The 57,671-nt window shown below is 45.7% G+C and carries 57 protein-coding genes and 2 riboswitches (1 of these 59 running past the window's edge); of the genes, 17 read left to right on the top strand and 40 right to left on the bottom strand.

Features of this window, described 5'->3' with window-relative positions; genetic code table 11:
• From EJ063_RS16855 to EJ063_RS16770, 18 genes are all read right to left on the bottom strand, one after another.
• On the bottom strand, positions 1–47 hold the start of the coding sequence (locus EJ063_RS16855) for a DUF6701 domain-containing protein (protein ID WP_126575501.1). 4,081 nt of this gene lie to the left of the window's left edge; 47 of the gene's 4,128 nt are visible here — the first part of the coding sequence; the start codon lies at positions 45–47; its stop codon lies beyond the left edge, outside the window.
• Positions 48–52: 5 nt separating this feature from the next.
• The gene (locus tag EJ063_RS16850) at positions 53–484 is read right to left on the bottom strand and encodes an MSHA biogenesis protein MshP (protein ID WP_126575500.1); all 432 of its coding nucleotides are present in this window, start codon (positions 482–484) and stop codon (positions 53–55) included.
• The gene (locus tag EJ063_RS16845) at positions 474–1,178 is read right to left on the bottom strand and encodes a PilW family protein (RefSeq protein WP_126575499.1); all 705 of its coding nucleotides are present in this window, start codon (positions 1,176–1,178) and stop codon (positions 474–476) included. Before EJ063_RS16845 ends, EJ063_RS16850 begins: the two co-directional genes overlap by 11 nt.
• The gene (locus tag EJ063_RS16840; protein ID WP_126575498.1) at positions 1,178–1,717 is read right to left on the bottom strand and encodes a type IV pilus modification PilV family protein; all 540 of its coding nucleotides are present in this window, start codon (positions 1,715–1,717) and stop codon (positions 1,178–1,180) included. The genes EJ063_RS16845 and EJ063_RS16840 overlap by 1 nt, the downstream gene beginning before the upstream one ends.
• Positions 1,714–2,187, bottom strand: coding sequence for a prepilin-type N-terminal cleavage/methylation domain-containing protein (locus EJ063_RS16835; protein ID WP_126575497.1), 474 nt, complete (start codon positions 2,185–2,187; stop codon positions 1,714–1,716). Before EJ063_RS16835 ends, EJ063_RS16840 begins: the two co-directional genes overlap by 4 nt.
• 147 nt (positions 2,188–2,334) lie before the next feature.
• Positions 2,335–2,799: a prepilin-type N-terminal cleavage/methylation domain-containing protein gene (locus EJ063_RS16830; protein ID WP_126575496.1), complete on the bottom strand. Its 465-nt coding sequence runs from the start codon at positions 2,797–2,799 to the stop codon at positions 2,335–2,337.
• A 34-nt stretch (positions 2,800–2,833) separates the two neighbouring features.
• A complete protein-coding gene (locus tag EJ063_RS16825) occupies positions 2,834–3,400 on the bottom strand; it encodes a prepilin-type N-terminal cleavage/methylation domain-containing protein (protein WP_126575495.1) in 567 nt (188 codons plus the stop codon).
• A gap of 79 nt (positions 3,401–3,479) precedes the next feature.
• Positions 3,480–3,959, bottom strand: coding sequence for an MSHA biogenesis protein MshF (locus EJ063_RS16820; protein ID WP_126575494.1), 480 nt, complete (start codon positions 3,957–3,959; stop codon positions 3,480–3,482).
• The gene (locus EJ063_RS16815) at positions 3,943–5,163 is read right to left on the bottom strand and encodes a type II secretion system F family protein (protein ID WP_126575493.1); all 1,221 of its coding nucleotides are present in this window, start codon (positions 5,161–5,163) and stop codon (positions 3,943–3,945) included. Before EJ063_RS16815 ends, EJ063_RS16820 begins: the two co-directional genes overlap by 17 nt.
• Before the next feature lie 8 nt (positions 5,164–5,171).
• Positions 5,172–6,896 (bottom strand): MSHA fimbrial ATPase MshE, encoded by a 1,725-nt coding sequence (gene mshE, locus EJ063_RS16810; protein ID WP_126575492.1) that lies wholly within the window; start codon positions 6,894–6,896, stop codon positions 5,172–5,174.
• Positions 6,886–7,983, bottom strand: a complete 1,098-nt coding sequence (locus EJ063_RS16805; protein WP_126575491.1) for a tetratricopeptide repeat protein — start codon at positions 7,981–7,983, stop codon at positions 6,886–6,888. The genes mshE and EJ063_RS16805 overlap by 11 nt, the downstream gene beginning before the upstream one ends.
• Before the next feature lie 3 nt (positions 7,984–7,986).
• Positions 7,987–8,826 (bottom strand): ExeA family protein, encoded by an 840-nt coding sequence (locus EJ063_RS16800; RefSeq protein ID WP_126575490.1) that lies wholly within the window; start codon positions 8,824–8,826, stop codon positions 7,987–7,989.
• A 2-nt stretch (positions 8,827–8,828) separates the two neighbouring features.
• Positions 8,829–10,469, bottom strand: coding sequence for a pilus (MSHA type) biogenesis protein MshL (gene mshL / locus EJ063_RS16795; RefSeq protein WP_126575489.1), 1,641 nt, complete (start codon positions 10,467–10,469; stop codon positions 8,829–8,831).
• A 14-nt stretch (positions 10,470–10,483) separates the two neighbouring features.
• The gene (locus tag EJ063_RS16790; RefSeq protein WP_439333292.1) at positions 10,484–10,810 is read right to left on the bottom strand and encodes an MSHA biogenesis protein MshK; all 327 of its coding nucleotides are present in this window, start codon (positions 10,808–10,810) and stop codon (positions 10,484–10,486) included.
• Positions 10,803–11,453, bottom strand: coding sequence for a type II secretion system protein GspM (locus EJ063_RS16785; protein ID WP_126575488.1), 651 nt, complete (start codon positions 11,451–11,453; stop codon positions 10,803–10,805). The genes EJ063_RS16790 and EJ063_RS16785 overlap by 8 nt, the downstream gene beginning before the upstream one ends.
• A complete protein-coding gene (locus EJ063_RS16780; RefSeq protein ID WP_126575487.1) occupies positions 11,453–12,892 on the bottom strand; it encodes an MSHA biogenesis protein MshI in 1,440 nt (479 codons plus the stop codon). Before EJ063_RS16780 ends, EJ063_RS16785 begins: the two co-directional genes overlap by 1 nt.
• A gap of 7 nt (positions 12,893–12,899) precedes the next feature.
• Positions 12,900–14,909 (bottom strand): RNase E specificity factor CsrD, encoded by a 2,010-nt coding sequence (gene csrD / locus EJ063_RS16775; protein WP_126575486.1) that lies wholly within the window; start codon positions 14,907–14,909, stop codon positions 12,900–12,902.
• 226 nt (positions 14,910–15,135) lie between these two features.
• Positions 15,136–15,681, bottom strand: coding sequence for a single-stranded DNA-binding protein (locus EJ063_RS16770; RefSeq protein ID WP_126575485.1), 546 nt, complete (start codon positions 15,679–15,681; stop codon positions 15,136–15,138).
• Between the two features lie 284 nt (positions 15,682–15,965).
• On the opposite strand from EJ063_RS16770, the gene EJ063_RS16765 reads away from it, so the two are divergent.
• The 4 genes from EJ063_RS16765 (at position 15,966) to EJ063_RS16750 (ending at position 22,422) form a co-directional block, all read left to right on the top strand.
• Complete coding sequence (locus EJ063_RS16765) at positions 15,966–16,619, top strand: LuxR C-terminal-related transcriptional regulator (RefSeq protein WP_126575484.1); 654 nt, start codon at positions 15,966–15,968, stop codon at positions 16,617–16,619.
• A 118-nt stretch (positions 16,620–16,737) separates the two neighbouring features.
• Positions 16,738–17,613: a UTP--glucose-1-phosphate uridylyltransferase GalU gene (gene galU / locus EJ063_RS16760; protein WP_126575483.1), complete on the top strand. Its 876-nt coding sequence runs from the start codon at positions 16,738–16,740 to the stop codon at positions 17,611–17,613.
• 131 nt (positions 17,614–17,744) lie between these two features.
• A complete protein-coding gene (gene uvrA, locus EJ063_RS16755) occupies positions 17,745–20,567 on the top strand; it encodes an excinuclease ABC subunit UvrA (RefSeq protein WP_126575482.1) in 2,823 nt (940 codons plus the stop codon).
• Between the two features lie 70 nt (positions 20,568–20,637).
• Positions 20,638–22,422, top strand: coding sequence for a PglL family O-oligosaccharyltransferase (locus tag EJ063_RS16750; protein ID WP_126575481.1), 1,785 nt, complete (start codon positions 20,638–20,640; stop codon positions 22,420–22,422).
• 49 nt (positions 22,423–22,471) lie between these two features.
• Here EJ063_RS16750 and EJ063_RS16745 read toward each other — a convergent pair whose 3' ends face one another.
• The gene (locus EJ063_RS16745) at positions 22,472–23,593 is read right to left on the bottom strand and encodes a pyridoxal-phosphate-dependent aminotransferase family protein (RefSeq protein ID WP_126575480.1); all 1,122 of its coding nucleotides are present in this window, start codon (positions 23,591–23,593) and stop codon (positions 22,472–22,474) included.
• Between the two features lie 223 nt (positions 23,594–23,816).
• Positions 23,817–23,994, top strand: a riboswitch (Lysine riboswitch).
• A 109-nt stretch (positions 23,995–24,103) separates the two neighbouring features.
• Between EJ063_RS16745 and lysC the strand changes: the two genes are divergently transcribed.
• A complete protein-coding gene (lysC, locus tag EJ063_RS16740; RefSeq protein ID WP_126575479.1) occupies positions 24,104–25,456 on the top strand; it encodes a lysine-sensitive aspartokinase 3 in 1,353 nt (450 codons plus the stop codon).
• A gap of 94 nt (positions 25,457–25,550) precedes the next feature.
• Here lysC and pmbA read toward each other — a convergent pair whose 3' ends face one another.
• Entirely contained in the window at positions 25,551–26,894 is a 1,344-nt protein-coding gene (pmbA, locus tag EJ063_RS16735; protein ID WP_126575478.1) for a metalloprotease PmbA, read from the bottom strand.
• Between the two features lie 107 nt (positions 26,895–27,001).
• Here pmbA and yjgA point away from each other — a divergent pair, with 107 nt between their 5' ends.
• A complete protein-coding gene (gene yjgA, locus EJ063_RS16730) occupies positions 27,002–27,529 on the top strand; it encodes a ribosome biogenesis factor YjgA (RefSeq protein ID WP_126575477.1) in 528 nt (175 codons plus the stop codon).
• A gap of 212 nt (positions 27,530–27,741) precedes the next feature.
• On the opposite strand, the gene thiQ is transcribed toward yjgA, so the two are convergent.
• The 5 genes from thiQ to mpl all read right to left on the bottom strand — a co-directional run bounded on the left by thiQ (position 27,742) and on the right by mpl (position 33,262).
• On the bottom strand, positions 27,742–28,446 hold the full coding sequence (thiQ, locus tag EJ063_RS16725) for a thiamine ABC transporter ATP-binding protein (RefSeq protein ID WP_126575476.1): 705 nt from the start codon (positions 28,444–28,446) through the stop codon (positions 27,742–27,744).
• Complete coding sequence (thiP, locus tag EJ063_RS16720) at positions 28,430–30,034, bottom strand: thiamine/thiamine pyrophosphate ABC transporter permease ThiP (RefSeq protein WP_126575475.1); 1,605 nt, start codon at positions 30,032–30,034, stop codon at positions 28,430–28,432. The genes thiQ and thiP overlap by 17 nt, the downstream gene beginning before the upstream one ends.
• A gap of 9 nt (positions 30,035–30,043) precedes the next feature.
• Positions 30,044–31,051: a thiamine ABC transporter substrate binding subunit gene (gene thiB, locus EJ063_RS16715; protein WP_126575474.1), complete on the bottom strand. Its 1,008-nt coding sequence runs from the start codon at positions 31,049–31,051 to the stop codon at positions 30,044–30,046.
• Between the two features lie 52 nt (positions 31,052–31,103).
• Positions 31,104–31,224: riboswitch (TPP riboswitch) on the bottom strand.
• A gap of 52 nt (positions 31,225–31,276) precedes the next feature.
• The gene (locus tag EJ063_RS16710) at positions 31,277–31,900 is read right to left on the bottom strand and encodes a flavin prenyltransferase UbiX (protein ID WP_126575473.1); all 624 of its coding nucleotides are present in this window, start codon (positions 31,898–31,900) and stop codon (positions 31,277–31,279) included.
• 3 nt (positions 31,901–31,903) lie between these two features.
• Positions 31,904–33,262 (bottom strand): UDP-N-acetylmuramate:L-alanyl-gamma-D-glutamyl-meso-diaminopimelate ligase, encoded by a 1,359-nt coding sequence (gene mpl / locus EJ063_RS16705; protein WP_126575472.1) that lies wholly within the window; start codon positions 33,260–33,262, stop codon positions 31,904–31,906.
• A gap of 313 nt (positions 33,263–33,575) precedes the next feature.
• On the opposite strand from mpl, the gene fbp reads away from it, so the two are divergent.
• On the top strand, positions 33,576–34,586 hold the full coding sequence (gene fbp, locus EJ063_RS16700; protein WP_126575471.1) for a class 1 fructose-bisphosphatase: 1,011 nt from the start codon (positions 33,576–33,578) through the stop codon (positions 34,584–34,586).
• A gap of 55 nt (positions 34,587–34,641) precedes the next feature.
• On the opposite strand, the gene EJ063_RS16695 is transcribed toward fbp, so the two are convergent.
• The 4 genes from EJ063_RS16695 to tamA all read right to left on the bottom strand — a co-directional run bounded on the left by EJ063_RS16695 (position 34,642) and on the right by tamA (position 40,905).
• A complete protein-coding gene (locus EJ063_RS16695) occupies positions 34,642–35,001 on the bottom strand; it encodes a DUF2799 domain-containing protein (protein ID WP_126575470.1) in 360 nt (119 codons plus the stop codon).
• A 62-nt stretch (positions 35,002–35,063) separates the two neighbouring features.
• On the bottom strand, positions 35,064–35,411 hold the full coding sequence (locus EJ063_RS16690) for a gamma-glutamylcyclotransferase family protein (RefSeq protein ID WP_126575469.1): 348 nt from the start codon (positions 35,409–35,411) through the stop codon (positions 35,064–35,066).
• Positions 35,412–35,434: 23 nt separating this feature from the next.
• A complete protein-coding gene (gene tamB, locus EJ063_RS16685; RefSeq protein ID WP_126575468.1) occupies positions 35,435–39,193 on the bottom strand; it encodes an autotransporter assembly complex protein TamB in 3,759 nt (1,252 codons plus the stop codon).
• The gene (gene tamA / locus EJ063_RS16680; protein WP_126575467.1) at positions 39,190–40,905 is read right to left on the bottom strand and encodes an autotransporter assembly complex protein TamA; all 1,716 of its coding nucleotides are present in this window, start codon (positions 40,903–40,905) and stop codon (positions 39,190–39,192) included. Before tamA ends, tamB begins: the two co-directional genes overlap by 4 nt.
• A gap of 117 nt (positions 40,906–41,022) precedes the next feature.
• Between tamA and msrA the strand changes: the two genes are divergently transcribed.
• Positions 41,023–41,655 carry a peptide-methionine (S)-S-oxide reductase MsrA gene (gene msrA / locus EJ063_RS16675; protein ID WP_126575466.1) on the top strand — a complete coding sequence of 211 codons (633 nt, stop codon included), beginning with the start codon at positions 41,023–41,025 and terminating at the stop codon, positions 41,653–41,655.
• Positions 41,656–41,686: 31 nt separating this feature from the next.
• Here msrA and EJ063_RS16670 read toward each other — a convergent pair whose 3' ends face one another.
• Positions 41,687–41,887: a DUF1107 domain-containing protein gene (locus tag EJ063_RS16670; RefSeq protein ID WP_126575465.1), complete on the bottom strand. Its 201-nt coding sequence runs from the start codon at positions 41,885–41,887 to the stop codon at positions 41,687–41,689.
• A 205-nt stretch (positions 41,888–42,092) separates the two neighbouring features.
• On the opposite strand from EJ063_RS16670, the gene EJ063_RS16665 reads away from it, so the two are divergent.
• From EJ063_RS16665 to EJ063_RS16635, 7 genes are all read left to right on the top strand, one after another.
• Positions 42,093–42,644: a YtfJ family protein gene (locus EJ063_RS16665; RefSeq protein ID WP_126575464.1), complete on the top strand. Its 552-nt coding sequence runs from the start codon at positions 42,093–42,095 to the stop codon at positions 42,642–42,644.
• Between the two features lie 98 nt (positions 42,645–42,742).
• Positions 42,743–43,030, top strand: coding sequence for a DUF2607 family protein (locus EJ063_RS16660; RefSeq protein ID WP_244225204.1), 288 nt, complete (start codon positions 42,743–42,745; stop codon positions 43,028–43,030).
• A 53-nt stretch (positions 43,031–43,083) separates the two neighbouring features.
• Positions 43,084–43,884, top strand: coding sequence for a zinc uptake protein ZrgA (gene zrgA, locus EJ063_RS16655; protein WP_126575462.1), 801 nt, complete (start codon positions 43,084–43,086; stop codon positions 43,882–43,884).
• Between the two features lie 99 nt (positions 43,885–43,983).
• The gene (locus tag EJ063_RS16650; RefSeq protein WP_126575461.1) at positions 43,984–44,691 is read left to right on the top strand and encodes an ABC transporter ATP-binding protein; all 708 of its coding nucleotides are present in this window, start codon (positions 43,984–43,986) and stop codon (positions 44,689–44,691) included.
• Complete coding sequence (locus tag EJ063_RS16645; RefSeq protein ID WP_126575460.1) at positions 44,688–45,947, top strand: ABC transporter permease; 1,260 nt, start codon at positions 44,688–44,690, stop codon at positions 45,945–45,947. Before EJ063_RS16650 ends, EJ063_RS16645 begins: the two co-directional genes overlap by 4 nt.
• A gap of 2 nt (positions 45,948–45,949) precedes the next feature.
• Positions 45,950–46,447: a DUF3299 domain-containing protein gene (locus EJ063_RS16640; protein WP_126575459.1), complete on the top strand. Its 498-nt coding sequence runs from the start codon at positions 45,950–45,952 to the stop codon at positions 46,445–46,447.
• Positions 46,448–46,745: 298 nt separating this feature from the next.
• The gene (locus tag EJ063_RS16635) at positions 46,746–47,642 is read left to right on the top strand and encodes a TIGR03899 family protein (protein WP_126575458.1); all 897 of its coding nucleotides are present in this window, start codon (positions 46,746–46,748) and stop codon (positions 47,640–47,642) included.
• 216 nt (positions 47,643–47,858) lie between these two features.
• On the opposite strand, the gene pgi is transcribed toward EJ063_RS16635, so the two are convergent.
• Positions 47,859–49,511 carry a glucose-6-phosphate isomerase gene (gene pgi, locus EJ063_RS16630; RefSeq protein WP_126575457.1) on the bottom strand — a complete coding sequence of 551 codons (1,653 nt, stop codon included), beginning with the start codon at positions 49,509–49,511 and terminating at the stop codon, positions 47,859–47,861.
• Positions 49,512–49,805: 294 nt separating this feature from the next.
• On the opposite strand from pgi, the gene EJ063_RS16625 reads away from it, so the two are divergent.
• A complete protein-coding gene (locus EJ063_RS16625) occupies positions 49,806–50,234 on the top strand; it encodes a secondary thiamine-phosphate synthase enzyme YjbQ (protein WP_126575456.1) in 429 nt (142 codons plus the stop codon).
• Positions 50,235–50,278: 44 nt separating this feature from the next.
• Here the strand turns inward: EJ063_RS16625 and EJ063_RS16620 are convergent, their stop codons facing one another.
• Genes EJ063_RS16620 through EJ063_RS16610 form a run of 3 tightly spaced genes read right to left on the bottom strand, consistent with a single transcriptional unit; the run spans position 50,279 to position 53,960 of the window.
• Entirely contained in the window at positions 50,279–51,457 is a 1,179-nt protein-coding gene (locus EJ063_RS16620; RefSeq protein ID WP_126575455.1) for a BamA/TamA family outer membrane protein, read from the bottom strand.
• On the bottom strand, positions 51,458–52,534 hold the full coding sequence (gene alr, locus EJ063_RS16615) for an alanine racemase (RefSeq protein WP_167469919.1): 1,077 nt from the start codon (positions 52,532–52,534) through the stop codon (positions 51,458–51,460).
• A 13-nt stretch (positions 52,535–52,547) separates the two neighbouring features.
• Positions 52,548–53,960 carry a replicative DNA helicase gene (locus tag EJ063_RS16610; RefSeq protein WP_126575453.1) on the bottom strand — a complete coding sequence of 471 codons (1,413 nt, stop codon included), beginning with the start codon at positions 53,958–53,960 and terminating at the stop codon, positions 52,548–52,550.
• 206 nt (positions 53,961–54,166) lie between these two features.
• Here EJ063_RS16610 and EJ063_RS16605 point away from each other — a divergent pair, with 206 nt between their 5' ends.
• A complete protein-coding gene (locus tag EJ063_RS16605; protein ID WP_167469918.1) occupies positions 54,167–54,898 on the top strand; it encodes a DUF481 domain-containing protein in 732 nt (243 codons plus the stop codon).
• 65 nt (positions 54,899–54,963) lie between these two features.
• On the opposite strand, the gene rplI is transcribed toward EJ063_RS16605, so the two are convergent.
• From rplI to EJ063_RS16575, 6 genes are all read right to left on the bottom strand, one after another.
• Positions 54,964–55,416, bottom strand: coding sequence for a 50S ribosomal protein L9 (gene rplI / locus EJ063_RS16600; RefSeq protein WP_126575451.1), 453 nt, complete (start codon positions 55,414–55,416; stop codon positions 54,964–54,966).
• Positions 55,417–55,447: 31 nt separating this feature from the next.
• Positions 55,448–55,675, bottom strand: a complete 228-nt coding sequence (rpsR, locus tag EJ063_RS16595; RefSeq protein WP_000090472.1) for a 30S ribosomal protein S18 — start codon at positions 55,673–55,675, stop codon at positions 55,448–55,450.
• A 111-nt stretch (positions 55,676–55,786) separates the two neighbouring features.
• On the bottom strand, positions 55,787–56,167 hold the full coding sequence (gene rpsF, locus EJ063_RS16590) for a 30S ribosomal protein S6 (RefSeq protein WP_126575450.1): 381 nt from the start codon (positions 56,165–56,167) through the stop codon (positions 55,787–55,789).
• Between the two features lie 206 nt (positions 56,168–56,373).
• Entirely contained in the window at positions 56,374–56,850 is a 477-nt protein-coding gene (bfr, locus tag EJ063_RS16585; protein WP_126575449.1) for a bacterioferritin, read from the bottom strand.
• A 72-nt stretch (positions 56,851–56,922) separates the two neighbouring features.
• Positions 56,923–57,111: a (2Fe-2S)-binding protein gene (locus EJ063_RS16580; protein ID WP_126575448.1), complete on the bottom strand. Its 189-nt coding sequence runs from the start codon at positions 57,109–57,111 to the stop codon at positions 56,923–56,925.
• A gap of 295 nt (positions 57,112–57,406) precedes the next feature.
• Positions 57,407–57,671, bottom strand: a 265-nt coding sequence (locus EJ063_RS16575) for an EF-Tu C-terminal domain-related protein (protein WP_500691442.1), incomplete at its 5' end; no start/stop codon positions are given.

Raw genomic sequence — 57,671 nt, 5'->3', positions numbered from 1 at the left:
GAAGGAAAAGCAAACAACAATAATAATAAATAAAGATACTTGTTCATGCTTGTTACTCCCTCACCCATACTTCTTGACTGCGCTCGACTTGGAATACCCCTGAGCCACAAGTGACTCTCGCTTCCACTTTAAAGTAACTTAAGTCGCCGAGTGTTCCAATTTCATTACAACTTAATTGTAACTCACCGCACTGAGGAACCGTTGCCAACAAGCTTTCTGCCCCAGTAATGATTGTTGGCTCTAGAGGTTCGCAGTTACCCGCGACATCCGCGGCTTGATTGAGTGGGTAGAATTGCGTTAACACATACTCATTAAGCGACTGACTGAGTAACCATGCCTGAGTCCCTAGCACATCTCGGTTGTGGGCATCATTATTCGACCATTCGATTCGCATTAATGAGGTAGCGAGAAAACCCATCACGACAAGAACAAACACCACAACAATATAAAGATTACCTTGCTGCTGATTCTTTTTATGGGACATTGAGCACCTGTATATCTTGCTGGAAACTGGTTGTTTCACCTTGCTGAGTAAAAATGAGGTTCAGGCGTACCAAACCATTCATTTGCACATTGGCAGGCAGATAATCCAAAAAACCGCTCACGATAGGGTCAGATAACGGTGTGTCATTTCTGGTAATGCGAGCATTGTTAATACAGTAATTTACCTGCCCGCCAGCAGAAGCATCAAAGATATACTGACGATTCGCCACCGACTGACCAACTAATGTGCTTGCCGCTCCAGATAGGATAAATCGGTCATTTTGCTGTGACAGCGTGAAATCATTAAATGCAAATAGGTTGTTAGCCGAGGAAAGTTGAGTCGTTGGATTAATGATCATCGACAGGTTAGCAAAGTCAGCAGGATCAAGTGACTCATTCTGCCCAACAATGAACTCAATGTCCTGTCCAGACACTCGATAAAAGCCTGAATAAGTGATGGGATAAAAGGAGATGCAGCTTCCTGTTGAAGTAAAGATGTTCGGTACAGCATGCCTCACTTCTCGTGACATTTTTTCAAGCACAAACTTCGCTTGAGTTTGTAATCGCTGCCGTTCAATGGTATCGCTATAGCCCTTTGCGCCGAGCTCAACAAACCCTGCAATACCCAAAACTAAGATACTGCCTACAATCAAAGTGATGACCATCTCGATAAGGGTAAAACCAAAGCGCTTCATCAGTAGTTCCCCCTTAAAGCAACAAACGTGAGTGGCTGTTGATTACTCGCAGATACCGTCATGGTAATTTGCTTTAGGCTCGGTGCATCTTGGTAAACGACTTCAACATCAAGGCGAACGTTGTGGTACGTGGTTGCAGAGTCTCCGACAAGTAAATTGAGGTCCTGACAAGAATTGGTTCCGTTTGGTTCCCAACACCCTATGTAGTCATCAACATCATTGTAAGTGGCAATTGTTTCACCACTATCAGGGCCGAGTGGAATCGATGAGCCCGTGGTGCCGGTGCAATTGGTTGAACCAATATCAGATGACGAGCAACGAATCGCTCCACCAATAAAGTCACTCTGCTGATCGAACCCGCGAGCTAGAATCATCGACATCGCACTTTGGCCTAAAGCCGCCGCTCGGGTTTGATAGTGAGGATCCGCTGAACGCGTAATTTGAGGAACTAAGAAGGAAGTGATTGTCAGCATGGCAATTCCCATAATGACAATGACAATCACGCTTTCAATCAGTGTAAAACCCTTGAGGCGATTCATGAACAACCGCCTTGTGACACATAGCCTTGTGCATTAATGGTCACGATGCACTGCTCGGAGACAGACTGAATAGCAATGTCGATGGAGGTGCCTGTCAATCCTGTTGGGTTCCCAAGCAAATCAAACTCGACAAGGTTAAGGGCGGGAGACGCACTAAATGTTAAGCCATTCATAGAAACCCAATCACTGCGAGTTTCACTGCGCAAGGCACAGGCATTTTGAGAGCCGATACAATCGCTTTGAATAGCTAAGGTGAAATTTGTATTGCCAGAGAGCGCTTCGACATTCGATTGCATGCGGTTGACTTGAACTTGGCGAATCACGGAAATGACTTGTTCTTGGGCGACAAAAGCGGCGAAACTATCTTGACCAATATACCGACTTGCTGCATAAGCAGAAACTATCGCTAGCAGTATGATTACTATAATCAATTCAATCAGTGTAAAGCCTGACGTTTTCAACCTAATCATATCCATATACCAAGGTGTACGTATGGTTAGATTATATATCAGTTAAGCTTAGAACTGTTGTTTTTCAGTTACTTTTATAAACTTTTGGGCGAGATTTAGATAACAAAAAGGCCAGCGAGTGCTGGCCTTTATCATATAGAAATTCGATTAGTTACAACCGTTACCTAAAACAACTTCGGCACCAGCAGCCGTATCAGCTGTAGTTCCCGTTGCTTGGGTGTATGTAACGATACATTCCGTAGCGCCAACAGCAGTGCCGTTGAAACTGTATGAGATACTAGTATCAGCGGTGCTTGCTACAACTGTCCAGTCATCACTCAGACCAACGACTGCTGCACCAATACCAGCATCATTAGCTGTAGGATAACCAAAAGCGGTAGTAATACCCTCAACGTCCACACCAGAACTAATTGCCTCTTCGCCTTCAATTGCCGATTTGCCGTAAACAATACCCGCAGCGCCATCAATTGCACCTTTTAGGCCTTGAAGAGAAGCTTGACGCGCATCATCTTGCAGGTTAAGGAAACGTGGCGCTGCAGTTACTGCAAGAATACCAAGAATAACAATTACCACCACTAGTTCGATTAGGGTGAAACCGCCTTGTCTTTTCATAGTTTAACTCTCTCTATGTTTAATATTTGCAGAATTACTGCAACGTTACGGTCACACGACCAGTTTCGATTTCATAGACAAACTGATGATCGCTGTTACCTTCTTTTTGTACATAAGTACACGTTGAAGCGCCATTATCAGCTTGTGCAGAATATTTTAAATTCGAGTCCGACTCTGCTTCAGCAACAGTGCCAACACGAGGAGGATTCTGTAATAAGTTTTCCATCAGATCGATACACGCAGTATCCGTTAGACTAGTAGGAAAACTGCTGTTGTCATTGTTCAGTGCGTAAGGATAACCATCACGGAAATCACCACCGCTTTGCGTTGAACTGGTTAACCAAAAATCAACACCATCATAATTCACAGTATTGCGAGTCACGCCATTTAACGTCACCGATGGTCGTGCTTCAGCTTCCCACTGAGCTCGCGCTGATAGCACGCCGGTTGCAAAACCGCCGGCAACACCTTCTACGCTGGCTTTTTTCGCTTCATCGGTCACGTCTAAAAAGCGAGGCAATGCAGCAACGGCCAATAACCCAACTACCACGATCACGACCACTAGCTCAACTAATGAAAAACCTGATTGTTTGTTAAACATAATAATCAACACTCACTTTTTAGTACACCGTATTATACGGAAAATATACAATTGCGCTACTACTCAATACGTCAAAAAATCAATTCGCCAAAAAACCGACTTTAACAAAAAACTTGTTGTCTATCAGTCCGATAGACATAAATCGATCCTGTTTATATAAGTAGTGACATTGATATTCGGAATTAATAAAATCACTCTCAATTTCTATTGGCGTATCACCCAAGATTTCCTCATCGGGATACAACATCTCTAACCACGCCGAGCAGTCATATTCCTGCTCGCGAGACGCAGGTAGTACCCACCCTGATGGAGAAAAGTGCACTATTTCCCCATCCAATTCCACTTGAGCTTGCTGCCCAGATAAAAGCCACTGTTGTTTATAATAGTTGGCACGCTCAATGACTCGCTTACTCGCTACCAAAAATGCTGTATCGTTGGCTTCTCGTTCTACATTTTGCCACGTAATCAAAAAGCTCATCACTAAGACAATCACAACCAGAAGCCAAATAACCAAACGCGAACGTTCAAGGTTAGCAATAAGACTAGCCTTTGATGGCATCCAACATTCCCCACATCGGCAAGAAAATACCCAATGCTAAGATCAGTACCATACCCGCAACAATCACCAACAAAATTGGCTCAATACGCGCCGTTAGAGTCTTTAGATCGTAGTCTACTTCTCTGTCATAGAAATCAGCCACTTCCAACAAGAGCTCATCGATTCGTCCAGTTTCTTCACCCACGCTGATCATTTGAATAACAAGTGGGGTAAAAACGCCACTGTTGATCGCGGTCGATGATATGGTTCCACCGGCCTCAATAGAGGACTTCATTTCCATTAATCGGTTCTCTAGGAACTTATTGCCCAAAGCTTCCGCAGACAAAGCCAATGATTGGTTGAGCGGCACACCCGCTTTTAACATCAAAGCAAACGTACGTGAAAAGCGCGATAATTGAGCACGGTTAATTAACTCTCCAACCACTGGCATTCGCAAACGAAACTTGTCCCACTTTTCTCGTCCATTGGCCGTATTCAACCAAGCTCGAAAACCAAAGGCAGCACCCACCATCATCCCGACCATCATCAACCAGTAGTTGACAAAAAACTCAGAGGTTGCCATCAAAATCCGAGTCGGCAGCGGGAGATCCACACCAAAACGGGCAAACATACTAGAGAACTGTGGGATAACCTTGACGTTGAGAATGAACATTGCGACCAAAATGAAACTGATGACAAAAGTCGGGTAGCGCATGGCGGTTTTAATTCGCTTACGTGTTTCAACCTCTTGTTCATAGTAGTTGGCAAGTTGAAGCAAGGCTTCATCGAGACGACCGGTGTTTTCGCCAACATGGATCATCGACACAAACAACGGACTAAAGACTTTAGGAAACATTTGCATCGAGCTTGATAGGCTACGACCATTCGTCAGCTCTTGAGTCACATCTTCGAGTGCCTCTTGCATCTGCTTGTTTGCGCTGTTTTGGCTCAAACCTTTCATCGAGCGCAATAATGGCACACCCGCTTTGGTCAAACTGTATAACTGACGACAGAAAATAACTAAAACTTCGAGAGGAACCGCAGGCGTAAAGAGTTCTTTTAAATCGATCTCAAGTAGGCTTTTTCCACTCCCCACTTTGATGGAGATCGGGATTATCCCTTTATTCATCAATTGCTCGATGACAGCATCTTCATTCGGCGCATCAACTTGCCCCGAAACCGATGCCCCGTCTGCGCTGCGTCCCTGATAGTGAAAATTTGGCATAATCGACCCTAAATGTAGATAGCCTGTTCTGAGCCGGAAGAGTCACCCTCTCCTAAGCTCATCACTTCGCTAAAGCTCACTACACCTTGCAGTGCCAGTTCCATTGCTGATGCCAGCAGCGGCTTGTAATTCTCAGATTGGCGAGCAACACGAGAGAAGCCCACGGCATCATTTGCCCGAAGCATATCCATCATATCTTGCTCAAGTTCAAGTAACTCAAAAACACCAACACGGCCGCGATAGCCTGTAAGGTTACAGTTTTGACAACCTCGCCCCTTCACAAATTGACTACCTATCTGATTAGGAAAACGCTGTGCTAACCACTGCTTACGAGACTCATCGAGCTCGTCTTGCGCTTTACAATCAGGGCAGACTTTACGCACAAGACGCTGAGCCACTACCGCACGAACCGCACTCGCGACGAGGTAACCCGGCGCTCCCATGTCCATCATACGCAGCGCACTATCCACCGCGTCATTGGTGTGTAACGTACTTAAGACTAGGTGACCGGTTAATGCTGCGCGCAAGCCAATTTCAACCGTTTCTTGGTCACGCATCTCACCAACAAGAATGATATCCGGGTCTTGACGAAGGAAGGTCCTTAATACCGTAGAGAAATCTAAATCAATCTTCGGGTTCACCTGTACCTGACTGATCCTTGGCAAACGATATTCCACTGGGTCTTCGGCCGTAATGATCTTCTTGCCTGGTTCGTTGAGTTCGCTCAATGCGCCATACAATGTGGTGGTTTTACCTGAACCTGTTGGGCCAGTAACGAGAATCATGCCATGAGGACGTTTTAACTGACGACGTAAACGCTCTAGAAGGTGGTTTGGGATACCTGACGCTTCGAGCTTACGCACACCCGATGATTGGTTCAGAAGACGCATTACCACCGATTCGCCATGCTGAACCGGTAGCGTTGACATACGAATATCGACCGATTGCCCTTTTGCACGAATATTAAAGCGGCCGTCCTGTGGAAGGCGTTTTTCTGAAATATCTAAGTTGGCCATCAACTTAAGGCGCAACACTAAAGCTGATGCAATATTGACTTCATTCAGCAAGGTTTCATGCAACACTCCATCAATACGCTGACGCAAGCGCAGCACGTTCGCATCGGGTTCAATGTGAATATCCGACGCCCCAACTTGTATTGCATCTTCAAACAGTGAATTGATCAGCTTTACGACCGTCACTTCTTCACTGTCATCACCTTCAATATTAAAATCAAACGCTTCGGTCACTTGGTGTTCGGCTTGCAGCTGCTCGGCGAAAGAGGCGATCTCTTTCGTTCGACGATAGTAACGGTCAAAGCCTTCAACCAATTGCTTTTCCGGAGCGATGACAAATTCAATACCGTACTGTCCTAGCTGGCCAAGTAAAGCCTCTTGAGCAAACAGATCGGCAGGATCACTCATCGCGACACGTAATGTGTCCATTTGACGACCGATAACAAGCGCTCGCAAACGACGTGCATGCACCTCAGGCAGGAGCTGAACAGCTTCTACGTCAACATCTGCTCGACTTAAGTCAATTAAAGGAATATCTAACTGCTGAGATAAGAATGTCAGCATCTGATGTTCGGTCAAAAAACCAAGGTCAATCAAAGCTGCGCCGAGTTTAGTCCCCGTTGTTTTTTGCGCGATTAGAGCTTGTTCAACCTGCTGCTCAGTGATGATTCCTTCTTCAACTAACAGGTCACCAAGTCGCTTTCTTAGTTTAATTTTCACTAGGTTGTTCCTCTAACTGACTAATGAGCGTCAGTCGATCTCGAATAAATTGCTGTGATTGGTTCGATAGACCAAACTTATTCAACGCCTGCTGGTAGGAGTGCTTTGCTCCCTCCAAGTTAAACGCTCGCTCTTGCTGAATGGCAAAACCCAACCACCAACGACCACTCTCAGGCTCTCGGGTAGTCAATATTTCATAGCTCTCTAGTGCCAACGCATCTTGCTTATTTTTCTGCGCCAAAGCGGCACGCAGAGAGACGTATTCAATGGAGGCTGAATTTGGCAACACGCTCAATACCGTCAAGGCTGCTGCTCCTTGATTCTCTTTCATTAACATCTTGGCGAAAGAAAGACGTAAGCTGGCATTATCAGGTTCTAGAGCGATACCTTTTTGCAGGATTTCTGCCGCTTTTCGAACTTCACCTTTACCATAATAGAGGGCTGAAAGGCGCTGACGCACGCTACTGTCAGAAGGGGTATAGCGAAGCGCTTCATTATAATTTTTCAATGCTTGCGCTAGATTGTTGCTGTCTAAGGCTTTTTTGGCGCGTTCTTGCGCTTTTTCAGAAAGCTGCTGAGGCGTCAGCTCGACCTGTTTGATCACCACTTCACCAACGTTCACAGGTTGAGGTAGCTCTTGCTTAGGCACAGTATCCACCTTTGCGATAAGCACAGGTTTTGAATCCGTTGATTTTTGAGGTTCAGCCACTGGGTGAGAGGCATGACTTGGAGATGCCGTAAATGATTGAGGTTGAGTTACCTCGTCAGGAACGCCATCAACATCAGCCTCTAACTGAGCAACGTGATAAAGCGGTTGCTCCATCGTGACCACTTTTGTTGTCGGTGAGGCTATGTCGAATGAAGGCTCGATCTGCGTTGAGTACTGAGCGGCTTGCTCTAGTTCACTGTAAGGCGCTTGTTGTGAAATCGCCCAGCCGCCAACAGCTAGGCTTAAACCAAAACTACCGACAACCCAAGGTAATACCGCGCGTTGTTTCACTGGAGCGACTTCTGCCCGCGATATGCCGTTCGCAGAACTGGATTTTTCTTTGGCTAATTCAGAAAGCGCACTGTTCATCGCACTCATGGTTTAACTCCACCCCCACAATAGCGGGCTCTTAAATTTCGGTTTACAACTGTCGTAAGTATCGTGCATTGCATCAAACAGCGCTTTATTAGTGACCTGTTCACAGCTCTGACTGCATGCGATCACCAAAGCCTTATGACAAATTTGATTGATCAATCTAGGGAAACCTTTACTTGCTCGCCAGACCGCTTTTTTTTGACTCAGTGAGAGTAAGCTCTCTTGACCACCGGATTTCTCTAAACGGCTATTGATATACGCCACGGTTTCATCAAGAGTCAACCCTCTGAGTTCAGCACTAAAAGTGATACGCTGGCGCAATTGTCTTAAATGATATTGCGCTAAACGCTCATCCAGCTCAGGTTGACCAAACAGGACGATTTGCAGCAGCTTGGCTTGCTCCGTTTCAAGGTTGCCAAACAATCGCAACACCTCTAGCGCGTCATCACTCAGAGCCTGCGCTTCATCCACCAGCACCACAACTTGGCGATCAAGTTTTGCCAGTTCAATCAAACGTCGCTGAATGTCTTCAACAATCGAGCTGGCATCAAAATGTTCTATGCCTAATTCTTTGGCAACCGCCACTCTCAATTGGTCACCATCGAGAGCGGGATTAGGCAAAAACACCAGCTGAATATTAGGTTTGAAATGTTTTGCCATGACACGACAAATCATTGTTTTTCCTGTCCCAACCTCTCCGGTCACTTTGATCAACCCTTCCCCCATTTCTAAAGCAGCATTCACCGTTTGAATCGCTTCATAGTGGGGAGCTAACCCCAGAAACAGTTCAGTATCTGGGGTCAAATGAAAAGGAAGCGCCTCAAGTCCAAAATGGTCGAGATACATGGTTATTGTTGCTCTTCAGGGAACCACTCTTGCAGAAGATCACGAGATCGTTCTAGCTCTTTCTGCCAAGTGTTCACACCAACCACCGAAGGTTTCAGCAAGATCACCAATTCCGTTTTCTGAGTCAATTGGCTGGTATTGCGGAACAGATGACCAAGTGCTGGCACATCACCAAGGAAAGGCACTTTTGAAACTTGGTCGATGGTGTTGGACTTCATCAGTCCGCCGATAACTACCACGTCACCGTCTTGGGCACGAATCACAGAGTCCGATTCACGGATAGAGCTGCGAGCAAGTGGTAAGGTGATACTGGTGTTACCGTAACCAATTTCTTTTACTTGCTCATCAACTTCAATCACCGCTGGGTGGACGTGCAGCAACACATTACCTTGGTCATCGATTTGAGGGGTAACATCCAGTGAAATACCCGAGAAGAATGGGGTTAATTCGACTTCAGGTGAAGGCTCAGAGTTATCACCGCTGCCAACGACACTAGAAAGATCCGTCACGTAGTACTCATCAGTACCGACTTTGATGACCGCTTTTTGATTGTTTGAAGCCGTTACACGCGGGCTAGAAAGGACATTAAGATCGCCTTGGGTGGCCATAAAGCTCAATACAGCTTCAAAGCTACCATCAGAAATCGTCACATTGGTTTGCCCACCTAATAAACTACCAATAGGATCTAAACCTGCAAGTCCAGCTGTCGCCGCATCGCCAAGTCGATTAATGACAACATCACCATTACCAAACGACATGTTCGACCAGTTAATACCTTGTTGGTAACCGTCACTCAGTGTCACCTCTAGAATTTTGGCTTCTAAGATCACCTGACGATGCATACGTTGCTGAGAGATGCCTAAGAACTCACGAACTTGGCGAATCTCATCTGGGTAGGCACGAACTGTAATCACACTCGCTTGAGGCGTCACGACCACACTCTGGCCTTTGCCTGAGCCAATCAACTGCGCGACTGCGACTTCTAACTGAGGCCAGAAATCACTTTCATTGGTGGTTTCAATCTCAGTACCACCTTTGGCGCTGCCGCTAGAGCTTGATGATGAGTTAGATGAAGAATTAGAAGACGATGATGATGATGACGAGCTTGATGAATCGCTGTCACTGTTTGTAATCGTTCCTGTCGAAATAGAAGTTAACGAGCGGCCTACGCGCTTAAATTGAAGGTAATCAACAGGAATGGTGACAGTACGAAGGCCAGCAGGATAAACCTGAATCACATTACCGGTTTTAGCAATTTCATAGCCATACATATCTTGTACAACCGATAACACTTCATCGAGAGACACATCCGTTAAGTTTGCGGTAATGGAACCACTCACTTGTGGGTGAATCGCCACGCTGAACTGTGTGCCTTTTACTAAGCTTGCAAAAAAGGCTTTTGCATCAACCTTGTTTGCTTGAACTCGAAACCTTTTGACCGTTTGTGGCGAGCCAAGATCATCGCCACCTAGCTCTGGCATAAGGTCAGCTTCTACTGAAGCAGGTAACGTTTCTAAACTGCGACTGTTATTTTCATTGATCGCTTGGTTGAGCGCACTTTTGGCTTCAACAGGATCTCGATGCCCCATTGAACAACCAGCTAACAATGATGTTACCGTAATTGCTATAGCGAGTTTACGCATATATTCCACTGACCTTACTGTTTTACATCTAATTTAAAAAGTTCCAGTTTCCACTGCTTACCACTGCGGGATAAGGTGACAAATTCTGGATCAATCTTATTGACTCGATAACCACTGACACTCTCTCCAGGTAGGACGACCTGACCACTGAGAATAGCGCGACAGTCCTTTTGCTCGTTGCAGACGATACTCTGTAGAGAGGGCAAGGGCCTTTTCACTGCTTTCGGTTTAGTTATCACTTGCTTTGGTTTTTCCCAGCCCAAAGGTGCTGTGGGATCTTGAGATGCCCAAACGTTCGTTACTGCAACGACCAACAACGCCATCAGCCATGTTTTAGCCACCGATAAACTCCTGTCTCGTTCCAAGGGTATACACTTCAAGCACTAGACGCGCCGCTGGATACTCTTCAACTGAATATTGAAAAGTGCGCCAATAGTACTTCACGGGCAAACTTTCCAATGCTTCTAAATAACTCACGATAGAAAAGTAATTCCCCGTCATCTCAAGCCTAACAGGATGAACATAGTAACTTGATGCAGACTGATTAGCGCTGTGACTAATGATAGGCTCTGCTGCCATCGACTCTAAAGAAACCAAATGTAGCCCTTTTGAACCCGCTAGAACCTCTTCCAATAGTTGCGCCATCTCGCTTGGAGCAATCAAGTTCTCAACAATTTCTGCTAGCTGCTGCGAAAGCGCCTGACTTTCTGTCATCAGACGTTTGTATTCTAAGTTTAGGTCTTGGTCAGGATCTTTCTGCAGTTTGGCGGTCATCACTAGGATGTCTGCTTCCAAACGCTGAGCATTACTCTTTGAACTTTGCACTTGCTTTTCAAGCACTTGATTGCTCTTCATCACAGGCTCTACGACAAGGGTAAACAAGCCCAAAGCAAGAGTGACAAAACCACAAAGAGTAATGAGCCATTTCTCGCGAGGGCTCATTTGTGTGAATTTGTCGCTCCACTGCTGCCAATAGCGCTGCATCACTTCTTCTCCCGCTTTGTTTTCAGCTCAAACACAATAATATCTTGCTCGTTACGGCCAATCTTTAGCTTTTCGAAAGTACGACCGACTAAATTCAGTTCATGTTTAAACTGGTTTACCCAATTTGGAATCGCCTTCGCTTCTCTCGCTAACCCTTGTAAATCTAGGCGTGTAGCGTCTATATGAATAGAACTCAATGAAATATCGTTTCGGCCTAATTCGGCTAGCGAGCGCATAATGCCTGAATAGCCCAGTTGCTGTGACTCATCAAACTCACCGACCGCGTCAAGAGAATTGGTTTTTGCTTCAATCTCCAATTTCAATCGTGCTACCGCAGCCACTTTCGCCGCTGTTGGCTTATGTTCTTTTAATCGTTCATTCAAGCTCGCGACCTGCTGCCTGAACTCTGACTCTTGAGAGCGAACCAATTGAAGATCTTCAGTAAGCTGGCTCTTTTGATAGTGTAAGTAGCCAGCAGAAAGCAATAGAGTCACAGCGACCACTGCCCAACCCGCCACGACATTCTGTAATGAAAAGTGATTTTTTTTAGGCTTAATATCGGCAGGAAATAGGTTGACTTGCGCCTCACCCATCACGCCCAGTACAGCAGCCAAAACGTGGCCCGACTCTTGATTTGACTCTGTTAAAGCAGAAACTTTGACGCTCAGCCTTTCACTTAAAGCTTGGGCAATCTCTTGCTGGTCTTCTTCATCACAGCAGACCTGCATTTGATGTAAAGACGTGCCTCTTAACTGAGATGAGAGATAGTCAACCGAACGTTGTAGCTCGAGTGCAATGCCATCAAGCTGTAAAACACTCGCAGCAACGCCTGTCAGTGGCGGTGTCACACCACGAATGGTTCGCTGAAATGCACATTGAGAGTTAACAAATGCACTGACTTTAAATTGACCTCGCTTACTGCGTTGGAGAAGTAAGAAATTAGCCAGCTCACCTGCGCTATGCCCCCAGACTTCATCCTCGACAAGCACCTGATTCAACTCGATATTGATCTTCTGAAGCGCGCTATAGAGCTCCTTAATTAACGCACGTTGAACGACATAGACTTGACGTTTATTGCCCATAGGCAAGGCGATTGAATCCGCGACGATATCGGTAACGCGTTCGGCAATCAGATCTTTCAATAAGAAAGGCAACGCACTAGACAGCTCTTCGTCAGGAAGGTTGGGCTGCTCAATCTGGTACGTTTGATATAAGTTGGAATGCAGCACGATGTTCAGGGAGAGATCCGTTACGTTATTCTCTCGCAATACTTTTATCAGCGCTTCTTGCCAGGAGACATTGTCGAATGTCACATGCTGTGGAAGCTCTGTTCCACTCGTTGCTGAGAAAAACAACGCACTAGGCTGCACGACAACCCCTAGAGAGGCCGCCGTCTGCTTATTAGTTTTGAACTTTCCGATCAGTGATTGAATATTCATTAAATTTCTATGTTTTCCGCCAGCGATTACGTCGACCAACTTGAATTTTACTCGTCATTGGCGCGACACTCTGCTTACTACTTGGCTTAGGTAACAATTGTTGCTCCTCGGCCAAATAACGCCCTTGAATGCCGTGTACACCGAGTTCAAGGATCGTTCTATATTCTTGTTTATTATCGACCCCGACAGCAATAACTCGAGTCGTCAGCCCTGCACACGCCCCCAGCAAACTGCGCACAAACAGCTGGTTCTCATGACGCTGTTCAATTTTTTTCACTAAGCTGCGATGCAGTTTAAGGAAGCTAACAGGCAGTTCTTTCAAATAGTGCGTACTAACGATCGAGCGTCCTGCCTGGCCAATGGCTACTTGACAGCCTACGCCTGCTATCATTTTGATCACAGGGCGCATGTAATCTAAATGCTGAACCACTTTTGCTTCAGTAAACTCAAAGATAAGTTTACTGCGTAGCTCCGAAGAAACTTGCAATAACTCATCTCTAAACCATTTGAAATAGTCTCGATCAGCGAAAGGTATCACATGCAGGTTAATAGAGTAACTCTCTGATTCATCAGAATCTTTTAAATAGTTAACAATTGCGGTAACTGCAGCCTTATCCAGCACGCTTTCATAACCAACTGATTCAATGGCTGAATTAAATCTCGATGCTTTTATCACGCCCTTTTCTGGATCGTTGATACGTGCAAACAATTCTAAATGGTCCACCTGCTTATCTTGCTTACTGTCTAGCAAGTAACAAGGCTGACTAAAGACATAAAGCATGTCTGGTTTAAGAGCGATATCAAATAGAGTACGCCAACGTACGCTGCCTCGTTCCTCAATCTGAGAAACATGTTTCTGGAAGCGGCTCCAAGTGTTATTGCGTTGCAGCTGAGCACTTTTCAACGCCGTTTCCGCCTCATCAATAATACGAGTCGGACTTTCCCCTTCACGGTACATGCTGACACCAATATGGACCCAGTCGTCTAATGACAAAGGCTGTGGTGGCTGTAACTTAGCTAATTGCTTTAAGCACTGCACGGCAATGTTCGCTATTTCTTTACTTGAAAGGTTCGGAGCAAAGATGGCAAAGTCAGACTGATAGTATCGAGACAGAATCACCTCTGGGAAACGTTGAATAACATTATTCAGCCCTTCACCCACTTCGACAATAAAGTCATTGGCAACCTGCTTACCCAACTCTTCTTCGATGTCCTGCCAATCATCCACTCTCAATAACAAGACACCACCATGAGAGCCATGCTCAGATAATGCTGATTCTAGCTTACTATCAAACAACACGCGGTTAGCGGTACCGGTCAATTGATCAAGGAAAGTTTGAGTCCGAATAAAGGTGTCGAAGCGGCTGCGCTCTTGCCTCGCATCCTGCAACTCTTCAATCAAGCGGTCGAGGGCTTCACTGGCTGTATACGGCCATTCTTTAAGATCGCCTTTGGCATACTCTTCCACTCGCCCTGCGAGAATCATTCGCCCTCGCTCTTCAAGCAGCTCAGAGCCGTATAGTTGCTCTTTCAACCATTTAAGGCCACGCATCAAGCAAAACACAATCAGACCAACGGCTAACGTAATTGACCAAAGGGCTTGCATTGAGTAGCCATAGCCAATATACGGCGGTACGGCTTTAAACCTAAGGCTGTAACCGTCATTTCGCTCCAGTTGGAACTCAATGTTATACAGTAGCGATGGGTCTATTTTTGAAGACGTGTCTTTGAAACGGTATATCACACCATAAGTGGAGAGCAGTTCCATCTCGACAATGTTCGAGGCTTGGAGCATTTTCGGCATCCAACGCTGCAATGAATACGCAGCATCTGGATCTTCCATTTCTTTATCAACAACTTCCACTATGCCTTTCAATGAGTGGTCAAGGTACTCTTGCCCCAATCGTTTAAAAGAGAGTGTCCCACCTAAAAACAGGATAAACATCGCACTAATGACAATCATAGTCACAAACGCAACGAGTCGAGTGCTCAGCTTTAAGGTAGGTGTGTACCTCATAAGTGAAAGTCCTTTTTCTTTACAGGTAACACATTTATCAGAATGGTAACCCATAAGTGTTAATTTTGCTATTAATTCGATTAAATAAGCAGCATATAAATACCACCGCTGTAAGCACCATTTTCTATAAATAATAGAGTAAGCCCATACATCCTTCGCTGTCAGCCGCTTTATCTACTATATAAAAAAGCCGCGATATACGCGGCTTTTTTTCAATAACAGATACTTAGAATGGGATATCGTCATCAAAATCCATCGGTGGCTCATTGTACTGAGGTTGAGCCTGCTGTGGTTGTGATTGAGGTTGCTGCTGCTGTTGCTGCTGAGCAGGTTGATGCTGCATTGGTTGCTGAGGCTGTCCCCAACCACCTTGTTGAGGTTGAGACTGGCCCATACCTTGACTAGGAGCGCCACCTTGAGCACGACCACCCAACATTTGCATCACACCATTAAAGCCTTGAACAACCACTTCTGTCGTGTAACGGTCTTGGCCACTTTGATCTTGCCATTTGCGAGTCTGAAGTTGGCCTTCAACATAAACTTGTGAGCCTTTACGTAGGTACTCACCAGCCACTTCCGCAAGTTTGCCAAATAGCGCAACACGGTGCCATTCCGTTTTTTCACGTTGCTCACCCGTGGCCTTATCACGCCAAGATTCAGACGTTGCGATGGTGATATTTGCCACAGCTCCGCCGCTTGGCATGTAACGTATTTCTGGGTCAGAACCCAGGTTTCCGACTAAGATTACTTTGTTTACTCCACGGCTAGCCATGTTTCGCTCCGTCCAAAATTAGGTGTTGATAGAATAAATAGCGCAATAGGATAACACGCTTTACGTTTGGTACAAATCCTACTACCAACAATGTCCTGTTCTCTCAACTAACAATATTATACAAAATGTGTTTTTAGAAGCCGTTCAAATAATGGCTCATCTGAGTAATTCATTAGTTACCATTTGCCATGAATTTAAACGCAAACTCCTAACCGCAATTCGCACTCGCCGCACTCTTGCTTCACTCTGATAAAAAACAAAACACGTTCGTAGGCGAGGAAATTATGGCTAAAAATCAATACACCAGAACCATTTACTTTTTGTGTGACGATGTTAATGCTCACTACCCCATCGTTGATCAACTAGAGAAACAGATCGATTTACCGATTCCACGTATCGTGACTGATGACCTCATGTTGGCGCTACAACAACACAAACACCGAATCTTAATGATTGATCATCAAGACTACTTAAAGATCAAAAGTCAGATTCGAGATTTGCCTCTGGCCGATAAAGCTTTCGAAACCATCATCATTAATCTTACTCACCGATTAACGACAGACGAACTGCTTTCATTTGGTCACTTGAAAGGGCTTTTCTATCAAGAAGATGACATCGAAGTTCTGGCTAAAGGATGTGAAGCGATTATTAATGGTGAGAATTGGCTCCCAAGGAAAGTGGTTGCTCAACTTCTTTTTCATTATCGAAATGTTGTTGATACACACACAGCACCGGCTACCGTTGATCTAACGACTCGCGAGTTACAAATTTTACGCTGCCTTATGCACGGGTCTTCCAATACTCAAATTGCTGAAGATATGTTCATCAGTGAGTTCACCGTAAAATCACATCTGCAAAAAGTCTTTAAGAAACTGTGTGTTAAAAATCGTGTGCAAGCGGCCGCATGGGCGAAGCAACACATGAGACCTTTGTCTTAACTATTTAACAGAGCGCTAATTTTTGTTTTTCGTGTTGGCGTATTCATTATCTATTCATACGAATCATGATATTGTTGCGCCAATTCGGATTAATATAAAAAGTTAAAGGGTTTTTATCATGATCAAAAAGTGCCTCTTTCCAGCCGCTGGTTACGGTACTCGTTTCCTTCCTGCCACCAAGTCAATGCCAAAAGAAATGATGCCAGTGGTGAACAAACCACTGATTGAGTACGGTGTAGAAGAAGCCATTCAAGCAGGCATGGATGGTATGTGCATCGTTACAGGTCGTGGCAAGCACTCCATCATGGACCACTTTGATAAGAACTACGAACTAGAACACCAGATCAACGGTACAAACAAAGAAGCGCTATTGGTTGATATTCGTGACATCATCGAGTCAGCGAACTTCACTTATATTCGTCAACGTGAGATGAAAGGCTTAGGCCACGCTATTTTAACAGGCAAAGAGTTAGTCGGTGACGAACCTTTTGCTGTAGTCCTAGCTGATGACCTTTGTGTCAACGAACAGGAAGGTGTGCTAGCGCAAATGGTCACCTTGTTCAAACAGTTCCGCTGTTCCATTGTTGCGGTTCAAGAAGTACCAGAAGATGAAACACACAAGTACGGTGTGATTTCTGGTGAAATGATCAAGGACGATATCTTCCGCGTTGATGACATGGTTGAGAAACCAGAACCTGGCACAGCACCAAGCAACCTAGCTATCATTGGCCGTTACATTCTGACTCCAGATATTTTTGAGCTGATTGAAAATACCGAGCCAGGCAAAGGCGGTGAGATTCAAATCACTGATGCACTACTTAAGCAGGCAAAAGCGGGCTGTGTATTAGCATACAAATTTAAAGGCCAACGTTTCGACTGTGGTAGCGTAGAAGGTTACATCGAAGCAACCAACTACTGCTTTGAAAACTTGTACCTAAAAGACACCAAAACGTCAGAATTAGGCAAGCAGAAGACCACTAAAGAAGACGTATAACCACGGACTTCTTTCAAAGATAAAGGCGACTACAATAGTTGCCTTTACTGTTTTTTTATCCAGTATTTTCTTTGCACATTTCTCACACTATGTAATACTTAGCCCACTTATTTTTGCATAGAGTGATGATAATGGATCAAATTGAAGTCCGCGGTGCCCGTACCCATAACCTGAAGAATATTAATGTAACCATTCCTCGCGATAAACTTACCGTCATTACAGGTTTATCTGGTTCAGGTAAATCTTCGCTCGCATTTGATACTTTATATGCAGAAGGCCAACGCCGTTACGTTGAATCCTTATCCGCTTATGCACGTCAGTTTTTATCTTTGATGGAAAAGCCGGATGTTGACCATATTGAAGGTCTATCACCCGCAATTTCCATCGAGCAAAAATCCACCTCTCATAACCCTCGTTCTACCGTTGGCACCATAACCGAAGTTTATGATTATCTTCGTCTGCTTTATGCTCGTGTCGGTGAGCCTCGCTGTCCAGATCATCACACTCCTCTCGCTGCGCAAACTGTCTCTCAAATGGTCGACAAAGTATTAGAGTTACCTGAAGGCTCTAAAATGATGTTACTTGCGCCGATTGTTAAAGAGCGCAAAGGTGAGCATGTTAAGACGCTAGAGAACCTGGCTGCACAAGGCTTTATTCGTGCTCGTATCGATGGCGAAACCTGCGATCTTTCCGATCCTCCAACACTAGAGCTACATAAGAAGCATACGATTGAAGTCGTTGTCGATCGTTTCAAGGTACGCAATGACTTACAACAACGTTTAGCAGAATCATTTGAAACCACGCTAGAGCTCTCTGGTGGCATTGCCGTTGTAGCGCCCATGGAAGGAGATGGAGAAGAGATCATCTTCTCAGCCAACTTTGCCTGCCCTAAATGTGGCTACAGCATGCAAGAACTTGAACCTAGATTGTTCTCGTTTAACAACCCTGCGGGTGCCTGCGGTACCTGTGATGGTTTGGGTGTCCAGCAATACTTTGATCCTGATCGAGTGATCGTCGATGATTCACTCAGCCTAGCCGAAGGTGCCATTCGCGGTTGGGATCAGAAAAACTATTACTATTTCCAAATGCTGACTTCTTTAGCCAATCACTATGGTTTCGATCTCACGGCACCATTCAACTCACTACCGAAGAAAACCCGTGACATCATCCTTAAAGGATCAGGACGCACTGAAATAGAGTTTAATTACATCAACGATCGTGGTGATATTCGCGTAAAACGTCATCCGTTTGAGGGGATCCTGAATACCTTAGAGCGCCGCTATCGTGATACCGAATCTAGCTCAGTACGAGAAGACCTTGCCAAATACATCTCTACCAAAACCTGTTCAAGCTGTGATGGCAGTCGCCTACGTTTAGAAGCACGAAATGTGTTTATTGGCGAAACGACCCTACCTGAAATTGTTGAGCTCAGTATTGCAGATGCTCTGGCTTTTTTTGCATCGCTTCACCTTGAAGGGCAGCGTGCTCAAATCGCCGAGAAAGTCATGAAAGAGATCAATGACCGACTGCAATTCTTAGTCAATGTTGGCCTTAACTATCTCAACCTATCACGCAGCGCTGAAACGCTGTCCGGTGGTGAAGCACAACGTATTCGTTTAGCGAGCCAAATTGGTGCCGGCCTCGTTGGTGTTATGTATGTACTGGATGAACCTTCGATTGGTCTACATCAACGCGACAACGAACGCTTGCTTAAAACCCTAACGCACCTTCGTGACTTAGGTAATACGGTTCTGGTTGTTGAGCATGATGAAGATGCCATTCGCATGGCTGATCACGTGATAGATATTGGTCCTGGTGCGGGTGTACACGGCGGCAATGTTGTAGCTGAAGGGACTATGGCCGACATCGTTACTAACCCGAATTCACTCACCGGTCAGTACCTCAGTGGTAAAAAGGAAATTGCCATCCCTAAAGAGCGCACTAAACGGGACAAGAAAAAAGTTGTCGAACTGGTTGGCGCGACAGGCAATAACCTAAAAGATGTCACTCTAGAGATCCCTGTCGGTCTATTTAGCTGTATTACGGGCGTGTCTGGCTCTGGCAAATCAACCCTGATCAATGACACCTTCTTCAAGATTGCTCATACACAGCTTAATGGCGCAACTACGGCTACACCGGCACCTTACAAGAAGATCAAAGGACTTGAGCATTTCGATAAAGTCATCGACATTGATCAAAGCCCAATTGGCCGTACTCCTCGTTCCAACCCTGCCACTTATACGGGGATCTTTACGCCAATTCGAGAACTCTTTGCAGGAACCCAAGAGGCCCGCTCCCGAGGTTACAAACCGGGACGTTTTAGCTTCAATGTTCGAGGCGGTCGTTGTGAAGCTTGTCAGGGTGATGGTGTTATCAAAGTCGAAATGCACTTTTTACCCGATGTTTATGTCCCTTGTGACGTATGTAAAGGCAAACGCTATAACCGAGAGACATTAGAAGTTCGCTACAAAGGAAAGACGATTGATGAAGCCTTGGAGATGACCGTAGAAGATGCTCGTGCTTTCTTCGACCCTGTTCCAGTCATTGCGCGTAAATTGCAGACCTTAATTGATGTCGGACTGTCTTACATTCGCTTGGGCCAGGCGGCGACAACGCTATCCGGCGGTGAAGCGCAACGTGTTAAACTGGCAAGAGAACTCTCTAAACGCGATACCGGAAAAACACTCTACATTCTGGATGAACCTACCACGGGTTTGCACTTCCATGATATTCAGCAGCTTTTAACTGTTCTGCACCGACTGCGCGACCATGGTAATACGGTCGTTGTTATCGAGCACAACCTGGATGTGATTAAAACGGCAGACTGGATTATCGACTTAGGCCCGGAAGGCGGCCAAGGTGGCGGTGAAATCATTGCAACAGGCACACCAGAAGATGTGGCGCAAGTCGAAGGGTCACACACCGCAAGGTTCCTTAAGCCTATGTTAAAATAGCGATTAATTGTAAGATAAGTAGACCAGTGGATCCCCCTCTGGTCTATTTTGTTTAAAGGTATGGTAATTTATGGCGACTACTCACGTAGCAGGGACGGAACTCGAGATCAAAGCCCCTAAGATCCCTTTGATTAAGCCATTTCTTATTTCTTTCGGCATTGTTTATTTGCTCGCTATGCACTTTTTTATGCCGAACCCTGGCGGCTCAGGCCTTGCGCTCTCTTTTAACCCGACAACATGGCTCGTGCTCAGCTTTTCGATTGCGATCGGTTTATATCAATTCGGCACCCAAGGACAACTCAAATACAACAAACTCACCATTGCGCTGTTTCTAAGCTGCGTCATGCTCAGTGCACCCTTGTTGTATAGCAATGCTGCTCCAACCCTATCCTCAGGTAAAATCATAGGCCTTTGGACTGGTTTCTTACTCTTTGTGGTCTTACAGCAATTTCGATTCAGCAATAAACAAAAACAACGCCTGCTGTGGTTTATTACCTTAGGCGTATTGATTGAAGCGCTCTTTGGCTGGGTTCAATTCTTTGTTTTAGAACCAGGAAATCTGTTTGGTTACAATACCATTGCCAACCGACCTTACGGCATTTTCCAACAACCAAATGTCATGGCAAGTTTTCTCGCAACTGGCTTAGCGCTGTCAGGCTACCTTCTCACTCGACACCCTAAAAAGTATCAGCGCAAAGTCAGTGAAGTTGCACTGTTGTACTTAATGCCAATCGTAACCATTCCCCTACTTGTCGTACTCGCTTCACGTACGGGTTGGTTGGCCGCCCTTATTTCAGTCGCTTTACTTATGCCCTACCTCTATAAGTTTGCGACGAAAAAACGCTTTTGGGGCTGGACTCTAGCTATTATTGTCGGCTTGAGTATTGGAGCAATAACTACGATCAACACTGGAGAAGAAGCTAACCTTGTAGCAAAAAAGGCTCACTTCGAAGGAGCAAGGAAATATATATTTCCTCAAACTTTCGACATGTTGATAGAGAAGCCATTTACTGGCTATGGTTACGGCCGATTTGAACCAGAGTACATTGTCTATACCGCTCGCCAACATCAGTTGAATCCAGACTATCAACCAGGTCTCGCAGCGATGGATCACCCCCACAATGAACTGCTCTACTGGGGGGTAGAAGGCGGTATTGTACCCATTTTAGGCATCGTTTTAGCAGCAAGTATGGTGCTGGTTCGCATCGCACAAACGGCAAAAGGTACTCGCTTAGCCTTATTCGCTCTTTTTGTGCCAATCGTCCTGCATAGCCAATTGGAATACCCGTTTTACCACTCTGCCATTCACTGGATAACGTTTGTGGTTCTGCTCTATTGGGTCGACCAAAGAGCCAATTCCGGCCGTGTTGTGTCATTAAGCGTTGTTTCACAAACATTGCTACGCGTAATGAGTTTAGTCATCCCAATTATCGTTAGCGTGTATATGCTCAGCACACTACACACAAACTATGTCCTGACTCAATTTGAACGTTCAAATCCTAAAAACCCAGATTTACTTGAACAAGTGAGTAACCCTGTGGTTTGGAAAGATCGCTATGATTGGGATATTTTCAGTACTTATCTCAACATTGGTTTGTACAAGCAAGACGCCCAATTTATTCAGCCTTATGTCGATTGGTCTTTGGACATCATCAAAGACAAGCCTCGTCCTGCTTTCTATAACAACCTAATTCTGGCTTATCAGGGATTAGGGGAAACGGAAAAAGCAGAGCAGATTCGTCAAGAAGCTCAATTCCTCTTTCCCAAGAGAGATTTCTCGGACGTTCACTACATTCCGCCAAATGTCGATGCATTAAAAGCGGATAGCGAGAAAGAGTCGATGCCCGAGGAATAAAAACAATAAAGGCGACCCTAGGTCGCCTTTATTGTTACTGGATAATGACTCACTTCGCTAGAGACTCTTCAAGTGCTCGCAGACACACAGCGACATTCTCCGCGCGAGCCCCGTAGCCCATTAAACCAATACGCCACGCTTTGCCTGCCAACGCCCCTAAACCGGCACCAATTTCCAGGTTGTAGGTATTCAATAGGTGGCTGCGTACAGCCGCATCATCGACGCCTTCTGGAATGTAGATAGCATTGAGCTGAGGTAATCGAGACTGCTCTTCGACCACAAACTCAAAGCCAAGTTTTTCTAGCCCTTGCTTAAGATTCTCATGCATATCACGATGACGCTGCCACGCATTCTCAAGCCCTTCATTTTTCAGGATAAGTAGTGACTCATGCAGAGCATATAAGCTATTCACTGGCGCGGTATGGTGGTAGCTGCGCTTGCCCTCGCCGCTCCAATAACCAAGCACTAAGCTTTGATCCAAAAACCAGCTTTGAACCGGTGTCGTTCGAGCTTGGATCTTTTCTATCGCCGCAGAAGAAAATGTCACTGGAGACAAGCCAGGAACACAAGACAAACACTTCTGACTGCCTGAGTACACCGCATCCAATTGCCATTCATCAACTTTAAGGGGCACACCACCCAATGACGTTACGGCGTCGACAATGGTTAATACGCCATATTGCTTAGCGAGTTTGCCTAATGCTTCGGCATCACTACAGGCACCGGTTGACGTTTCTGCGTGAACGAAAGCGAGAATCTTAGTATCAGGGTTGGCTTTTAATGCTTGTTCAACTTTATCGAGAGAAACCGGCGCTCCCCATTCATCATCCACAACTTCAGCAATACCGCCTGCACGTACCACGTTTTCACGCATGCGCTCACCAAACACACCATTGCGGCAAACAATCACTTTTTCACCTGGTTCAACAAGGTTCACAAAACAGGTCTCCATCCCTGCACTGCCCGGCGCTGAAACGGCAATCGTAAATTCATTTTCGGTTTGGAAGGCGTACTTAAGTAGCGACTTTAGCTCATCCATCATTGCAACAAACAGAGGGTCTAAGTGGCCAACAGTAGGGCGACTCAGCGCTTGCAATACTTGAGGTGAAATGTCCGATGGCCCCGGGCCCATTAGAATACGGTGTGGGGGAATGAAACTTTGAATCGTCATTGGCAGCTCCTTTTTAATCATTTTTGTTCTATTTATTTCTTATTACTCCACATTAATCGAAATAAGAGTGCTCAGCAATTAGCCCAAAGTCTTGAGGTCAAACCAGTGTCACAAGTTTGTTAATTTATAAACAATATAAAGTTACAAATTACCGTTGACATACGTCACATAAAAACGTTCAATGCAAAGTGTGTGGTGAATATTTATCCCACATAGCAAATTATTTTGCAGAAGAGGAGCACTGCCCAGGTAGATGTATTGTGGATCCGCAAATCCGAAACAATATATTAAGGGGGAGCAGTGCCGAGGTAGATACGGGTTGCAGGCTTGAATCTATCGGTTGCTAGGGCTGAATCCCTGCAACTGTCATCGGCACAGACTGATGATGAGCTTCTGAGGTATACCATTCGAATAATCACCTCTATCTCGCTCTACTCTCTGCATTAAAACAAACATTGGATGTTGGTATCGCTACCAAATTATATTTTAGGAAGTCGTGGGAGAAACGCTGTGAGCAGTTTTAATGTCGCTAAGTTTGGTGGAACAAGTGTTGCTAATTTTGAAGCAATGAGCCGCTGTGCTGCAATTATAGAAAATAGTCCAAATACAAAACTCGTCGTGAGCAGCGCCTGTTCAGGGGTCACAAACCTACTTGTTGAGCTCGCTAATGGTGTTCAAGACCAAACCCGGCGCAATGAAGTCCTAAATCAACTGGCTGATATTCACCAAGCTGTTCTCAACAATCTTGAAGATGCCACTCAAGCAGCGAGCGAAGTGTCAGCCATTCTTGATACCGTGACGCGCTTAGCTGAAGCAGCTTCCATTCAGTCCAGTCATAAATTGACCGATCACCTTGTTGCTTGTGGTGAGTTAATGTCGACTCACCTACTGACTCAACTTATGAAAGATCGCGGCATTAATGCCGTTCGCTTTGATATCCGAGATGTACTGCGCACAGACAGTAACTTTGGCAAGGCGGAGCCTGAACTAGACACTATCCGCCAGCTATCGCAACAAAATCTAGTACCACTTTGCCAAGATTTCGTCGTTGTGACACAAGGCTTTATCGGCTCTGACGCAGAAGGGAATACCACCACGCTTGGTCGGGGTGGCAGTGATTACAGTGCGGCGTTGATTGCAGAGTCAGTCGAAGCATCAGGCCTAGAGATTTGGACTGACGTTCCGGGTATATACACCACAGATCCACGCATCGCACCAAAAGCATCTCCGATTTCAGAAATCAGCTTCAGTGAAGCGTCAGAAATGGCTAACTTCGGCGCAAAAATCCTTCATCCTTCCACACTGGTGCCAGCACTTCGACACGACATTCCTGTCTTTGTCGGTTCATCTAAAGAGCCGGAGAAAGGCGGAACGTGGATTCGCCATCAGGTAGAAAGCTCACCTCTTTTCCGTGCACTTGCCCTACGTTGCAATCAAACGATGGTGACTCTACGCAGTGCAAAAATGTTCCATGCGTACGGCTTCTTAGCTAAGGTATTTGAAGTCCTTGCTAAGCACAAAGTGTCTGTTGATTTGATTACAACCTCAGAGATCAGTGTTTCTCTGACTCTGGATCAGACTGACACATCCGGCGGCGCACCTCAGCTTCCAGAAGCAGCTCGTCTTGAACTTGAGGAGCTATGTACGGTAGAAGTCGAACACAACCTCTGTTTAGTTGCTCTTATCGGTAACAACATGAGTGAGAGCAAAGGCTACGCTAAACAGGTCTTTGGTACTCTAGAAGACTTCAACCTACGTATGATTTGTTATGGAGCAAGCCCTCATAACCTGTGTTTCCTTGTTCATGAATCTGTTTCTAAACAAGCGATTCAGAAGCTGCATACGGAATTGTTTGAAGGCTAAGAAACAAAAAAGGTTGATGCGAAAACATCAACCTTTTCTTTTACTGTCATTCTATGGAATGACCAATGGTATGCGAAAGCGGAAGTTTTAGCTCTTACTCACCAGCAACCTTCATTGATTCAAGCAAGATAGAACCCGTTTGGATTTGTGAACGGGTTTCAACATCACTGCCCACCGCAACAATCTGGTTGAACATATCTTTAAGATTACTTGCGATAGTGATCTCAGACACGGGGTATTGGATCTCACCATTTTCTACCCAGAAACCCGCTGCACCGCGTGAGTAGTCACCAGTTACAATGTTCACACCCTGCCCCATGGTTTCCGTCACCAGCAGACCCGTGCCAAGCTCTTTCAGCATTTGCTCAAAGTTCTGACCGGTCGATTTTACGAACCAGTTGTGGATACCACCCGCATGGCCTGTTGGTGTCATCTCCATCTTGCGTGCTGCATAACTTGTCAGTAGATACGTTGCAAGAGCACCATCGGTGATGATCTCACGGTCTTGGGTAAACACACCTTCACTATCAAACGGGCTTGACGCCAAACCACGCAGAATATGTGGACGCTCAGAAACATTAAACCACTCAGGTAAAATTTGTTTACCTAGATGGTCCAATAGGAACGACGATTTACGGTATAGGTTGCCACCACTGATCGCCATCACTAAGTGGCCAAGCAAACCAGTTGCAACATCAGCAGCAAACATTACTGGGTACTTACCTGTTTTAAGCTTCTGTGCATCCAAACGACTCACGGTTTTTTCTGCTGCTTTCTGGCCCACAATTTCAGGCGTCCACAGCTCATCTTTATGACGAGCAACCGTGTAGCTGTAATCACGCTCCATCTCGCCATTGGCACCCTGGCCAATGACACAGCAGCTAGTGCTATGACGGCTAGAAGCGTAACTCGCCAATAAACCATGGCTGTTACCGTACACTTTTAATCCGTAATGGCTGTCGTAGCTCGCGCCATCACTTTGTTTAATTTGATCGCTGTAAGAAAGCGCTTGTTGCTCTGCGGCAATGGCAACTTGAGCCGCATAGTCTGGATCAGGCGTATCCGGATGGAAAAGGTCAAGATCCGGAATCTCTTGGACCATCAACTCTTTTGGAGCCGGACCCGCATACGGATCTTCAGACGTGTATTGAGCAATATCAAGAGCAGCGAGAACCGTTTGCTGAATCGCCTTTTCACTCAAGTCTGATGTAGAGGCACTGCCCTTACGTTGGTTACGGTAAACCGTGATACCCAACGCTCCATCACTATTAAATTCAACGTTTTCAACTTCGCACATACGAGTCGAAACACTTAAGCCTGTGCTTTTACTGATAGCGACTTCTGCAGCGTCAGATTTCTCTGCAGCCATCTCTAATGCTTTGGCTACTGCGGCTTCTAACTCAACTCGTTGTTGAGCCACTTGCTCTCTTACGTCCATATTTGCTTATTTCTTAAGATCAATTGCCTTTAGAATAACAAGAATTTCGCTTTCTCCCCACGATTCTTGTTAAAATAGAGAAATAGATGTTCAAATAAGGCAGAAAGATGGCACGTAAGAATCAAAAAGCGCCATGGGAAGAAGAAGAGGAAATCATCTGGGTTAGTAAAACCGAGTTGAAGCGTGACATGGAAGAGCTACAAAAGCTGGGCGAAGAGCTAGCTGCATTGAAGCCGTCTGTTCTAGAAAAATTCCCATTGAGCGAAGACCTCGCTGAAGCAATTAAAGACGCACAACGTTTTAAGAACGAAGCGCGCCGCCGTCAGCTTCAGTATATTGGCAAGCTGATGCGTTTCGAAGAAACCGAACCGCTGCAGGCTGCGCTAGACAAAGTGCGTAACAAGCACTCTCAAGCAACTGCTGAACTGCATAAGCTAGAGCAACTTCGCGATCGAATCGTAGAAGAAGGTGACAGTGCGATTGCCGATGCTGTAGAGCAATTCCCAAATGCTGACCGTCAGCGTTTACGCCAGCTTGCTCGCCAAGCTGCCAAAGAGAAAAAAGCCGGTAAACCGGCGAAAGCGTTTCGTGAAATCTTCCAAGTGCTAAAAGCGCTTAACGAAGAAGAATCTTAACCTTCTAAAGCACTTTCGCTTAAAGTTAAAAGAGGGCTGACGCCAAACGTCAGCCCTCTTTTATTTTCAATCAATTGGCTAGTCATCCTCAAGAGTAAAAGATGAGTGAGTTGGGGTTCTCTTCCAGCAAGTCGATAGCTTTATAAGATTCCCGACTCCTTCCTTCGTCAGTCTAGGGAATGACCTGACTCGTGACGCACCCTTTGCTTAGTTCATTCCCCGGCCCGGACAAATTCACGTAATGTCGGGTTAGAGTGACCTGAAGACAGCTGCTCAATCTCTTCTGCCACTTCCACACGCCCATTGGCGACAAAGATAAAATCCGAACTTATCGCCTTAGCGTCACTGATATGGTGCGTGACCATCAGTACAGTAATGTTGCGCTCTTTGGCCAAGTTTTCCACCAAACTCAACATCTCTTCACGCAGAATGGGATCTAATGCTGAGAATGGCTCATCAAGCAACCACACTGGGTGTGGCTGAACAAAACAACGAGCCAGTGCTACTCTTTGCCTCTGACCGCCCGAAAGCTGCTCTGGGAGCCTCTCCAAATACTCAAAAACCCCAACTTGCTGTGCGGCTTGTTCAACCGACTTAGATTGCTCAGCCGTCAATTTCAAACCTGGGTGTAACCCCAAGCCAATATTCTGTCGTACCGTTAAATGAGCAAATAAGTTGTGCTCTTGAAACAACATTGCAAAGGGGCGTTGATATGGTTCTAAACCTACCAACTCCTGATCATCAGCAGTAATAGAACCTTTCTCCGGCTCAATAAACCCCGCGACCAAAGCAAGTAAGGTCGATTTACCCGCACCGCTTGGCCCCATAAGCGCAACAATTGAGCCTTGCTTCACTTCGACATCAAAGTGGAACAGTTCATTGTGGTAGTAATAATCCACGTTACTCAGCGTCAGCATAACTCACCTTTTTATTCACGTTGAACAACCGTTCTATTAGCGTAAAACAGCCAACACTTAACAGCAGCAAGGTGACCGAAACCACCGCTGCGGCTTCCATCTGGTAGCTACCAAGTAACTGAAATAGATAGAGCGGTAAAGTGCGAAACTCTTGGCTACCAAACAGCGCCACCGCACTTAAATCGCCAATGGCGAACATAAAACTAATGGCAAAGGCATGAGCCAATGGTTTCTTCAACGCCTTCCATTCCACCATCTTAAAACGTTGCCAGCCTTTCATTCCTAAACTTGCACAGACATATTGGTACTGTTGTTCAATGTGCAGCATCGGCTGTGAGAGCGTTTTTATCACATAAGGCAGCCCCATCAATGCGTTCACTGCGACAACCACAAAAAAGGCTAAGCTGAACACATCGGTAAATGATCGTAATAGCAAGAACAACCCAGTTGAAATCACTAAGCCTGGCGTAACAAGAATGATCGTACCAATCAATTCAATATGGTCCGCACGTTTGACTTGATGATTCAAACGCAAGCGTCGACTGGTCAGTAAAATAGCAATACCCGCCGTTAACGCTAGCAAACTGGCTAACGTGGCGACTTTGATTGATGCCCAAAAAGCGAGCCAAAATCGACCGTCGCTTAAGACATTGACCACTTCTTTGTTGAGGCCGCTCAGAATAACCATTAACAGAGGTGGCAGAACCAATAACATCGCACCACTAATCCACCCCCAATCCCAAAGCTTAGACAGCAACGTATCTTTAGATAAGTAGAAGAGCCTTGTTTGTGAGCCGTTACTCACGGCCATCGGCTTGGCTAAGCGCTGAATCGTCAACGCCATAATGCCGCACAGCATCATTTGCCAAATCGCTAGTAGCGCCCCAGCCTGCAAATCAAAATCAAACTTAATCGCCTGATAAATGGCCAATTCTATCGTGGTCGATTTCGGTCCGCCCCCTAACGCCATCACAGTTGCAAAACTGGTGAAACAGAGCATAAACACCAAGCCGCTGACATGAGGTAATTGCTGTCGAAGCCTTGGCCACTCTATCCAGCGAAACTTGTCCCAATGTCCCATTCCTAAGTGAGCACACAGCTTGTGTTGTTCTTGAGGAATAGAATCCAGAGCTTGAAGCAGCAATCGGGTCGCATAAGGCAGATTAAAGAACACATGCGCTAATAAGATGCCATTTAGACCGTATATAGAAAATGGCAATTTGCTATCAAACCACTCAAAAATGTTAGCGACTAAACCGCTATTTCCGTATATCGCCAACAAACCAAAAACACCCACCAGCACCGGTAGAACTAAGGTGGTCGCAAATAGTTTAAGTAGCAATTGTTTGCCCGGAAACTGACGGCGAGATAAAGCATGTGCGACAGGAATAGCGAGACCAACACTAAACAGTGTCGATAAAAATGATTGATAAAAGCTGAATTTGGTTACGTGACGGTAGTAAGGGTCGCCCCAGATTTGACCGATATTGAAAGTGTCGGCATTAAGCATCAGAGCCGATAACGCAGAAATAACAAAGGTCGCGATAAGTATCGCGACCCATAAGCCAATAAGAGGTGTTTTACGCAAAAGAGAGCCTTAGAAGGTTAGAGCACTTTGCCATTCACGAATCCAAGACTTGCGGTTTTCTGCCACTTCGTCAGCGCTAAAGCTTAACGCTTGGCTTGGTACGCTTAACGTTTCAAAGCCTTTTGGCAGTTCAACGCTTGTTACTGGGTACATCCAGTTGCCCGTTGGCATCGCTGATTGGAACTCATCGCTAAGGATAAAGCTCATGAACTCATCCGCTAGCTTTTCGTTTTTAGAGCCTTTTACTTTTGCAGCCACTTCAACTTGCGTGTAGTGACCCTCCGCGAAATCTGCAGCTGCGAACTTAGCATCATTCTCCGCAATCAAGTGGTAAGCCGGAGAAGTCGTGTAAGAAAGCACGAGGTCAGACTCGCCTTCCAAGAACATCGAGTAAGCTTCAGACCAACCTTTGGTTACTGTTACTGTCTTTTCTGACAATTGCTTCCATGCTTGGGTTGCGTCATCACCATAAACAGACTTCATCCACAGCATTAAACCTTGGCCCGGCGTTGATGTACGCGGATCTTGATAAATCACTTTAAGATCCTCACGCGATTCCACTAACTCTTTCAAACTTTTAGGTGGGTTAGCGAGCGTTTCTTTGTTGTAGACAAAGGCAAAGTAACCAAAGTCATACGGAACAAAGGTGCTGTCTTTCCAACCGTTTGGTAGCGTTACTTTCGACGTGTCGACATTGTGCTCTGCCAATAATCCGGTCTTTTTCGCTTCAGCCATGAGGTTGTTGTCTAAGCCAAGTACGATGTCAGCTTTACTGTTGTCACCTTCTAAACGTAGGCGGTTTAGAATGGATACACCGTCATCAAGCGCGACAAAGTTAATGTCACAACCACATTGTGCTTCAAACGCTTTCTCTACCGTTGGACCTGGGCCCCAGTCTGCGGCAAATGAGTCATAGGTATAAACAGTTAGGGTGTTGTCTGCTGCGAAAGCAGAAAATGAAGTTAGTGTCGCAGCCGCTAGAGTGCTGATGGTAAGTGTGCTTAGAGTGGTTTTCACTGCTCGCTCTCTCCTTGTATGAGCGGCACAGGTTTGAGGAAGGTATCGTGGCGATAAATCCAAACTCAATTCCTACGCCAGCATTATCTGGTTCAGGTCCACGGGTCCCGAAATATATTCGATCTCAGCATTAGCCAATATAACTTGGCTCAATAGCTCCCCGATGAGTAACACTCAAATTGTAATAGTTATGAGACTCAATAGCTAGAGTATGTTACCTAGCCGTTAACTGCGTTGGTCATAGCCCCAACGTGGAACAAGGCCTTGTTCTACACCGAGGTGATCTAAGATACGCGCTACCATAAAATCAACCAAATCTTCAATCGACTTAGGTTGATGATAGAAACCCGGTGCTGCTGGCATAATGGTTACGCCCATTTGTGACAGCTTATGCATGTTCTCAAGATGTAGGGTTGAGAATGGCGTTTCACGCACGACTAACAGCAACTGCCCGCGCTCTTTCATCACAACATCAGCGGCTCGTTCAATCAGGTTATCAGACATGCCGTGTGCAATTGCGGCAACACTGCCCGTTGAACATGGACACACCACCATCTGCTTAGGTGCTGCAGAGCCTGAGGCAACCGGAGAGAACCAATCATCTTTCCCACACACCACCAATTTCTCTGCGTCACACTTGAGGTGTTCAACTAACGCTTTGTGTGCGTTTTCAGGGTTAGCAGGCAGTTTTAGCCCATGCTCGGTCGCGAGAACAACTCGCGCAGCCGAAGAGATCAGTAAATAGACTTGATAGTCAGCAGCGAGTAGACACTCGAGTAAACGCAGACCATAAGGCGCACCGGATGCGCCAGTGAATGCCAGGGTGATGGATTTCGTTATTGTGCTCATTACTTATTGTTTCTCAGCGAGTTTATCTAGCAACTTGCCATGAATACCTTCAAAGCCGCCATTACTCATCACTAAGATATGGCTACCGCTTTGCGCTTGCTTGACAATGCTCTCCACCAGCTGATGAATATCACTCGATGTGTCCGCTGGCTGACCACATTGACTCGCAATGTCATCGACTGACCACTCAATATTGTCTGGTTGGTAGAGGAATACATGATCCGCTTGTTTTAGGGAAGCCGCTAGAGTGTCTTTATGCACACCACGTTTCATGGTTGCGCTGCGAGGTTCTAAAACCGCAATGATAGGATCATTACCGACCTTATTACGTAGACCACCTAAGGTAAGTTCAATCGCAGTTGGGTGATGTGCAAAATCGTCATAAACTGTGACGCCGTTCACGTCACCTTTTAATTCTAGACGACGTTTGGTGTTAATAAATTTACCAAGCGCTTCACATGCGAGATCCGGTGTTACGCCCACGTGTCGAGCCGCAGCAATGGCCATTAGTGCATTATCCACATTGTGGTCGCCCACTAAATCCCATTGTACGGAACCAACAAGCTCACCTTGGAAGAACACGTTGAACGTCGAACCATCTGCCTCTTGTTTTTGAGCTTTCCAATCGCCTTGCTCACCACTGAATTCGGTTTCACTCCAGCAACCGCGTTCGAGAACATCAGCAATCGAGCTATCTTGCTTAGGCGCTAAGATACGTCCGTTTCCTGGAACGGTGCGAACTAAGTGATGGAACTGACGTTTAATCGCTTCTAAATCATCAAAGATATCGGCATGATCAAACTCTAAGTTATTCATTACCAAGGTTCTTGGGTGGTAATGCACAAACTTAGAACGTTTGTCGAAAAAAGCACTGTCGTATTCATCCGCTTCAACGACAAAAAACATGCTTTCGCCCAAGCGTGCAGACACTCCGAAGTTACCTAACACACCACCTACCAAGAAACCCGGCTGATAGCCGCACTCTTCGAGGATCCAAGACAACATGCTTGAGGTAGTTGTTTTGCCATGTGTCCCTGACACAGCCAGAACCCAACGATCATGCAATAAAAACTCTTGTAACCACTGAGGACCAGAGGTGTAACGTAAATTGGTGTTTAGTACATGCTCGACACACGGATTACCACGACTCATGGCATTACCTATCACCACTAAGTCAGGTGCAGGATCTAACTGCGATGGGTCGAATCCCTCTATGATTTCAATACCTTGAGACTCCAATAGAGTACTCATTGGCGGATAGACGTTGGCATCACTTCCCGTCACTTTATGTCCTAACTGACGAGCTAACACCGCTGCACCACCCATGAATGTGCCGCAAATTCCCAAGATATGAATATGCATAAACTGACCTTGTTGTAGGCAAAAATAATGTTGTCATTATGGCGATAAAGCCATCAAAAGCGAACCATTTTAAGTCGACAATATTGATGTGGCCTCTCTAACTGCTCACTCTTGAAGCAGCGCTGCTTGATTCACTGAATATATGTAAGCTAACTCATTGGTCGACAAGCAAATTGAGATCTTAAGCAGTTAGTTCATTACCAATAAAAAGATCTAACTCTTACACTTTGTAACGGGTAACAGCAAAAGATCCGTGAGAGATCATCACTACCCATACCCCCTACTTTTAAGAGCGACTTTTTAAGGAATAACCATGTCTGGAATGCGCACCCTTGGCGAGTTCATTGTTGAAAAACAAGCGGACTTCCCCCACGCAAGCGGTGATCTATCATCCCTACTTTCTTCTATTCGTCTTGCTGCTAAGATTGTTAACCGTGAAATTAATGCGGCGGGTCTTGGAGACATTACCGGTGCCGTTGGTACTGAAAATGTTCAAGGCGAAGATCAACAAAAACTGGACGTTTACGCCAACGATAAGTTCAAAGCGGCGCTAGAAGCCCGTGACCAAGTCTGTGGTGTTGCCAGTGAAGAAGAAGATGAAGCTGTAGCGTTTAACAAAGAGCTCAACAAAAACGCGAAATACGTTGTCTTAATGGACCCACTTGATGGCTCATCAAACATTGATGTGAATGTCTCTGTTGGTACTATCTTCTCGATCTACCGCCGAGTTTCTCCAATCGGAACCCCTCCGACTCAAGAAGACTTTTTACAGCCTGGTCACAAGCAAGTGGCCGCCGGCTATGTTATCTACGGCTCTTCAACCATGTTGGTGTACACAACCGGTAATGGTGTGAACGGCTTCACTTACGATCCATCACTCGGCACCTTCTGTCTATCGCATGAAAACATGATGATTCCAAAAGATGGCACTATCTACTCAATCAATGAAGGTAACTACATTCGTTTCCCTCTTGGTGTGAAGAAATACATCAAGTATTGCCAAGAAAACGAGCCGAGTGAAAAGCGCCCATATACTTCGCGTTACATCGGCTCTTTAGTAGCAGATTTCCACCGCAACCTTCTCAAAGGCGGTATCTATCTGTACCCAAGTACGCAAAGCCACCCGAATGGTAAGCTACGCCTACTGTATGAATGTAACCCTATGGCTTACATCATCGAGCAAGCTGGTGGTGTTGCTTCAGATGGTGTGCAGCGCATCATGGACATTGAACCAACCGAACTGCACCAACGTGTGCCATTCTTTGTTGGCTCGAAGAATATGGTAGAAAAAGTGGGAGAGTTTTTAGAGCTTAACCGCGAGTAAGCACCACAATCCCCAACGAAAAAGAGTCGCACTGAGCGACTCTTTTTTTTTGCGATTAGAACATCGAGCCAGCGGTTGACGTTTTACCTGAGACGTAATCTTGCTGAAAGAAAGGATTAAGTTTGTCGCAGATGCCTAAATAGGGTTTTCCCATCACACCCAACATATAGGCACTTTGCTCACAGTACACTTCTCTACCCGCTTCATAGCCGTCTTGGTAAGCCGAATAAAGTTCAGGAGTCAAATACCCCTGAGTGTCGAGTTTCGCTAACCGGCTCTCTGACTGCTTTAAGTAGCCTTGCTCTGCTCGTTGTTGACCATAATCGGACCAATCACTCTCGATGCTGGTCATTGGGGCCGGTTGAGAAGCACAACCCGCCAATAAAATCGCCATGACTACCAATAGATATTTCACGATAACCTCCTCATTAGGTTTCATTCATTTTCTATACGCTAGTGCCTATCCAGCTAAACCAATCAGACTTTTTGCCGCCAGTCGCCAGAAGAAATTGAGACGTTCAATTGACTGATGTCCTGATATAAATAAATCCACGCCTGACCAAAAGGTGTCTCTATCCGCTCTCTTCGATATAAAACAGGAACATCTTCCAATAGATCCAGTTGAGCCAGGGTTTCTTCATCGACATGATAAACCTCTCCAACGATCGCACTATGCCCTTCTATTACGGCTGGGTAAGCACCAAGATCATAAAGCGCGTAGACAGGGGCGGTTGTATGGTTACCCAAACAACTGCTCTGCGCTAATAAGTGGTGGTTACATTCGCCATAACGTAACGTGCCATAAACGAAGACCAAATGTTGCATTGCACTCCCTCGCTACTCTGTCGTTAATTAAACTCAAACTGATACAGAAGATCGACCGCACTGTCGACACCAGACATCGCTTCTACATAGAGATCCTGCATCAAACGGTAACGGACGGTAAACTCGCCCACGGAGTCAAAGATCCCGACGCCGTACTTCACCTGCAAGCCAGGTAACACATAGCCACTGACGGTCACTTGAGAATCATCGCCACTGCCTGCAGTATCAAGCTGCAGATCTTGTACGCCAAATGCTTCACCAATTTCACCGACCACCCGGCCACTCTTGGCTAAACTTAGCCCAATCAGAGTTGTAGTCATCGAGTTTCCACCTGCTTCGCCATCAATATCTTGCCCTCGAAGCAGATAAGAGAGCGCATTGGCCTGCGGCATCGCTGGATCAGAGAAAATCGTCACCGTTGGCTCACTCGCAGGGCCGGTAACCTTCACCCCAGCGGTCACATCATCTTGCGTATTATCAGGGTTTCGAATTGCACTGATTTGAACATAAGGCTGATCCACAGGGCCATTCATTAAGATCTTACCTTCTTGGATTAGGAGGTCTTGACCAAATGAGCTATACGAACCATCGGTAATGTTAATCTCGCCAGTAATAAACGGGCCTTTATCTTTCTGAGCCACGTTAAGCTTACCGACAAGGCCACCTTCAAGTCCAAAGGCGGACAGCTTGAAGTCATCACCAATCTTAATATTGATATTGGTTTCAAGCACAAATGGCACCGTATTCTCTTCATCAATCGGCTTAAGCTGCTCGTTCAGCAACACCTGATCTTTTGAGATACCAATCGCACTTGGCGGTAAAGCTTCCACCACAATACGCCCCCAAGGCAGTGCAATATCGCCATCGACACGAGCATGTTTTGGAGATGCGGAGATCGTCATATCCGGCTGGACTTTCATCTTGACCATTGGCGGCACGTCGACATAGAGCTCTTCAGCGAATACTCGAACATTGCTGCTCCAATCTTCAAGATCATGCCAATCGGCATCACCGGCCACTTCTAGCTTGCCGTCCGGCGTATGAATCGCCGCCGCTAACGTGGCATCGTAGCCAGTAAAATTAATGGTCAAACGGCCCGAATCAACCTCTACTGGCGAGATATCCCCTTTCAGCAAAATATCATCAACCAAGAACTTACCATTCACTTTCGGCTGCATCACTGGGCCAGTAATCGCTAAGTCGGTAGAAATGTTCGATTTAAGCTGACTGAAGTCACCAATGACAGGTGCTAAGAAATCAAGGTTAAAGGTGCTTAACTTAAGTTGACCATCGATCTGCTTATCGTCAACTAGCACGTCTGGAATCGTCACCTTACCCGAGACATCGCCATTATCTGTGATGTCGAATAGCCAATCCGCCTGAAGCTTGTTTTCCGCCAGTTCAGCGTTCAGAGTGATGCTTTCCCAGCCTAGTGTTATCGGCTGCTCTAATTTCTGAATCACTTGACCTTTCGGCAAATCAATCGATGCTTTCAATTGCGGTGGGAGCTCTGGGCTCCATTTCGCCCACACCTTTGCATTCGTTTCGCCGGTTAATTCGGTAGTCTCTGGCACTAAAGCGGCCACCTGAGAGAAATCAAACTGACTTAATGTTAGTGCCGCTTCACCACTTTGACCGACTTCAATGTCCTTATCGAGACAGAGTGACGAATTTCCTTGCAGCCAACAGTGCGCAGCAACGGCTACTTGCTGAGTCGCATTTTCAAAACCCAATGCGGTAGGCTGATTCAAGCGCCATTCGCCTTGCTTCGAGCTCAACGACATGCGCTCTAACTCACCTTTCCAGGAAAGATCAGGTTCATTTTTCAAAGAGCCATTAAGAGCCAAACTGGTAGAGACAATATTAGACGTCACATCAAGTTTAAGCTGATGCTGCTTTTGAGAACCGTTGAACAACAAAGCCACATCATCAAGCACGTTCTCTTGATATTGAGCGTTCTTAACCTTCAAAGCCAAATTACCCACAGGCTCAGGAAGAGGCGTGATATCGCCTTTTAAGGTCACCTGTTCCACTTTGGCTTCGCCTTGCCAATCGATACTCTTAACATCTAGGTCTAAGCCAACCTCTGGCTCTTTCAATGCACCACGTAAAGAAACCTTGCCCGCAATCTGCCCCTTGAGTTCAGGCACACTTTTGACCAGCTCAGGAAAATCGATCGCCAACTCCATTTGCCACTGCTTATCAAGTTGACCTCTGGCTTCAATGCGATTAGGGCCATGAGACAAAACAAGTCTTGGTGTATTTAAGCTTAGCTCGCCTTTTCCGCTGGAATCAGAGGCCGCTAGCGCCCCTTCAATATTGAGTGGGTAATCACGCAAGATACCGTCAATATCGAGGGTCGGTACATCCACTTTCCAGCCACCTTGTTCCGTCAGGCTGCCACTGGTCGAGAGCTTACCACTGATGTCCCCTTCCGCTTCTGGCCACTGCAAGCCAGGTTGGATATGGCTCAAATTCAGGTTTGCCGCCCAGTTAATCGGCTGTTGCCAATTAGCCATCACATCACCGGTCACGTGGCCACCAAGCGTCGCAAGATCGATTTTCTCAAGCGTAATGTGGTTAAGGTCTCCGTCACCGTTAAGCGAAACAGCGAGGTCAGGAAGGTCTTTCCCTTGAATGTCAGTGGCTAAATCAACCTTATAGCCATCTAAAGATCCTTTGGCGTTCAAGTGGTCAATGGCAACAAAGTAATCGCCCTTGCCGGTCAATGGCCACTGAACATCACCGTCACGTAACTCAATATCAAACGGCAACTCAGGCTTTAACGGCTGCAACTGTGCGGATAATTTCGCTTTTGCCAAACCACCTAACGTTGCTTCCAAACCTAAGTCAGCCACGCTTCCGTCAGCCTTTAGCGAGAGAGTTTGCCCAGCTGCGATTTCTTCTTTCACTGTTGCATCTAGGTTGAGCGTCAGTGGGTAATCCCCACGTAATTCAACGTGTGTGGCTAGCGTTGCTTGAGCTTGAGGCATGTCTAGCTCAAGTGTACGTACATCAACCTTGAACTCTTTCGCAAGCGCGCTTAACCCTAGGTGATGAACAATCACGGGTGTTTCTTGCTCAAGCTTAAAGTTATGTATATCCAGCCTCACAACGTCAACTTGCAGTGGTAACTCAACCTCAGGCAGTTCAATAGCAGTAGGGGCCGCGTTGCTCGATTCGGGTTCAGGGTTTGTCGGCTCTTCAGTTGGAGCGAGCTTGACCACAGGTTCTGTCAGCTGAGTCTTGGTGACTCGAAGCCGGTTACCTTGGAAAGACAGGCCCGAGGTAAAGGATTCCCATGTCACCTTATTGCCAAGCACATCAAGGTCAATGTCCGTCAGTGCAATGCGTTGTACAACGATAGGAACCGGAGAAGTCACTTTGCCTGTTGTCGATGCAGGCTCTTCTTCGACGGTTTCATTGCTTGGGGGCAATTCCGGCATCGCAAAACGCAGACCATCAATCGCCACTTCATCAATACACACTCTTGGTTCAGTAAAACAGCTCGCATTGACCGCTAGCGTCAACGCTTCAACCTCGGTGTCTACATTCAGTGACTCATCTTTAAAGGTAACGTTATTCAACGTAAATCTTGGAAAGATCGCCCCTTTAGCGGACTCGACCTTAAGCTGAGGTACAAATTTTTCAGCGCCCCATAACGCAATATTCAACCCACTATTGGTAAACAGCAGCCAACCAATAGTGATGAAAATCAGTGCCAATAAGCCGGCTATTGCAATGGATAGCCATTTTGACCACTTAATTACAACTCGGGTCATAGCTCAGGTCCCAATGTGAAGTGAATTTTAAACTCATCGCCTGGTGTCGCATCTAACCCCCAGGCAAAATCAAGGCGAACAGGCCCAACAGGTGATGCCCAACGCACCCCGACACCGGCGCCTCGCTTGAGGTCAATCTCATCATTAAACGCGTCACCAACGTCGTAGAAAAGCGCGCCCCACCAGTTGCCGTAGACTCGGTATTGGTATTCCAGTGAGCTGGTCGCGATGTATTTGGCACCGGTTAGAGCGCCACTGCTATCTTTAGGGGAAATAGACTCGTAGCCATAACCACGTAAGTTATTATCACCACCTGCGAAGAAACGCAGAGAAGGAGAAAGCTTGTTGAACTCTTCAGCGAAGTTGGCGCCACCATCCATACGGAAGATGCCTCGATGATTGTCGCCGATTCCACGAATCCACGTCATCCCACCAATCAATCGAGTCACTCGCGTTTCAGAGATTACACTCGGATCACCATATTCAATGGTTAAACTTTGGCGATCACCCCACATCGGCATAGAACCACCACGAATCCGACTGCGAGAGAACGAAATGCCCGGTAGAACAAACTGAGCACTGTCATCTTGCAGACCTTGCTCATAGCTCTCGATTAAGTAACGGACAAACAAGGTTCGATGCCAGCCATTATCCAGCACCCAGTGCCTTTCTAAAGCCAGGTTAGACTCTAAGCTTTTGGTGTCGCGGTTATCGAGGTTTTTCATTCCATATTGAATGCGATAGTAGTCATTCAATACATCTTCAAGAGGAATTCGGTAACCGGCGGTAATGGTCTGCTCCGGCGCAGAGAGTGAGAAGCTACTGTCAAAGCTATGACCTCGGCTGTTCACCCAAGGCTTTTTCCACTTCAATGATCCTCGAACGCCCACATCGGTCGAGTAACCAATACCCGTCTCAAGTTGGTTTCTTGCTTGAGGCGCTAATGAAACTTTCATCGGCAGCTCCCGACCTTTTCCGAGTTCACTAAGGTCAGGTTCAACAAACACCGATGAAAACCAATCGGTATTAGAAAGGTTCTGGTTGTACTCACCTACCTTTGAGACCAAGTAAGGTTCTCCCTCTTCATAAGGAGAAAGTGATGCTACGCGGTCATGCTCAATTTGGCTGCCTTGAACCGTGCTGGCACCAAAGTGGTAACGAATGCCACTGTCGTAATGAAGACGAACAAACGCTTCATTGCGATCTGGTGAGACTTCTAGGCGACTCAAAGTATAGTCACCCTCAAAATAACCTTTTTGCAGCGCTAAATTACGAATCCCCGACTTCAATGCATCATAGGTACTGTGGTTGAGTGCATTCCCTGCCTTTATGCCGACTCTTTTGATCAATGCTGCGAAATCTTCATCGTTTTTCGCTTCACCTGATATCTGGATGTCGACTTCTTTGATCACCACCACAGGACCTGGTGTGACGGTCACGGTTAACTCAGAGTCATCATCAGCGACTTCGAAAGCAAACTCAGGATGGTAGTAACCTAATGCATTGAGTGCTTCGCGGATATTTCGCTCGATACGAGCTTGGAAACGTAACCCTGTTGAGTACTCTTCTGCTGGAATAGAAGTGATGTAAGCATCAACATTATCTTGTAAGGCGCCATCCAAGCCATCTATTGAAAGATCGACGTCTTGCGCCCACGCTGAGGACGTTGTTACAAGAAATGTTAATAGAACTGGTAAAGGCTTTCTGAACATGCTTAATTATCTGTCTACATCACGTAAGGGAATAATACCGCCAGTAAAAATATAAGTCTGTATGAAAACAGTCAATTAGGCGGTCTATATAAAAATATACTCAGCAAGGAAAATACAATGCTCAACAAACAAACCCTCATTTCACCACAAGATGCCTTGCCTGGTCGTGATACACCGCTTGCTATTGATGATACACATTTCGTCAATCATGCCAGTTTGACTGCAGAGCCGAGCCAAGGTTGCGAAAAAATATTACTAGGAATGGGCTGCTTTTGGGGGGCTGAAAGACTGTTCTGGCAATTAGATGGGGTGATCAGTACCTCAGTCGGCTACTCCGGCGGGTTTACGCCAAATCCAACCTATGAAGAAGTGTGCTCCGGATTAACCGGTCATACTGAAGCCGTCAGAGTGGTGTTTGACCCAAGTAAGATCAGCTTAGGTGAGCTTCTTTCGCATTTCTGGGAGCAGCACGACCCAACTCAGGGAATGCGACAAGGCAATGACCGTGGCACTCAATACCGTTCAGCCATTTATGTCTACAGTGACGAGCAACTCAGCGTAGCACAAGCGACCAAATCAGAGTATCAGCAGTTACTTGGTCATCAAAATGGCGCCATTACTACCGAGATCCTACCGGCCGGTAAATACTACTATGCTGAAAACTACCACCAGCAGTATCTCGCGAAAAACCCAAATGGTTACTGTGGATTAGGGGGAACAGGCGTCTGTTTCCCACCAGAGAGCAGATAGCAAAAAGCCGCCAAATGAAGGCGGCTTTCTTTTAAACAGGTAATGCTGATATCGCTTGGTTAATCTCTTTAAACGTACTGAGTTTTTGACGATCTTTAAGGTCTGGGAGTAACACCTTCCCATTGTCAAAGGTAAACTCTCCAATACCTGAGATTACAAACTGACCTTTGAATAAGGTCTTTACGAAACGCGCCACTTGTCGTGGACGGTAACTGGTAAATTCACGCAGCATAACAACTCCAATATCCCTTTGTGAAACAGGTTGCTATACAACCTGAACTCCCATCCTGAAAGCCACGCGCATTATACTCAATAATCCTTTAATGTATATCATTTTGTTAAAGAATTGTCTCAGCTCACTGAATGAATCATGTCACACCACTGTTTATTCATTTCGGTATATACTTTTTGCGCTAACCAAAAGGAAAATACTGATAATGAAAATGAAAACTCTGCTCTCTATGGCTATTGCATGCTCTCCAACTTTCGTCCTGGCTCACAACATTTCTGTTGGTCAAACGTTGCCGAGTGTCGAAGTGACAAACTATGGCGAAATCATTCTGGATGGGAAAGAAACAGCATTTAAAGCGTGGGCAACGCAAGATATGCTCGGCAAAGTTCGCGTGGTTCAAGCCATTGCAGGCCGAAGCAGTTCGAAAGAAATGAACGCACCACTTATGGCTGCGATTACTGCGGCTCAATTCCCAGAAGATAAATACCAGACCACCACCGTTATTAACCAAGATGATTCTATTTGGGGAACGGGGTCGTTTGTAAAGTCGTCCGCGCAAGACAGTAAAAAAGAATTTCCTTGGTCATCAATGGTATTAGATGAAGAAGGAACGGTTGCAAGTACGTGGGACTTAGCTCAAGAGTCGTCTGCCATTGTCGTTCAAGATAAGCAAGGTAATGTGCTGTTCGTAAAAGAAGGTGCGCTCAACGAAGCAGACATCAAACAAGTGCTTTCTCTGGTTAAAGAAAACCTCTAACTCTGACCAATTCATATCGTGTTCCTCAAGGAATTGTTATAGTATAACAATTCCTTTTTTATTGACTTGATGACGCTTTGTTCCATATTCGCTTAGGTTTGACACATATTAGTCTGACTGCCTGCACTATTGCTTTAGTGCTATGGCTAAACTTTGCGTTTATCGAGCACCAATACGACCTTTCCAACTCTCATCATAGTCAACACCATTGCCAAATGTACGCGAGTGCGCACCACGGTGCGATGGCGGCACTGAATCTTTTTCCCATCGTCAAAATGGGCCAAGAGCCTGCTGTTGATCCTATTTACACCTACACTCAAACCATTCATGTTGCCTATTTAGCTCGTTCTCCACCTTATATCCTGAGCACTTTACCCCTCACTTAAGGATACCCACATAAGTGGCTATCAATATGAATTACGATTTTTTAGGATTTACAATGAACAAGATCACTCCTATCGCACTTGGTATTACTCTCTCTCTAAGCGGCCTAGCACAAGCGGAAGAAGGCTTTCGTCAACACAGCGCTCACGTTCATGGCGAAGTAGAGTTCAACATCGCTCAAGATGGCAATGAGCTGTTAATGGAAATCACAGCACCAGGTGCGGATGTTGTCGGGTTTGAACAGGCGCCACAAAACAGCGAACAAGAACATAAGCTTGAACACGCTGTAGAACATCTCAATAAAGCGGACCACATTTTTAGTTTGACCGCTAACGCAGGTTGTAAAGTGGTTCATCAATCGGTATCTCACACACTTGGTGAAGATAGTCATGAAGGCCATGATCATCATGACGACCACAAAGGTCACGACCATGACAAAGAGCATGATCACCATGATGACCACAAAGGTCACGACCATGACGAAGAACATGATCACCACGATGACCACAAAGGCCACGACCATGACAAAGAGCATGGTCACCACGATGACCACAAAGGTCACGATCATGACGAAGAACATAGTCACCACGACGACCACAAAGGTCACGATCATGACGAAGAACATGATCACCACGACGACCACAAAGGTCATGACCATGACGAACACTCATCATCTCACGGTGAATTTACTGTCGAATACCACTTCGAGTGTAGCGATATCAATAAGCTAGAAGAGATCAACACCACTTGGTTCAAAGAGTTTCCTTCGACTGAATCTATCAAGGTCAATGTCCTAACGGATACAAAACAAGCCGCGATGCAGCTGAGTAAAGGCGAAGGTAAAATCTCGCTATAATGATGAAACCAATCAGACTCGCTGAACGACCAGCGAGTCTGATTGTTATCGGCCAGTCGTATTTGTGTTCTTCGACTGGCGAATAACTTAGGACATTTTATGACTCAGAAAAGCGCTTCAACTGTAGTCGAACTCAATCAGCTTCAGTTCACTTGGCCCGGTAATCCCTCTCCGACTCTCGATATTGCTTCCCTCAATGTAAAGCAAGGTGAGCACCTTTTTATCAAAGGTCCTAGTGGTTGCGGTAAATCAACCTTGCTCGGATTGTTAACCGGAATCAATACGCCAACCGCAGGGACAGTAACCGTATTAGGGACAGATCTAGCAACGCTTTCTGCAAGCCAGAGAGATAAGTTTCGCGCCAATAATATTGGCTATATCTTTCAGCAATTTAATTTACTCCCTTACTTAAGCGTGATTGAAAATGTCACCTTGCCTTGTCAGTTTGCTAAGCAAAGAAAACAGCAAGTTGTTGGTGATTTGAATAGCCAAGCCAGAAAGCTTCTCAAAAAACTTCGTTTGCCAGAAAGTTTACTCAATAAGCCTGTCACCGAGTTGAGCATCGGCCAACAACAGCGTGTAGCCGCAGCGCGAGCACTTATTGGCCAACCAAAAATCGTGATTGCTGATGAACCGACGTCCTCGCTCGATTTTGATAACAGAACGGCTTTTATTGAGCTTCTCCTAGAGCAAGTTAACCAAGCAAACTCAACGCTATTGTTTGTGAGCCATGACCCTACGCTTGAGTCTCTCTTTGATCGAACAATCAACCTGCAGCAGCTCAATCAAGCAGGAGAACCGCTATGACTCCCACTCTTTCTTTAGCCTGGAAAAGCGTTAGAAACCGTAAGGTCACCGCCATACTTTCTATTCTTACTGTCGCGATATCGGTCATTCTATTACTGGGTGTCGAACGTATTCGTACTCAAGCAAAAAGCAGCTTTGCTAATACGATTTCAGGGACAGATTTGATTGTCGGTGGCCGCTCCGGACAAGTAAACTTACTGCTTTACTCCGTATTTCGCATTGGTAATGCCACCAACAATATTGACTGGAAAAGCTATCAAGAGTTTAGCCAGCATCGCGCTGTAGATTGGGCGATTCCCATTTCATTAGGTGACTCACATAAAGGCTTTCGAGTCATGGGCACCAACCATAGCTATTTCGAACATTACCGCTATGGTCAAAAACAAAACCTTGCATTCCAAGACGGTCGAGAGTTCAACACACTGTTCGAAGCAGTGATTGGTTCAGACGTCGCTCAATCACTGAACTACACCATTGGCAGTGAGATGGTGATTGCTCACGGTATCAGTGACGTCGGATTTAGCCGCCATGACAATACCCCATTTAAGGTCGTTGGAGTGCTCGCACCAACAGGTACCCCCATCGATAAAACCGTGCATGTCTCTCTTGAGGCGATCGAAGCGATCCATGTAGGCTGGGAGTCAGGAGCGAACTTAGGTAATAACCCAAGTGCAGAACAGCTTCAGAAAATGGATTTTCAGCCAAAACAAATCACCGCGATGATGATTGGGCTTAAGTCTAGGATTCAAACCTTCGCGCTTCAAAGGCAGATCAACACATACAACCAAGAGCCTTTAAGTGCGATTTTGCCGGGCGTTGCACTCCATGAACTTTGGGGAATGATGTCAGTAGCAGAGCAAGCGTTAATGGCGGTGTCAGTCTTTGTCGTCATTGCGGGATTACTGGGAATGTTGTCTAGCTTACTGACTAGCCTACAGGAACGCCGCCGAGAAATGGCAATTCTAAGGGCGATGGGAGCGAGACCAAGGCATGTATTTAGCCTGCTGATCTTAGAAGCAAGTGTACTGACCTTCGTCGGCCTAATCGTTGGAACACTCAGCCTGTATGCCTTGCTCGCTATCGCATCCCCTTTCATCCAACAACAGTATGGGATAAACCTACAAATTGTCGCACTCTCTCATTATGAGTGGATGCTATTAGCCGCAGTACAAATTGCTGGTACTATCATTGGTTTTATTCCAGCCCTAAGAGCTTACAAACAGTCACTCAGTGATGGGATGACGATTCGAGTATAGATATGAAAAAACTGATTCTTCTTTGTTTAACCGTTCTGACCTTTGGTCTCAGTACAAACACAGCTTTAGCTGAAGATACATTGACCTTAGACTGGATTGATCTCATCCCAGAAAATGAACGTAATCAATTTGACTCTTATGGCATGCCTGCAGTGGATCACACAGGTGACGTGATGCAGCAATCAAAAGTGGGCAGTGTAAGACCTGAACTCAATGGGAGTAAGGTAAAGATTCCCGGTTTTGTGATTCCGCTGGAAGGTGATGAGAATATGGTGACAGAGTTTCTACTCGTGCCTTATTTTGGGGCTTGTATTCATGTTCCACCACCACCACCAAACCAAATCATCTACGTGCATTTCCCAGAGGGCGCACCGGTTCAGCAATTATGGGATGTGATTTATGTGGTTGGAACGCTCAAAACAGAAACCGTCAGTCATGAGCTCGCAGAAACAGCCTACGTCATCCAAGGTACTGAGATCTTGGAATACGATGATATGTAGATGTTAACGTAGAAGCCGCCTGTTAATTCGCTGTATTAGGATAGATAGCTAGATAAATAGCCTAGAACTCCGATGTATATGAGTAATAATAGAGCAATTGACAGGTGCTTTTTCAGTTTATTGTCATTGAAATACTTCATAAGCCCCTCAAAAGTAACGGTAACAATTTTAACAACTTGTTATCATTTATGGTAGTAATATTTTTATAGAATGGGTCACACTCTTTTTCTGGCGAGCTTTTACGTTAAGAGGTACATTTAGTATTCAAGAATAAGCATTTGAGGCGTAAGGAAATAGCATGTCAGAGAACAGCAATCCCGTTGTAATAGACCAACAGCCAGAGAGCTCTTCTCGCCAAGAGAAAAAGTCGGGCTACATCAAAGACAGTGCTAGCCGAGTACTCAATATTGCGCAGACCTATGGGCTGGACGCGCTCCTACAAGCTGAATCTCCACAGAAAACCACCATTGAACGCGCACTCATTCGTGAGAAAAAACGCAAAGAACTGCGCCAAAAGAACCTAGAGCAGATCCTCAAACTCGCTCATATCTCTTGTAAAGATGAAACGGCAGGAGACCCAGACCAAGATTGGCTATATCGCTTCTTTGATATGGCTCAGGAGGTTCACAACTCTGCGATGCAACGCTTGTGGGCTCAAGTGCTTAAACGTGAAGTCACCAACCCGGGATCGACCTCGATGAAAGCGCTGAAAGTGCTGCAAGATATGACGCCTAAAGAAGCGCAGATTCTGCAACGTGCGGCATCACTGGCTTGTAGCTTTGGTGGTGATAACAGCCGAAAGTTATTGGTCGGTTATCGCTCACAAGCAGGGATTTTCAGTTTCGGTAAACGCAGCACTACCAGCAACATCAATGTGGGTAATTTTCAGTTGCCCTACTCTAGCCTTTTGGTGCTGTTTGAACTGGGCTTGATGCATGGTACAGAACTCGAGTCTGGCGAGATCGAACTCGACTCACCACTTCCCTTGATTTACCAAGGTAAACAACTTTCCCTTCAAGCCCATGGTAAGGGAGTGCGTTTGCTCTATTACCGCTTTACTCCAACCGGAAATGAGCTGTGTAAACTGCTAGGCAATAAGCCCAATATGCAGTATTACGACCAAATGGTGGCGCTACTGAGCCAGAAGTTCACGGCAAGCACCGAAACCAAATCCAGCATTGATACGATGGCTTAGGATAATAACAAACGCGAAAACACCTCTACGACGAGTCATCCTCAAGAGCGAAGAATGAGTGAATTGGGGATCTCTTGAACGTAAATGACTCTAGAATAGATTCCCTACTCCTTCCTTCGTCAGTCTATGGAATGACAAAGCCTCAACAACAAAGTCTAATACCAAAAAAAACGCCAGCATCTCTGCTGGCGTTTCTATATCAGTTACGACGGAAATTTAAGCTTTGAACGCTTTAAATGCGTTAATCAGACCATTCGTCGAGCTATCGTGAGAGCTGATTTCAGACGCATCCGCAAGCTCTGGTAGGATTTGGTTTGCTAGCTGTTTACCTAGCTCAACACCCCACTGGTCAAAGCTGAAGATGTTCCAAATCACACCTTGTACGAAGATCTTGTGCTCGTACATTGCAATTAGGTTACCTAGCGTACGCGGCGTAATCTGCTTAACTAGGATAGAGTTCGTTGGACGATTACCTTCAAATACTTTGAATGGTGCTAGTGTCGCCGCTTCTTCTTCGCTCTTACCTGCTTTGGCAAATTCCGCTTTCACTGTCGCTTCATCTTTACCGAATGCCAGTGCTTCTGTTTGAGCAAAGAAGTTAGACATCAGTTTCTGGTGATGATCGCCTGCTGGGTTGTGGCTTACTGCTGGTGCAATAAAGTCACATGGAATCAGCTTCGTACCTTGGTGAATCAGCTGGTAGAACGCATGCTGGCCGTTAGTACCAGGCTCACCCCAAATGATTGGACCTGTTTGGTAAGTTACTGCGTTGCCGTCACGGTCAACGTACTTACCGTTTGATTCCATGTTGCCCTGCTGGAAGTACGCAGCAAAACGGTGCATGTACTGATCGTAAGGTAGAATCGCTTCAGACTCAGCGCCGTGGAAGTTGTTGTACCATAAGCCGATAAGCGCAAGGATCACTGGAATGTTGCTTTCTAGTTCTGTAGACGCGAAGTGGTTATCCATTTCGTGTGCGCCGTCTAGAAGCTCAATGAAGTTGTCGTAGCCTACCGCAAGAGCAATTGAAAGACCGATTGCTGACCATAGTGAGTAACGACCACCAACCCAATCCCAGAACTCAAACATGTTGTCTGTATCAATGCCGAACTCAGAAACCGCAGTTGCGTTAGTAGAAAGCGCCGCGAAGTGTTTAGCAACGTGTGCTTCATCACCCGCAGAAGCTAGGAACCAATCACGAGCGCTGTGAGCGTTAGTCATGGTTTCTTGAGTCGTAAACGTCTTAGATGCCACGAGGAATAGTGTTGTTTCTGGGTCTACGTTCTTCAGTGTTTCAACGATATGCGTGCCATCAACGTTAGAAACGAAGTGCAGGTTTAGGTGATTTTTGTATGGCGCTAGCGCTTCTGTCACCATGTAAGGGCCTAGGTCAGAACCACCGATACCGATATTTACGATGTCAGTGATTGCTTTACCTGTGTAACCTTTCCACTCACCGCCGATCACGCGATCTGTGAACGATTTCATTTTTTCTAGCACTGCATTCACAGCAGGCATCACGTCTTCGCCATCGACCATTACTGGCTTGTTGCTGCGGTTACGCAGTGCTGTGTGAAGTACTGCGCGATCTTCTGTTTTGTTGATCGCTTCGCCACTGAACATCGCTTCGATTGCTGCTTTTAGCTCAGTTTCATTTGCTAAGGCAAATAGGTGCTTTAGCGTTTCTTCATTGATTAAGTTTTTAGAGTAATCAACAAGAATGTCTGCGCCAAAGCGTGCAGAAAAGTTGTCAAAACGAGCTGAATCTTGAGCAAATAGCGCTTTTAGATCCATATCTTGTGCAGATTCAAAGTGCGCTGTTAGCGCTTTCCAAGCTTGTGTTTGCGTTGGATTGATATTTTTCAACATGGTGTCTATCCCGATGTTCAGTAGGTTTTATTCCATCCAGTCTAGCGAAAACTGAGGAATCCCCGATTAAGCAAAATAATAATATTAGGTATGTTAGGGCAAAATGCCACAAAACAAGACTTTGTAATTTTTTTTCAGACCAGCATTATGACTCAGGCCACTCTCACCCACATTGAGTTAGGTCACGTTACCTGATTCAAATTTAAACAATTATGTTACCAGTCTTATGATATTACCACCAAGCTAGGTTAAGCTTAACGTCTGGTTCATGAAATATCGATTTTAGGCACTGTTATGTGGCAACAAAAAGTCATACATCTTACTGCCCGCCAACGCGGCTTCCATCTCATCACCGATGAAATTGAACAACAATTACCGCAAATTACTGATTATTCTGTCGGATTATTACAGCTATTTATCCAACATACCTCAGCCAGTCTTACGATCAATGAAAATGCTGACCCAACTGTAAGACATGATATGGAAAAGCACTTCAACAAGTTTGTTCCAGAACGCGCGCCCTATTACAAACACACCTACGAAGGTGATGACGATATGCCAGCACACATTAAAGCCTCAACGCTTGGCTGTAGTGTGATGATTCCGATCAGCAATGGACGCCTAGCAGTTGGGACTTGGCAGGGAATCTATTTAGGTGAGCATCGTGACTATGGCGGTAGCCGCCGCCTTGTCGCCACGCTACAAGGTGAAGTGAACAGATAAAAAAATGGGGAGCTATTAGGCTCCCACGAACATCACTCTAACGCTTAAAAGGGTTGATTAATCATTACTCGGAAAGTGCCTTCATCAGCCCCTTTCGCTAACTCCGCACGCACCACAATACCTTCGACTTGAAAGCGTACTGCTCCGCCTAGGTTCCACTGCATATCGGTGTGGAGAGTTGAAACGTCATACTCATCAGCGACTCGGCCCGCTTCTGCAAACACCACCCATTGCCACCACGGCAAATCGTAGTAATTGATCACCGGAATATCATCGAGCGGCTGCCAATCAGGCAATACTCGGTATTCTGCTGAATAGTGGACTGCAGAGCGTCCATGATAGCGGCCGCTGGTGTAGCCTCTGAGTCGGTACAATCCGCCTAAACGTACTTGCTCTTGCTCTGGTGGCTTAGTGCTGTCCCAGCTTGGCGTATCGGCGGTGTAAAAGTCTAACGCTAAGACTTGTTGATCAAACAGCTCACCTAACGGCCCAAGTGCAAAGTACTGACTATTTTGAAACTCCCATTTGGTCCAGATCTCATCACTTTGCCAACTCTCGCCTGCAACAGTGAGTTCAACTGAGGTATGTGAACCTTTCGTTGGGTTACGTACGCTGTCGCGATTATCCCAATCTAGGGTCATTTCAAGCCCTGTCGCCTTTTCTGGCTGGCTATAAATATCTAATTCACGCGATGAAAAGAATGGCGTCACGACCAACGAGCTCACGCCAGATTCGAGCGGCGAAGCAAAATCGACCGTTCGAACTGGCTGGAACGCCCCCATCAAACCATGCTTTTCAACATTGCCCCACGGAAGAAGGTATTTAAACTCAAACTGATAATTCTGCTCAAAGCCATCGGTAACGGTTTTATCGCCAGTCACCGAGCTGTTATCACCTTGCTCACCTAAGTAATAAGGGTTTTGATTAAACTGGGCTTGGTACATTTGAGTACTAAACAACACGCTACCTGACAGCGCATAGTTAAACGCAGAGACAAAACCAACGTAGCTGTCTTTATCTGAGTAGAGCGCCATGCCAAAAAGCGCAGCCTGAGGCTGGCCGACGCCCTTAGCGACGCCCGCGAGACCAAATGTATTGCCTAAGGTTTCAGTACTAAAATAGAAAGGAAGAAAGGCAGAGTCTTTTTCTTTTGCATTCACTTGGCTACAAATAAAAAGGCTGGCACATAAGGCCAGCACTTGTTTGATTTGGTTTCGCTTCATTTACTTGGAGTATTCCATATCAACGCGTGACGTTAGCTTTGTCACTAATTCATAAGCGATAGTACCAATATGGGTTGCTACCTCTTCTGGCGGTAACTCTCGACCCCACAGAATGGCTTCATCTCCCACAAGGTCTTGAGCATCAGATCCTAAATCGACCGTCAGCATATCCATCGATACTCTACCTGCGATTGGCACCTTGCGGCCATTCACCAGCACCGGAGTTCCATTTGGGGCGGTTCTTGGGTAACCATCACCGTAGCCAATCGCGATCACACCAACTTTGGTGTCTCGCTCGCTAGTCCAAGTGCCGCCATAGCCAACGCTTTCACCCGCTTTCACATCGCGGACAGCAATCAAGTGTGACTTCAAGGTCATCACAGGTTGGTATCCCAATTGTTGTGCGTGCTTATCATTAAACGGAGACACGCCATACATGATAATGCCTGGACGAACCCAATCTAAATGACTGTCTGGCCAAGCAAGCAAGCCTGCAGATGCCGCTAAAGAGCGCTCCCCCTCACAGCCTTCAGTTAGCTTAAGAAACAACTCTGTTTGCTCATGAGTCGTATTACTATCCAATTCATCCGCACAACCGAAATGGCTCATATAACGCAATGGCTTAGCCACGTTATTACACGCTTTCAGACGTGAGACAAAATCATCGTATTGCTCAGGACGAACCCCAAGGCGATGCATACCGCTGTCAACCTTAAGCCAAACAACGACTGGGGTTTCAAGTTCTGATTGTTCGAGTGCCATAAGCTGCTCTTCACAATGCACAACCGTCTGGATGTTATTGGTAACCAAAACCGGTAAGTCGCCCGAGGAATAGAAGCCTTCGAGCAATAGAATCGGTTTGACGACCCCGCAAGCTCGCAGCTGTAAAGCTTCTTCAATGCGTGCAACACCAAAAGCATCCGCACCTTTCGCATGTTTAGCAATATGACGTAATCCGTGACCATAGCTATTTGCCTTAACCACGGCCATCACTTTACTGTGCGGCGCTTGTTGTTTGATCTGGTGTAGATTGTGCTGCAGCGCACCAAGATCAATATAAGCAGTCGCCGCCTTCATATAGCTCATTGGCTTACTCATCGTCCATGTCAAATGCAGGGCCTGCATAGTTATCAAAGCGAGACCACTGTCCTTGGAAGGTCAAACGCACCGAACCGATAGGACCGTTACGCTGCTTACCAAGGATGATTTCTGCTGTGCCTTTCATTGAGCTATCTGGGTTGTAGACTTCGTCACGGTAGATGAACATGATTAAGTCGGCATCCTGCTCGATAGAGCCCGATTCACGCAAGTCCGAGTTAACTGGGCGTTTATCGGCACGTTGCTCTAGGGAACGGTTAAGCTGAGAAAGCGCAACAACTGGCACGTTGAGTTCTTTGGCTAGCGCCTTAAGCGAGCGAGAGATCTCTGCAATTTCGAGTGTACGGTTATCAGACAGCGCTGGGACGCGCATAAGCTGAAGGTAGTCGATCATGATCATTGATAGACCACCGTGGTCACGGGCAATACGACGAGCACGAGAACGAACTTCGGTTGGTGTTAGACCAGAGCTATCATCGATATACATATTCTTCTTATCCATAAGAACCCCCATGGTCGAAGAAATACGAGCCCAATCTTCATCATCAAGCTGACCGGTACGAATCTTGGTTTGGTCAACACGAGAAAGAGATGCAAGCATACGCATCATGAGCTGTTCCGCCGGCATCTCTAACGAGAATATGAGCACTGGCTTATCTTGATCCATTGCCGCATTTTCACACAAGTTCATCGCGAAGGTGGTTTTACCCATCGATGGACGCGCCGCCACAATGACCAGATCTGACCCTTGTAGACCCGCCGTTTTCTTATTCAGGTCAGTAAAGCCAGTGTTCACCCCCGTCACACCATCTTGAGGTGTCTTGTAGAGGATCTCGATACGTTCAAGAGTTTTCTCTAAAATGTTATCAACATTCTGAGGGCCTTCATTTTCATTGGTACGAGACTCAGCAATCGCAAAAACTTTACTCTCTGCCAGATCAAGAAGATCTTCTGAATTACGGCCTTGTGGATCATAGCCAGCATCCGCGATTTCGTTTGCCACACCAATAAGATCACGCACCAAAGCACGCTCAGCAACAATATCGGCATAAGCATTAATATTGGCCGCACTTGGCGTGTTCTTTACTAGATCAGCAAGGTAAGCAAAACCCCCTACATCATCAAGCTGCTCGCGCAGTTCGAGGAACTCAGAGAGTGTGATTAAATCGAGCGGCTTATTCTCTTCAAGCAGCGTCTTTACTGCTTCAAAAATAAGTCGATGTGGACGGCTGTAGAAATCTTTAGCAACAACACGTTCAGAGACCGTGTCCCAACGTTCATTATCAAGCAGAAGACCGCCAATAACGGATTGCTCCGCTTCTAATGAGTGTGGAGGAACTTTGATTGCATCAACTTGTGCATCTCTAAACTTATTATTTCGATTATCTACTTTGGTTTCGGCCATGGGTCTGCTCAACAACTTGCTTTAGATCGCTAATTATAACGAGAATGTCGCGGTTGTCTGTACCCTTGCAAGACTTTGTCGACTTCTAATGTAGAATTAACTTAAAGCTGACGGTGTTATAGAGTTTTGAATCTACTATTGCGCCATTCGTTTCATCAATATTGAGGTAGTGAGTGTCTAAACTTTGGATTATGAGTGTTGGCTTAATGAGCTCTATGCTCGTGCACGCAGATGATAAAGGAACACACGACACGGATCTTGAAGTGCCTTCACCTTGGAACACAGAAGTAGAATTTGGTTATCAGGCCCACTCGGGTAATTCTGATTCTCAATCCCTCAATTCTCGCTTGAGTGCCGAATACCTTCAGGGTCGCCACCGAACCAACGGAGAATGGAAATACTACTTGCTGTATAAAGATGGGGAAGAAGACAAAAGGCAGTCGACTTATACGGCTCAAAGTGACTATAAGTTAGGGCCTAAAACGTATCTGTATGGCAGCTTTAAAGGCGTAGATTCTCGCTACAGTGCGTACTTCAAAGATTACACTCTCTCGGGCGGGCTTGGTTATCAGTTTTCGAATACCGAACAATTTGTTCTCGAACTAGAACTCGGGCCGGGTTTTCGTTATCAAGAACCGAACTTAGATGAGATCGATGACGATGACATCATCTTCACTGATATCGTTCAGGAGGGGATTTTTCGTGGCAACCTAAACACCAAGTGGCAAGCACTCGATAATCTAAGCGTATCTGCAGACTTAACGGTCGTGACAGGGCAAAGCAACACCCGAACCGACACTGACCTTAGTGTCACTAATAATATTACTGAAGACATTGCGCTTAAGCTTGCGCACTCTCGCCAATACCACGATAAAGTACCTGATGGACTAACCAAAGCAGACAGTATCTTCTCCGTCAACTTACTCTTTATCTTCTAAATTTTCTTCAGATACAAAAAAAGCACCTGCGAACAGGTGCTTTTAAAATACGTCTTGATACTGAATTACTCAGCAGCAACAACTTGTAGGTTAACTGTAGCGAAAACTTCAGAGTGAAGTTGAACGCTGATCTCGAACTCACCAGTGTTACGTAGTGCGCCTTCAGGAAGACGAACTTCGCTCTTAACTACTTCAACGCCAGCTGCAGTGATTGCATCAGCGATGTCGCGAGTACCGATAGAACCGAATAGTTTACCTTCGTCACCAGCTTTAGACGCTAGAACAACAGCTTCAAGAGCGTTGATCTTCTCAGCGCGAGCTTCACAAGCAGCCAGTTGCTCAGCAGCTTTCGCTTCTAGTTCAGCACGACGTGCTTCGAACATTTCAACGTTAGCTTTAGTTGCCATAACAGCTTTACCCTGAGGGATAAGGAAGTTACGAGCGTAACCAGACTTAACGTTAACAGTTTCGCCTAGAGCACCTAGTTTACCGATTTTATCAAGTAGAATAACTTGCATTGTTTAATTCCTCTTTTTAAAAACGAACCGATTACTGATGCTTGTCAGTGTACGGTAGAAGAGCTAGGTAGCGTGAACGCTTGATAGCGCGAGCTAGTTGACGTTGGTACTTAGCGCTTGTACCAGTGATACGGCTAGGTACGATTTTACCAGCTTCAGTGATGTAGTTTTTAAGAGTTGCTACGTCTTTGTAATCAATCTCTTGTACGCCTTCTGCAGTGAAACGGCAGAATTTACGACGACGGAAGAAACGAGCCATGGGCTATCTCCTGATCTTAAATTTGAATAAGTTGTCAGTCTTTATATCAATAAAGCTAAAAGCGAACTCTTAACCCGATATTCAGACTTAGTACTAAATCTGAGTGTTTAATTACTCAGCAGCTGCTTCTGGCTTAGCTTCAGCACGCTCTTCGCGACGAGGAGCACGCTCTTCTTTCTGCTTAAGCATGATAGATTGCTCAGTGATCGCTGTTTTAGCACGCATGATCATGTTACGTAGAACTGCATCGTTGAAACGGAAAGCAGTTTCTAGCTCGTCAATCACTTCTTGACCAGCTTCAACGTTCATTAGAACGTAGTGAGCTTTGTGAAGCTTGTTGATTGGGTAAGCCAGTTGACGACGGCCCCAGTCTTCTAGACGGTGGATAGTACCGCCAGCTTCAGTGATTGAACCAGTGTAACGCTCGATCATGCCAGCAACTTGCTCGCTTTGATCAGGGTGCACCATGAATACGATTTCGTAATGACGCATGGGTTGCTCCTTACGGATTATTCAGCTTCCACAAATGGCTCGGTCGTCCAGAGGAAGCAAGGAACTAAAGATAATTGACCGAGTTTAAGGAGCACGAATAGTACAGAAAGAAACCAGTTGAAGCAAGAAAAATGTGAGGTGATACAAAAACAGCTACTCAAAGAGAGCAGCTGCTATTTCATTCGTTGTTTAGGGAGGTTTTCAAACTAATCTTCATCGACATATTGTGCTTGTAGATAGTTTTCTATGCCTGTCATTTTGATGAGACCTAACTGAGTTTCAAGCCAATCTACATGCTCTTCTTCATCTTCTAGAATGTCTTGGAACAAATCACGAGAGACAAAGTCGCGAATGTCTTCTGCATACGCTATCGCATCTTTTAAATCTGGAATGGCGGCCATCTCTACCTTAAGGTCGCACTCCAACATCTCTTTGGTATCTTCGCCAATACTCAATTTACCGAGATCTTGTAAGTTAGGCAGCCCTTCTAAAAATAGAATGCGTTCGATCAAATGATCTGCGTGCTTCATTTCATCGATCGATTCATGGTATTCCTTATCTGCTAGGTGTTTTAAACCCCAGTCTTTATACATTCGTGCATGAAGAAAATACTGATTGATTGCGACGAGCTCATTGCCGAGCACTTTATTGAGATGTTGAATGATGATTGGATCGCCTTTCATTATTAAGCCCTCCTCTTTGGCTTCTTTAAACATAGAAGCAAATAGAAGAGTGTCAAAAAGGCGCAACTCGCTTTAGCTGGCTTGTTTTAGTCGAAACGGTTCTGTTTCCGCTAAGATTTCTTTGGCTTGCTTAACGCATTTTCCACATTGACTACCCAGTGCCGTACACTTTTTAATGCCACGAATGTCAGCAATACCTTCTTCAATTGCTAACTTCTTAATTTTCTTATCTGAAATTCCATGACAAAGACAAACGTACATACAACTTAATCCAACAAATCTTAGTGCGAAGAAATATAAACAAGAATAACTATCATTACCAGTTGTATTGACAGGATTTTGAGAACATTTTGTTATATGGATTGAGATTGAAAGAGAAACTTTCAGAGGGTTAGAAGAGGCAGAAATGGCAATAGAAAAAATCAGTGCATTATCATTACGTTAAAATCAAAAAACTGAGTTGTTCTTATAACTAAAAAACAAAAAGGGAAGCCGAAGCTTCCCTTTCCAGATGCATGTTCTTCAAACGAAGAATGTGCAAGATATCAACTAAATATTAGTCAAAGATCTTAGCAACAACACCAGCACCTACAGTACGGCCACCTTCGCGGATTGCGAAACGTAGACCTTCGTCCATAGCGATTGGAGCGATTAGTTCAACAGTCATTTGAACATTGTCGCCTGGCATTACCATTTCTACGCCTTCTGGAAGAGTGATGTCACCAGTTACGTCCGTAGTACGGAAGTAGAACTGTGGACGGTAGCCCTTGAAGAATGGAGTGTGACGGCCGCCTTCGTCTTTAGAAAGTACGTATACTTCA

It is taken from the genome of Vibrio aquaticus (genome assembly GCF_003970385.1).
GTDB lineage: Bacteria > Pseudomonadota > Gammaproteobacteria > Enterobacterales > Vibrionaceae > Vibrio > Vibrio aquaticus.
This window is presented reverse-complemented; position numbering and strand designations above follow the sequence as displayed.

Bases quoted from the DNA above. Each gene is read 5' to 3' on its own strand.
- EJ063_RS16850 (WP_126575500.1), bottom strand. From the start codon at position 484: ATGTCCCATAAAAAGAATCAGCAGCAAGGTAATCTTTATATTGTTGTG.
- EJ063_RS16845 (WP_126575499.1), bottom strand. From the start codon at position 1,178: ATGAAGCGCTTTGGTTTTACCCTTATCGAGATGGTCATCACTTTGATT.
- EJ063_RS16840 (WP_126575498.1), bottom strand. From the start codon at position 1,717: ATGAATCGCCTCAAGGGTTTTACACTGATTGAAAGCGTGATTGTCATT.
- EJ063_RS16835 (WP_126575497.1), bottom strand. From the start codon at position 2,187: ATGATTAGGTTGAAAACGTCAGGCTTTACACTGATTGAATTGATTATA.
- EJ063_RS16830 (WP_126575496.1), bottom strand. From the start codon at position 2,799: ATGAAAAGACAAGGCGGTTTCACCCTAATCGAACTAGTGGTGGTAATT.
- EJ063_RS16825 (WP_126575495.1), bottom strand. From the start codon at position 3,400: ATGTTTAACAAACAATCAGGTTTTTCATTAGTTGAGCTAGTGGTCGTG.
- EJ063_RS16820 (WP_126575494.1), bottom strand. From the start codon at position 3,959: ATGCCATCAAAGGCTAGTCTTATTGCTAACCTTGAACGTTCGCGTTTG.
- EJ063_RS16815 (WP_126575493.1), bottom strand. From the start codon at position 5,163: ATGCCAAATTTTCACTATCAGGGACGCAGCGCAGACGGGGCATCGGTT.
- EJ063_RS16805 (WP_126575491.1), bottom strand. From the start codon at position 7,983: ATGAGTGCGATGAACAGTGCGCTTTCTGAATTAGCCAAAGAAAAATCC.
- EJ063_RS16800 (WP_126575490.1), bottom strand. From the start codon at position 8,826: ATGTATCTCGACCATTTTGGACTTGAGGCGCTTCCTTTTCATTTGACC.
- mshL (WP_126575489.1), bottom strand. From the start codon at position 10,469: ATGCGTAAACTCGCTATAGCAATTACGGTAACATCATTGTTAGCTGGT.
- EJ063_RS16785 (WP_126575488.1), bottom strand. From the start codon at position 11,453: ATGCAGCGCTATTGGCAGCAGTGGAGCGACAAATTCACACAAATGAGC.
- EJ063_RS16780 (WP_126575487.1), bottom strand. From the start codon at position 12,892: ATGAATATTCAATCACTGATCGGAAAGTTCAAAACTAATAAGCAGACG.
- csrD (WP_126575486.1), bottom strand. From the start codon at position 14,909: ATGAGGTACACACCTACCTTAAAGCTGAGCACTCGACTCGTTGCGTTT.
- EJ063_RS16770 (WP_126575485.1), bottom strand. From the start codon at position 15,681: ATGGCTAGCCGTGGAGTAAACAAAGTAATCTTAGTCGGAAACCTGGGT.
- EJ063_RS16765 (WP_126575484.1), top strand. From the start codon at position 15,966: ATGGCTAAAAATCAATACACCAGAACCATTTACTTTTTGTGTGACGAT.
- galU (WP_126575483.1), top strand. From the start codon at position 16,738: ATGATCAAAAAGTGCCTCTTTCCAGCCGCTGGTTACGGTACTCGTTTC.
- uvrA (WP_126575482.1), top strand. From the start codon at position 17,745: ATGGATCAAATTGAAGTCCGCGGTGCCCGTACCCATAACCTGAAGAAT.
- EJ063_RS16750 (WP_126575481.1), top strand. From the start codon at position 20,638: ATGGCGACTACTCACGTAGCAGGGACGGAACTCGAGATCAAAGCCCCT.
- EJ063_RS16745 (WP_126575480.1), bottom strand. From the start codon at position 23,593: ATGACGATTCAAAGTTTCATTCCCCCACACCGTATTCTAATGGGCCCG.
- pmbA (WP_126575478.1), bottom strand. From the start codon at position 26,894: ATGGACGTAAGAGAGCAAGTGGCTCAACAACGAGTTGAGTTAGAAGCC.
- yjgA (WP_126575477.1), top strand. From the start codon at position 27,002: ATGGCACGTAAGAATCAAAAAGCGCCATGGGAAGAAGAAGAGGAAATC.
- thiQ (WP_126575476.1), bottom strand. From the start codon at position 28,446: ATGCTGACGCTGAGTAACGTGGATTATTACTACCACAATGAACTGTTC.
- EJ063_RS16710 (WP_126575473.1), bottom strand. From the start codon at position 31,900: ATGAGCACAATAACGAAATCCATCACCCTGGCATTCACTGGCGCATCC.
- mpl (WP_126575472.1), bottom strand. From the start codon at position 33,262: ATGCATATTCATATCTTGGGAATTTGCGGCACATTCATGGGTGGTGCA.
- fbp (WP_126575471.1), top strand. From the start codon at position 33,576: ATGTCTGGAATGCGCACCCTTGGCGAGTTCATTGTTGAAAAACAAGCG.
- EJ063_RS16690 (WP_126575469.1), bottom strand. From the start codon at position 35,411: ATGCAACATTTGGTCTTCGTTTATGGCACGTTACGTTATGGCGAATGT.
- tamB (WP_126575468.1), bottom strand. From the start codon at position 39,193: ATGACCCGAGTTGTAATTAAGTGGTCAAAATGGCTATCCATTGCAATA.
- tamA (WP_126575467.1), bottom strand. From the start codon at position 40,905: ATGTTCAGAAAGCCTTTACCAGTTCTATTAACATTTCTTGTAACAACG.
- msrA (WP_126575466.1), top strand. From the start codon at position 41,023: ATGCTCAACAAACAAACCCTCATTTCACCACAAGATGCCTTGCCTGGT.
- EJ063_RS16670 (WP_126575465.1), bottom strand. From the start codon at position 41,887: ATGCTGCGTGAATTTACCAGTTACCGTCCACGACAAGTGGCGCGTTTC.
- EJ063_RS16665 (WP_126575464.1), top strand. From the start codon at position 42,093: ATGAAAATGAAAACTCTGCTCTCTATGGCTATTGCATGCTCTCCAACT.
- zrgA (WP_126575462.1), top strand. From the start codon at position 43,084: ATGAACAAGATCACTCCTATCGCACTTGGTATTACTCTCTCTCTAAGC.
- EJ063_RS16650 (WP_126575461.1), top strand. From the start codon at position 43,984: ATGACTCAGAAAAGCGCTTCAACTGTAGTCGAACTCAATCAGCTTCAG.
- EJ063_RS16645 (WP_126575460.1), top strand. From the start codon at position 44,688: ATGACTCCCACTCTTTCTTTAGCCTGGAAAAGCGTTAGAAACCGTAAG.
- EJ063_RS16640 (WP_126575459.1), top strand. From the start codon at position 45,950: ATGAAAAAACTGATTCTTCTTTGTTTAACCGTTCTGACCTTTGGTCTC.
- EJ063_RS16635 (WP_126575458.1), top strand. From the start codon at position 46,746: ATGTCAGAGAACAGCAATCCCGTTGTAATAGACCAACAGCCAGAGAGC.
- pgi (WP_126575457.1), bottom strand. From the start codon at position 49,511: ATGTTGAAAAATATCAATCCAACGCAAACACAAGCTTGGAAAGCGCTA.
- EJ063_RS16625 (WP_126575456.1), top strand. From the start codon at position 49,806: ATGTGGCAACAAAAAGTCATACATCTTACTGCCCGCCAACGCGGCTTC.
- EJ063_RS16620 (WP_126575455.1), bottom strand. From the start codon at position 51,457: ATGAAGCGAAACCAAATCAAACAAGTGCTGGCCTTATGTGCCAGCCTT.
- alr (WP_167469919.1), bottom strand. From the start codon at position 52,534: ATGAAGGCGGCGACTGCTTATATTGATCTTGGTGCGCTGCAGCACAAT.
- EJ063_RS16610 (WP_126575453.1), bottom strand. From the start codon at position 53,960: ATGGCCGAAACCAAAGTAGATAATCGAAATAATAAGTTTAGAGATGCA.
- EJ063_RS16605 (WP_167469918.1), top strand. From the start codon at position 54,167: ATGAGCTCTATGCTCGTGCACGCAGATGATAAAGGAACACACGACACG.
- rplI (WP_126575451.1), bottom strand. From the start codon at position 55,416: ATGCAAGTTATTCTACTTGATAAAATCGGTAAACTAGGTGCTCTAGGC.
- rpsR (WP_000090472.1), bottom strand. From the start codon at position 55,675: ATGGCTCGTTTCTTCCGTCGTCGTAAATTCTGCCGTTTCACTGCAGAA.
- rpsF (WP_126575450.1), bottom strand. From the start codon at position 56,167: ATGCGTCATTACGAAATCGTATTCATGGTGCACCCTGATCAAAGCGAG.
- bfr (WP_126575449.1), bottom strand. From the start codon at position 56,850: ATGAAAGGCGATCCAATCATCATTCAACATCTCAATAAAGTGCTCGGC.
- EJ063_RS16580 (WP_126575448.1), bottom strand. From the start codon at position 57,111: ATGTACGTTTGTCTTTGTCATGGAATTTCAGATAAGAAAATTAAGAAG.